Annotated in this window: 50 protein-coding genes and 2 tRNA genes (2 of these 52 running past the window's edge); 20 read left to right on the plus strand and 32 right to left on the minus strand. The window is 67.9% G+C overall.

The features are described from left to right. From AB0C33_RS15595 to AB0C33_RS15610, 4 genes are all read left to right on the plus strand, one after another. A protein-coding gene (locus tag AB0C33_RS15595; RefSeq protein ID WP_358287819.1) for a hypothetical protein crosses the window boundary here: on the plus strand, window positions 1-225 show its final stretch. Its footprint begins 2,340 nt before the window's first position; only the last 225 of its 2,565 coding nucleotides appear in the window; its start codon lies beyond the left edge, outside the window; it ends in the stop codon at window positions 223-225. Between the two features lie 125 nt (window positions 226-350). Next, window positions 351-1,307 (plus strand): replication-relaxation family protein, encoded by a 957-nt coding sequence (locus AB0C33_RS15600; protein ID WP_358287821.1) that lies wholly within the window; start codon window positions 351-353, stop codon window positions 1,305-1,307. Beyond that, window positions 1,304-2,275 (plus strand): C40 family peptidase, encoded by a 972-nt coding sequence (locus AB0C33_RS15605; RefSeq protein WP_358287824.1) that lies wholly within the window; start codon window positions 1,304-1,306, stop codon window positions 2,273-2,275. Before AB0C33_RS15600 ends, AB0C33_RS15605 begins: the two co-directional genes overlap by 4 nt. Window positions 2,276-2,484: 209 nt before the next feature. Continuing rightward, a complete protein-coding gene (locus AB0C33_RS15610) occupies window positions 2,485-3,216 on the plus strand; it encodes a hypothetical protein (protein ID WP_358287826.1) in 732 nt (243 codons plus the stop codon). An 84-nt stretch (window positions 3,217-3,300) separates the two neighbouring features. On the opposite strand, the gene AB0C33_RS15615 is transcribed toward AB0C33_RS15610, so the two are convergent. The 11 genes from AB0C33_RS15615 to AB0C33_RS15665 all read right to left on the minus strand — a co-directional run bounded on the left by AB0C33_RS15615 (window position 3,301) and on the right by AB0C33_RS15665 (window position 14,391). Continuing rightward, the gene (locus AB0C33_RS15615; protein ID WP_358287828.1) at window positions 3,301-3,738 is read right to left on the minus strand and encodes a hypothetical protein; all 438 of its coding nucleotides are present in this window, start codon (window positions 3,736-3,738) and stop codon (window positions 3,301-3,303) included. Beyond that, window positions 3,735-4,283: a hypothetical protein gene (locus AB0C33_RS15620; RefSeq protein WP_358287831.1), complete on the minus strand. Its 549-nt coding sequence runs from the start codon at window positions 4,281-4,283 to the stop codon at window positions 3,735-3,737. Before AB0C33_RS15620 ends, AB0C33_RS15615 begins: the two co-directional genes overlap by 4 nt. A gap of 65 nt (window positions 4,284-4,348) precedes the next feature. Then, window positions 4,349-4,945, minus strand: coding sequence for a hypothetical protein (locus AB0C33_RS15625; protein ID WP_358287834.1), 597 nt, complete (start codon window positions 4,943-4,945; stop codon window positions 4,349-4,351). A gap of 448 nt (window positions 4,946-5,393) precedes the next feature. Further along, window positions 5,394-5,846, minus strand: a complete 453-nt coding sequence (locus AB0C33_RS15630) for a hypothetical protein (RefSeq protein ID WP_358287836.1) — start codon at window positions 5,844-5,846, stop codon at window positions 5,394-5,396. Between the two features lie 202 nt (window positions 5,847-6,048). Then, window positions 6,049-7,053 (minus strand): DUF932 domain-containing protein, encoded by a 1,005-nt coding sequence (locus AB0C33_RS15635; protein WP_358287839.1) that lies wholly within the window; start codon window positions 7,051-7,053, stop codon window positions 6,049-6,051. A 246-nt stretch (window positions 7,054-7,299) separates the two neighbouring features. Beyond that, on the minus strand, window positions 7,300-8,469 hold the full coding sequence (locus AB0C33_RS15640; RefSeq protein ID WP_358287842.1) for a hypothetical protein: 1,170 nt from the start codon (window positions 8,467-8,469) through the stop codon (window positions 7,300-7,302). Between the two features lie 1,431 nt (window positions 8,470-9,900). After that, on the minus strand, window positions 9,901-10,077 hold the full coding sequence (locus tag AB0C33_RS15645) for a hypothetical protein (protein ID WP_358287845.1): 177 nt from the start codon (window positions 10,075-10,077) through the stop codon (window positions 9,901-9,903). A 168-nt stretch (window positions 10,078-10,245) separates the two neighbouring features. Beyond that, window positions 10,246-11,325, minus strand: coding sequence for a BTAD domain-containing putative transcriptional regulator (locus AB0C33_RS15650; protein WP_358287847.1), 1,080 nt, complete (start codon window positions 11,323-11,325; stop codon window positions 10,246-10,248). A gap of 818 nt (window positions 11,326-12,143) precedes the next feature. Further along, complete coding sequence (locus AB0C33_RS15655) at window positions 12,144-12,440, minus strand: hypothetical protein (RefSeq protein ID WP_358287850.1); 297 nt, start codon at window positions 12,438-12,440, stop codon at window positions 12,144-12,146. 958 nt (window positions 12,441-13,398) lie between these two features. Next, a complete protein-coding gene (locus AB0C33_RS15660; RefSeq protein ID WP_358287853.1) occupies window positions 13,399-14,028 on the minus strand; it encodes a hypothetical protein in 630 nt (209 codons plus the stop codon). A gap of 39 nt (window positions 14,029-14,067) precedes the next feature. Further along, complete coding sequence (locus AB0C33_RS15665) at window positions 14,068-14,391, minus strand: hypothetical protein (protein ID WP_358287856.1); 324 nt, start codon at window positions 14,389-14,391, stop codon at window positions 14,068-14,070. Window positions 14,392-14,667: 276 nt separating this feature from the next. On the opposite strand from AB0C33_RS15665, the gene AB0C33_RS15670 reads away from it, so the two are divergent. Then, window positions 14,668-15,177: a hypothetical protein gene (locus AB0C33_RS15670; RefSeq protein ID WP_358287859.1), complete on the plus strand. Its 510-nt coding sequence runs from the start codon at window positions 14,668-14,670 to the stop codon at window positions 15,175-15,177. 252 nt (window positions 15,178-15,429) lie between these two features. Beyond that, window positions 15,430-15,705 (plus strand): integrase core domain-containing protein, encoded by a 276-nt coding sequence (locus AB0C33_RS15675; protein ID WP_358289058.1) that lies wholly within the window; start codon window positions 15,430-15,432, stop codon window positions 15,703-15,705. A 556-nt stretch (window positions 15,706-16,261) separates the two neighbouring features. On the opposite strand, the gene AB0C33_RS15680 is transcribed toward AB0C33_RS15675, so the two are convergent. The 7 genes from AB0C33_RS15680 to AB0C33_RS15710 all read right to left on the minus strand — a co-directional run bounded on the left by AB0C33_RS15680 (window position 16,262) and on the right by AB0C33_RS15710 (window position 29,239). Continuing rightward, window positions 16,262-16,693: a hypothetical protein gene (locus AB0C33_RS15680; protein WP_358287862.1), complete on the minus strand. Its 432-nt coding sequence runs from the start codon at window positions 16,691-16,693 to the stop codon at window positions 16,262-16,264. 916 nt (window positions 16,694-17,609) lie between these two features. Next, on the minus strand, window positions 17,610-20,669 hold the full coding sequence (locus AB0C33_RS15685; RefSeq protein WP_358287865.1) for a type I restriction endonuclease subunit R: 3,060 nt from the start codon (window positions 20,667-20,669) through the stop codon (window positions 17,610-17,612). Further along, complete coding sequence (locus AB0C33_RS15690; RefSeq protein WP_358287868.1) at window positions 20,666-21,901, minus strand: restriction endonuclease subunit S; 1,236 nt, start codon at window positions 21,899-21,901, stop codon at window positions 20,666-20,668. Before AB0C33_RS15690 ends, AB0C33_RS15685 begins: the two co-directional genes overlap by 4 nt. Then, the gene (locus tag AB0C33_RS15695) at window positions 21,898-23,469 is read right to left on the minus strand and encodes a type I restriction-modification system subunit M (RefSeq protein ID WP_358287871.1); all 1,572 of its coding nucleotides are present in this window, start codon (window positions 23,467-23,469) and stop codon (window positions 21,898-21,900) included. The genes AB0C33_RS15690 and AB0C33_RS15695 overlap by 4 nt, the downstream gene beginning before the upstream one ends. Before the next feature lie 785 nt (window positions 23,470-24,254). Beyond that, window positions 24,255-27,746, minus strand: a complete 3,492-nt coding sequence (locus AB0C33_RS15700; protein ID WP_358287874.1) for a DEAD/DEAH box helicase — start codon at window positions 27,744-27,746, stop codon at window positions 24,255-24,257. Beyond that, window positions 27,736-28,434 carry a hypothetical protein gene (locus AB0C33_RS15705; protein ID WP_358287876.1) on the minus strand — a complete coding sequence of 233 codons (699 nt, stop codon included), beginning with the start codon at window positions 28,432-28,434 and terminating at the stop codon, window positions 27,736-27,738. Before AB0C33_RS15705 ends, AB0C33_RS15700 begins: the two co-directional genes overlap by 11 nt. Window positions 28,435-28,621: 187 nt before the next feature. Beyond that, on the minus strand, window positions 28,622-29,239 hold the full coding sequence (locus AB0C33_RS15710) for a transposase (protein ID WP_358287879.1): 618 nt from the start codon (window positions 29,237-29,239) through the stop codon (window positions 28,622-28,624). Window positions 29,240-29,919: 680 nt separating this feature from the next. Here AB0C33_RS15710 and AB0C33_RS15715 point away from each other — a divergent pair. Then, the gene (locus tag AB0C33_RS15715; RefSeq protein WP_358287882.1) at window positions 29,920-31,485 is read left to right on the plus strand and encodes a tyrosine-type recombinase/integrase; all 1,566 of its coding nucleotides are present in this window, start codon (window positions 29,920-29,922) and stop codon (window positions 31,483-31,485) included. A 207-nt stretch (window positions 31,486-31,692) separates the two neighbouring features. Here AB0C33_RS15715 and AB0C33_RS15720 read toward each other — a convergent pair. Then, window positions 31,693-31,766 (minus strand) — tRNA-Arg (locus AB0C33_RS15720). Between the two features lie 54 nt (window positions 31,767-31,820). After that, complete coding sequence (locus AB0C33_RS15725; RefSeq protein WP_358287884.1) at window positions 31,821-32,555, minus strand: ZIP family metal transporter; 735 nt, start codon at window positions 32,553-32,555, stop codon at window positions 31,821-31,823. A gap of 271 nt (window positions 32,556-32,826) precedes the next feature. Between AB0C33_RS15725 and AB0C33_RS15730 the strand changes: the two genes are divergently transcribed. Next, the gene (locus tag AB0C33_RS15730; RefSeq protein ID WP_358287886.1) at window positions 32,827-33,588 is read left to right on the plus strand and encodes a phosphotransferase; all 762 of its coding nucleotides are present in this window, start codon (window positions 32,827-32,829) and stop codon (window positions 33,586-33,588) included. Then, entirely contained in the window at window positions 33,572-34,507 is a 936-nt protein-coding gene (locus AB0C33_RS15735) for a cobalamin biosynthesis protein (RefSeq protein ID WP_358287889.1), read from the plus strand. Before AB0C33_RS15730 ends, AB0C33_RS15735 begins: the two co-directional genes overlap by 17 nt. Before the next feature lie 24 nt (window positions 34,508-34,531). On the opposite strand, the gene AB0C33_RS15740 is transcribed toward AB0C33_RS15735, so the two are convergent. From AB0C33_RS15740 to AB0C33_RS15755, 4 genes are all read right to left on the minus strand, one after another. After that, window positions 34,532-34,768, minus strand: coding sequence for a hypothetical protein (locus AB0C33_RS15740; RefSeq protein ID WP_357978197.1), 237 nt, complete (start codon window positions 34,766-34,768; stop codon window positions 34,532-34,534). A gap of 88 nt (window positions 34,769-34,856) precedes the next feature. Then, window positions 34,857-35,657: an exodeoxyribonuclease III gene (locus tag AB0C33_RS15745; RefSeq protein WP_358287891.1), complete on the minus strand. Its 801-nt coding sequence runs from the start codon at window positions 35,655-35,657 to the stop codon at window positions 34,857-34,859. Between the two features lie 37 nt (window positions 35,658-35,694). Beyond that, window positions 35,695-36,666: an inositol-3-phosphate synthase gene (locus tag AB0C33_RS15750; protein WP_358287893.1), complete on the minus strand. Its 972-nt coding sequence runs from the start codon at window positions 36,664-36,666 to the stop codon at window positions 35,695-35,697. 8 nt (window positions 36,667-36,674) lie between these two features. Continuing rightward, window positions 36,675-39,161: an AAA family ATPase gene (locus AB0C33_RS15755; protein WP_358287896.1), complete on the minus strand. Its 2,487-nt coding sequence runs from the start codon at window positions 39,159-39,161 to the stop codon at window positions 36,675-36,677. A 77-nt stretch (window positions 39,162-39,238) separates the two neighbouring features. On the opposite strand from AB0C33_RS15755, the gene AB0C33_RS15760 reads away from it, so the two are divergent. Beyond that, the gene (locus AB0C33_RS15760; protein ID WP_358287898.1) at window positions 39,239-40,339 is read left to right on the plus strand and encodes an MFS transporter; all 1,101 of its coding nucleotides are present in this window, start codon (window positions 39,239-39,241) and stop codon (window positions 40,337-40,339) included. On the opposite strand, the gene AB0C33_RS15765 is transcribed toward AB0C33_RS15760, so the two are convergent. Further along, complete coding sequence (locus AB0C33_RS15765) at window positions 40,308-40,931, minus strand: hypothetical protein (RefSeq protein WP_358289060.1); 624 nt, start codon at window positions 40,929-40,931, stop codon at window positions 40,308-40,310. The genes AB0C33_RS15760 and AB0C33_RS15765 overlap by 32 nt on opposite strands. A gap of 20 nt (window positions 40,932-40,951) precedes the next feature. Here AB0C33_RS15765 and AB0C33_RS15770 point away from each other — a divergent pair, with 20 nt between their 5' ends. Continuing rightward, entirely contained in the window at window positions 40,952-41,131 is a 180-nt protein-coding gene (locus AB0C33_RS15770; protein WP_358289084.1) for a hypothetical protein, read from the plus strand. Here the strand turns inward: AB0C33_RS15770 and AB0C33_RS15775 are convergent. Further along, on the minus strand, window positions 41,107-42,666 hold the full coding sequence (locus tag AB0C33_RS15775) for an ABC transporter substrate-binding protein (RefSeq protein WP_358287901.1): 1,560 nt from the start codon (window positions 42,664-42,666) through the stop codon (window positions 41,107-41,109). The genes AB0C33_RS15770 and AB0C33_RS15775 overlap by 25 nt on opposite strands. 208 nt (window positions 42,667-42,874) lie before the next feature. Here AB0C33_RS15775 and AB0C33_RS15780 point away from each other — a divergent pair, with 208 nt between their 5' ends. Further along, window positions 42,875-44,719, plus strand: coding sequence for a nitrate- and nitrite sensing domain-containing protein (locus AB0C33_RS15780; RefSeq protein WP_358287904.1), 1,845 nt, complete (start codon window positions 42,875-42,877; stop codon window positions 44,717-44,719). Beyond that, window positions 44,712-45,068, plus strand: coding sequence for a DUF742 domain-containing protein (locus tag AB0C33_RS15785; protein WP_352328721.1), 357 nt, complete (start codon window positions 44,712-44,714; stop codon window positions 45,066-45,068). The genes AB0C33_RS15780 and AB0C33_RS15785 overlap by 8 nt, the downstream gene beginning before the upstream one ends. Here the strand turns inward: AB0C33_RS15785 and AB0C33_RS15790 are convergent. After that, window positions 45,046-46,452: an MFS transporter gene (locus AB0C33_RS15790; protein ID WP_358287907.1), complete on the minus strand. Its 1,407-nt coding sequence runs from the start codon at window positions 46,450-46,452 to the stop codon at window positions 45,046-45,048. The genes AB0C33_RS15785 and AB0C33_RS15790 overlap by 23 nt on opposite strands. A 73-nt stretch (window positions 46,453-46,525) precedes the next feature. Between AB0C33_RS15790 and AB0C33_RS15795 the strand changes: the two genes are divergently transcribed. The 7 genes from AB0C33_RS15795 (at window position 46,526) to AB0C33_RS15825 (ending at window position 53,075) form a co-directional block, all read left to right on the plus strand. Next, window positions 46,526-46,987 (plus strand): MarR family transcriptional regulator, encoded by a 462-nt coding sequence (locus tag AB0C33_RS15795; RefSeq protein ID WP_352328725.1) that lies wholly within the window; start codon window positions 46,526-46,528, stop codon window positions 46,985-46,987. Window positions 46,988-47,136: 149 nt separating this feature from the next. Beyond that, window positions 47,137-47,212, plus strand: a tRNA-Met gene (locus AB0C33_RS15800). Window positions 47,213-47,234: 22 nt separating this feature from the next. Beyond that, on the plus strand, window positions 47,235-47,669 hold the full coding sequence (locus AB0C33_RS15805) for an RpiB/LacA/LacB family sugar-phosphate isomerase (protein WP_357978224.1): 435 nt from the start codon (window positions 47,235-47,237) through the stop codon (window positions 47,667-47,669). A 10-nt stretch (window positions 47,670-47,679) separates the two neighbouring features. After that, on the plus strand, window positions 47,680-47,904 hold the full coding sequence (locus AB0C33_RS15810; RefSeq protein ID WP_352328727.1) for a hypothetical protein: 225 nt from the start codon (window positions 47,680-47,682) through the stop codon (window positions 47,902-47,904). An 83-nt stretch (window positions 47,905-47,987) separates the two neighbouring features. Beyond that, entirely contained in the window at window positions 47,988-49,151 is a 1,164-nt protein-coding gene (locus AB0C33_RS15815) for an amidohydrolase (protein WP_358287910.1), read from the plus strand. A gap of 27 nt (window positions 49,152-49,178) precedes the next feature. Next, the gene (locus AB0C33_RS15820) at window positions 49,179-51,689 is read left to right on the plus strand and encodes a Tex family protein (protein ID WP_358287913.1); all 2,511 of its coding nucleotides are present in this window, start codon (window positions 49,179-49,181) and stop codon (window positions 51,687-51,689) included. Window positions 51,690-52,022: 333 nt separating this feature from the next. Then, the gene (locus AB0C33_RS15825; protein ID WP_358287916.1) at window positions 52,023-53,075 is read left to right on the plus strand and encodes a hypothetical protein; all 1,053 of its coding nucleotides are present in this window, start codon (window positions 52,023-52,025) and stop codon (window positions 53,073-53,075) included. A gap of 335 nt (window positions 53,076-53,410) precedes the next feature. Here AB0C33_RS15825 and AB0C33_RS15830 read toward each other — a convergent pair whose 3' ends face one another. From AB0C33_RS15830 to AB0C33_RS15850, 5 genes are all read right to left on the minus strand, one after another. Then, window positions 53,411-54,304: a sigma-70 family RNA polymerase sigma factor gene (locus AB0C33_RS15830; RefSeq protein ID WP_358287918.1), complete on the minus strand. Its 894-nt coding sequence runs from the start codon at window positions 54,302-54,304 to the stop codon at window positions 53,411-53,413. A 10-nt stretch (window positions 54,305-54,314) separates the two neighbouring features. After that, complete coding sequence (locus AB0C33_RS15835) at window positions 54,315-54,701, minus strand: STAS domain-containing protein (RefSeq protein ID WP_358287921.1); 387 nt, start codon at window positions 54,699-54,701, stop codon at window positions 54,315-54,317. Window positions 54,702-54,753: 52 nt separating this feature from the next. Then, window positions 54,754-55,731 carry a phosphotriesterase-related protein gene (locus AB0C33_RS15840; RefSeq protein WP_358287923.1) on the minus strand — a complete coding sequence of 326 codons (978 nt, stop codon included), beginning with the start codon at window positions 55,729-55,731 and terminating at the stop codon, window positions 54,754-54,756. Between the two features lie 109 nt (window positions 55,732-55,840). Beyond that, complete coding sequence (locus tag AB0C33_RS15845; RefSeq protein ID WP_358287926.1) at window positions 55,841-57,238, minus strand: methionine--tRNA ligase; 1,398 nt, start codon at window positions 57,236-57,238, stop codon at window positions 55,841-55,843. A 133-nt stretch (window positions 57,239-57,371) separates the two neighbouring features. Then, window positions 57,372-57,671, minus strand: partial view of a TrmH family RNA methyltransferase gene (locus tag AB0C33_RS15850; RefSeq protein WP_358287929.1) — the 3' portion only. Its footprint extends 204 nt past the window's final position; only the last 300 of its 504 coding nucleotides appear in the window; its start codon lies beyond the right edge, outside the window; the stop codon is at window positions 57,372-57,374.

Raw genomic sequence — 57,671 nt, forward strand, 5'->3', positions numbered from 1 at the left:
GCCGCCGCCCGCCTCATCATCGACGGCCAGCAATCCTCCGCGTTCACCCTGCGCACCCGCCCCTTGCCCGCTGCGGTCGAAGGCCGGGAGACGGAGATCCGGCAGGCATCCCGCGAAGGATTCACTGCCTCGAAGAACGCCGCTCATTCTCATCCGCGCACAGACCGCGAAGGCCGCCGCGCCTCCAGCCGCGACCCGCGCTACGGCGCACCATCCACCGGCTGAACCACACCCGCCTCACTGACCAGCCACACGCTCACCCCGCAGATACGAAAAGGCCCGCCATGCCGCAACAGTCGTGCGCCTGCTCCAACCAGTCCACCACCCGATCAACCCGCAAGGAGACGCCCATGAACGTGCTCCCCATCCCGGCCGGACAGCCCCGCCTCGACCGCGCCGCATTGCCCGCCCTGTCAGCGCGGCTGACCCCTCGCGACCACGACATCCTCACCTACCTGCACCGGCACCGTGTACTGACCACTCACCAGATCCAGCGCATCTTCTTCGGCATTCCCCAGTCCACGCGCAAGCGAATGAACACCCTGCACCTGCTCAACGCCGTCACCCGCTTTCGGCCCTGGGCCGGATACGGCGCAGGCTCTGCCCCCATCCACTGGGTACTCGGCAAGGTCGGAGCCGCCGTTCTGGCCGAACGCTGGGGTATCAGCGTCAAGGAACTCGGCTACAACCCTGACATTTCCATCGCCGTCTCCTCCCGCCTGAACCACCAGGTCGGCGTCAACGACTTCTTCTCCCGCCTCCACCACCAGGCCCGCCATGCCTCAGCAGAGCCCGAAGCCGCAGCCGAGGTAAGGGCTTGGTGGTCTGAGCAGCAATGCGCCAAGCTCTGGGGCGACCTGGCCCGTCCCGACGCCTGGGGCCAGTGGCGGGAGAACAGAAACGAGATCAACTTCTTCCTCGAACACGACACCGGCACCGAAACCCTCAAGCGTGTCGCCGACAAGCTGCACGACTACCGCAACCTCGCCGACGCCACCGGCATCAACACCCCTGTGCTGTTCTGGCTGCCCAGCGCCGCTCGCGAAGCAAACCTGCGCAAACTACTCACCGAATCGGGCATTCCGCTAGCCACCGCCGTCCACACCAGCGACGGGGACGGCCCCGCCGGGCCGATCTGGCTCCCCCTCGGAGCCGATGCGCATCCATCCCGGATGCGGCTCGCCGACCTTGCGGGCGCTTGGCCACACCTACCACTCGGCCGGATCCACGACCCATCCGGCACGGACCAGCCGCACCCTGAACTCGCCACCATGCCTGCCGTCCGCGTCGGAGACGAACCGAGGTGAAGGCCGCCGCGGCCGGCGCCGCCCTCCTGCTGCTCGTCATCTTGGCCCTCATCGCAGCCGCCACCAGCCTCCTGAGCACCTCCGGGACGCCCGGCGTCGTCTGCGCGACCATACCCGCGACGACGAGCAGGCCGGAGAGCAGCCCGGTCGCGGCCTCAGCTCCGGCGCCTACGGCTCTCGACCTGGACGCCGATCAGCGGGCCAACGCCTCGCTCATCGTCCAGACCGCGATGCAGCGGGGTCTGCCCGTACGAGCAGCCGTCATCGCGGTCGCCACCGCCTTGCAGGAATCCCAACTCCGTAACCTGCGCTACGGCCATCTCGACAGCCTCGGCCTGTTTCAGCAACGCCCGTCGCAAGGCTGGGGAACACCCGAGCAGATCCTCACTCCCCGCTACGCCACTGGCACCTTCTACGACCGCCTGGTCGAAGTGCCCCGCTGGGAGCAGATGCCGCTCACCAGAGCCGCCCAAGCCGTTCAGCGCTCTGCCCGCCCTGACGCCTATGCCCAGTGGGAGCCGCTCGCCCAGCGCACCGTCGACGCCCTGGCCGGGACTTGCGCCCCGCTCATCCCTGGCGAGCAGATCGCCGCTGTACTCGCCTACGCCCACGCCCAGCTCGGCAAGCCGTACTTGTGGGGGGCCGAGGGACCTGCATCCTTCGACTGCAGCGGTCTAACCATGCGCGCCCTTCAAGCCGCCGGGATCTCGATCCCCCGTGTTGCCGCCGACCAGTGGCGGCACGGCCCGGTCATCCCGCTCGGCCAGGAACAGCCCGGCGATCTCGCCTTCTTCCGGATGGAAGCAGACGGCCCCGGACACGTTGGCATCGTCCTCGGCAACGGCCAGATGATCCACGCACCCCACCAGCACACCGTCGTCCAGATCGGCACCTACCAGCGCGGCGACCTGATCGGGTTCACCCGCCCGGCTGCCCACCCTGTCACTGGCCAACCCGACCCACGCTGACTGCATGACCCACCACCACGTACAGCCCTAACGCGGCCATGGTTGCCCTTCACCGCCCCCGCCCTGCCTTGGCATGCTGCCTGGCCGGGCGTGCCCCTGCCGGGCAGCGTGAGCTGCTCATTTCTTCCCTGAACACATAGTCACAGATAGCGATGTGACCGATACTGTCCGGCAAGGTCTCTAGCCGACCCGGTGAAGGAGACACCTCCATGTGCGCAGTCCGGCTCGCCCCGTCCCCGCTCATCGTCAGCCTCTCCTACGACCTCAACAACCCGATCAAGATCCGAGCCAAGCACAAGGTCGCCGGCATGCTTCTGCTCGACCGAGACCACGCCAACCGCCTCGAACGGGGCTGGAACGTCCCCGGCGCCTATATCCTCCTCGACCGCCCAGACGCCGAGGGCCGATGGGGAGCCTACGTCGGCAAGGCCACCACCCCTGGACTACGCCAGCGAGTCCTCCAGCAGCTCAAAGGCCGGAACCACTGGTATCGGGCCCTGCTCATACGCTACGAATCCAACGAGGACGAGACGCTCAACAGCAGCGAAGCCGGATGGCTGGAAGGCCGCCTCTACGACCACCTCGCCAACGCCGGGCAAGTCGACCTGCACAACCGCAACCGGCCCCAGGACTCCACCCTGACCGACGACGACGAAACCAGTCTCCTCGACTACCTGCTCCCTATCGAATCAGTGCTCCGCCTCATCGGCCACACCCTCCACCCGCGCACCCCCAACGCCCCGGACGGCGGCGGACCCCTCGTCGAAATGGCCAACCCTGTGCCAGAGAAGCCCGAACCCTACGTGAGCGTTTTCGGGTATGGGCCCAACCCGTATCTCCTGCAAAATCCAACACCTCAAGCGCTACTGGAGCGGTTCGAGCTGATCAAAGCAGGGAAGCATCCTCGAATTGTTGAAGCGGACTCCACCCGGCCGATGTGAGCCGGTGGCGCAGGAGGTATGCCCCGCCCAGCGCACTAGGGATGTGCTGGGCGGGGCATACCTCCTGCGCCACCGGGTCAGGCACTACACGATGCAGCCCTGCCCCTTCTCCCCGCCGTGCATCCTGCAGGCGAGCTCCTCCTCGGCCGTGAGCACCACGGCGTACAGCTCGGACACTTCGGTGGTCAGAGCCTTGTACAGGCGGTGCCAGCCGTCGATGATGAGCATCCCGCCGTTCGGGACCGTGGCCATGATCAACGGCACGGACAGGTCCACCTGAGCGGCGTGCTCGCGGTTGATCGCAACCAACCGGAGCATGCCCGCCCATTCATTGGGTTCGATCCGGACCTCGGCTGCACGGTTCCGGGTGAGCTTCTTGGCCGTGGTGATGTCCCATCGCCAGGCCATCATCTGGAAGGACTCCACCCGCGAGCTGCCCCCACAGCCCGATGCGAGCGGGTGCGTCGAGGAGACCTCCGGCACAGTGGGGATGGGTTCGCCGGTGGCGGCGCTGTCGCTCATGCCTTTGCCTCCGGCCCGGCCGAGCTGCTGGGAGCCTGCTTCACGGAGGAGGCCGGCACGAGTGTCTTGACTTGAGCCAGGAAGGTTCGAGCCGCGTCCTGCCGGATGAGGGCCAAGGCCCGGTCGAAGTGGGCCAGGGCGAGTTCGTGTTCGCAGTGCAGCCCGAGGGCACGCACCATTCCAGCGGTGTCAGGGGTGGTGGTGTCGTCGTCCAGGTAGGGACTGACCCAGGTGACGAACCTGGCCGTTGCATGAGCCGGGGTCAGGCCCCGGCCGCCCCGGGCGTGCTGGATCTGCCGGTCGACGAGCAGCCACCAACCGGCGAGCGTTTGCGCGTGCAGGATGTCGTAGAGCACCTCGGCACTCAGCCGCTGGCCCTGGCTGAGCCGCCGTCCGATGGTGTCGGCGTTGTGCTGCCGCATCTGGCGGGCCTGCTCGATGATCACCTCCACCGACGGCGCTTCACTGTGATCGGGGCCGGAAGTGGCGGCGGTACCGGTGTCGGGTGCGGGGATCGGGGCATCGGGGTGCTGTGGATTCCGCATGGAATTGTCCCTTCGTCGGGTGATGACGCCAGCGCTGAGACGCGCTGACATGGCTGGTTGCAGATTCACAGCGCGTCCGCCGTCGCTGAGGGAACCGCCGGGAGTACTACCGGGTTCGGGGGCGTGCTGGCGGGGTCGTGGTTGTCCAAGGGCATCCCTGAAGCCGGAACATCGGCTCCATCACCGGACTCGGCGAGGTGCTGGATCAGGAGCTGGCCGCTGGCGGTGAGGAAGTCGCGGGCGGCGATGCGTGAGGCGTGGGCGAGGGCATGATCGAACAATGTGCCTGGCAGGGCCGCCGGAGGTTCTCCGGTGAGGTAGTGGCGGGCCCAGGAGCGCACCCGCCGCAGCGCGTGATCGGAGGCCAGCTTCTTGCCGGTGATCTCCTCATCCACCAGATCCCACCAGGCTCGCGATGCCTGGGTGTAAGCGGCGGCGAACAACTTCTCGCTGGAAAGCCGTCGCCCGTTCTGCAAGGTGAAGATCGCCTTTGCTGCCGCCGTGTAGAAGGCGTGGCGGGCAGCGGTGATCTTCTCGGCGATCAGCCGATCGAACGGGTGCCGCTCCTGCCCGGCTTGGTTCCCGCCGATGTGCCAGGCGGGGGTACTACTGTCCGCTTCCCCAATCGGGGGCAGAGGGCCGGACTGGCGGTGATGATCCATCGCGTGTCTTCCTTTCGTCGAGTGATCGTGAGGGGTGGGGGCTCATGGAGTGGCCGCCGGACCAGCGGCTCGGGTTCGCCAGGCGCGCCAAAGAGGCGCAGGCCGGGCAAGTGGACGATGGGCGGCTGGAAAGCGCCGTGTCGGATACGGCACACGCGCTCGTCGATGACGAGAGACGCCGCGCGGGAATGGAAGCGCGATCAACGGCCACCCGGCTCTGCGCGAACCCGCGCCCGTGAAATCCTGGTCGTCCGCGCCGCCTGCGCAACCGCCTCGGCCTCGTGCTTCTGCTCCGTTCGAGTCGGGGTTGAGAGAGACCAACACCGCCCACCGTGCCCACCGTGCCCAGCGAGACGGGCAGACTGCTTGGTAGCGGCCTGGGACCTCGCGATCACGTGGGCCCCTTCCCAGCCCGTCTGCTCGATCCGGGAACCGCTCTCCCACGGCGTCACGAACGGTCGCCCTCGACCGAGGACCGCTCGATCCCGGGGATATCGGTGTCGGCCGGACGAACGCCGTGCTCGATGGGGAGGGCAATCGCCTCGGCGAGCTTCTCGGTCGCGTCCAGAAAGGCACGCGCGCCGCCCCTGCGGGACTCGGCCATCGCCTGGGCGAACATGCCGCCGTTGTTCACCGGGCGGGCGTTGATCAGCGACTCACGTGCCCGTTGCCGCACGGTCAACAGCGCGGTCCCGCCGTCGAGCGTCTCCTCGCAGCCGTGCGTGAGGTCGGTGACCTGCTGCCACCACGACAGCCGCTGGTAGGCGTAGGCGATGCGGCCCAGGTCCTTGTCACCCAACGTGCCTTCATCATCGAGGGAGACGATGCGGCTGAGGGCCTCGCTGAGTTCCCAGCGGGCGGCGGTGGCGTAGTGGCTGACCAGGTCTTCGAGTCGTCCCATGACGGTCTCCTTCAGTAGTGGTGGATGACGTACGTGGGGCGGGGTACCGGACGGTCGGGGTGCCCCAGCCCCAACCGGCCACTCGTCGCCTGCCGCTCCCGTGATGATGGGGCGGGCGGCCTTCTGTGATCGGTTGTCGGGTTAGTCCGTGTGGGTCCGGTACGGCCCACGTCGGAGCCGGACCGGACAGCGACGTTGTGGGCTACGCGGAAACCAGGAGCCGGAAGGCGCGCGCCTTGATCTTGGCGTTGTCGTGGTCATCCAGCAGGGCCCGCTCGGCCCGCACCGCCGCCACGTCGCGGTTGCCGAATACCGGGCTCCTGTGGTCCAGCCGCTCGGTCACCGCGTTGTACGCGGCCCATCGCGTGTTCCGGATCGGTTCCTGAGTCGGGGCCTGCGCGAACAGGTACTCGAGCTCCCGCATCGTTAGGTCGTGATTGCGCTTGGCCAGGTCCTTTGCGTCCGAGGGAAGCGGGTGGAGCCGGTTGGCAAACTGACGGAACTCCTTCACACCCATCGGGACCGCGAGCAACTTCTCGGCCTCGGCCGCGAAGGCTTCCCCGTGCTTCCAGGTCAGTTTCAGCGCGTCGCGCGCCTCGGCGATGCGCCCGGCAACGTTGCCGGTGTGCCGGACAGTGAACTTCGAGGCGTGGTTGGCGAGCGCGGCTCGTTCGGTGTTCGCGCACACCACCCGGACCGGGGTGGCGACCGTGACGAACGAACCCCATCCGTCATGCCGGGAGAACGCGGCGAGGTACAGGTCGATCTGATCGAATCCGCCGACCATGAGGGGCTCGGGCAAGCGCATGGTGACGAACACCCGGCGTCCGCCGTTCAGCGAGCCGCCCGTGGCGAAGATCGCCCCGGACTCGTCCACCAGCGTCTGCAGGAAGCCGGTCACGTCCTCGTTCTGCAGGACCTGATAGTCCCTGCCGACACGGCCGAGGCGCTCAGGTCGCCCGGTGACCGGGTTGGTACGCACCACGAGGAAGTCCTCATCGGTGACGACCGGCTGGCCGGTGACCGGATCGGTGACCTGACCGACCGGCACCTTACGCACGTTCCACCCGGCCAGCTGGGCGTTGGACAGGAGTTCCTCGGCGGTCATCGGGCCGGGCGCGGTGTAGCCGAGCCCGTGCCAGCCGGGCTTCCCGGCGGCGGCGAACCCGGCCGAACCGTTGGCGAAGATCTCGATCTCGTGAGCCATGACAGCTCCTCTCTTTGAGCATGCGAAACAGAAGTGATGACCGAATGGGCCATGGGTGGGGTGGGGTTCCGCCGTACTGGGGGCTGGTGCGCCGGTGATCAGGGGGCCAGGCGGTGTTACCGCCCAGCACGGGCCGGGGTTATGCCGCACATGCGGCGGCGTTGTGGTGGGCTCGGAGAGCCCTGGGTCGGGGCCATGGGACCGGGGCGGGCGGGCCGGTGGGGGCGGCCCGCCCTCACGCCCGGCTCAGTCGCCGTAGGTGTCGGCCTCCTCATCGGTGTTGACGGCGGGCCGGGCCGTGGGGGCGAGGGCGAACCGCCGGGGCCGTTCACATGTCAGCACCGCATCCCCGAGGTTCACGAGGCGGTCCAGGGCGTTGGCTACCGCGCCGGAGGAGGCGTTCAGAACCCTTCCGATCTCGTAGGGGGTGAAGTCCTTGTCCGGGAACTCGATCAGGTGGGCGTGCACCCGATCCCGCAATGCCCCCGGCCGCGCCGCACTCCCCGTACCCGCGCCACTGGCGCAACCCGGCCGGGTGGCCGGCACCGCGCGGGTCGGCGTGACGGCGGTGCCCGTCAGCACCGCCCGCGCGTTACGGTGTACCGAGGCGACCTTCGTCATCGCCATTTCCAGGCACCCCAACGCCATCACGGCGTTACCCTCATCGTTCGCCAGAATCACCCCGCCGAGGAGGCTTCCGATCTCGGTGAGCTCAGCTCTCACGAGTGCCCACATCGGATCGTCCACCCCCGGCTCGGACACTGGCTGGGATGCGTCCATGTCAGGGATCGAGTCGAGTTCGCCGTTCGTCCCGCCGGACCCCTGATTGGCTGCGCCGTCGGCGATCAGGTTCTCCTCGCCATCGGCCGGGTCTTCCGCCGGGGCGGCATCATTCGAATCGATGGCGGCCGGGAGCGCCTCCTCCTCGGATGCGCGCACCGTGTCAGCGTCCGGAGTGTCCGCATCCAGGGCGGGGGCTGCCTCAGGCGTGACACCCGGCGTCTCCGGGGCCGGGGCCGGGGCGGACGTGTCGGCCGTGCCGGTCAGCTCGGTGCCGGTGGTGATCGGAAACCACCGGTCCGCCGCCCGGCCGCGTGTGGTGCCGTCGCTCACGCCCGGCTCACGGCGGGCGCGACCATCGGCCTCGAACTCGTTGAGGATCTTGCCCGCCGCCATCCGGCTCAGACCGGCCGCCGCCCCGATCATCGTGGCCGAACCGCCCGGCTCGGCGCTCAGCGCCGCCCACACCGCCGCTACGCGAACATCGGTATCCGGCGCGGGGACGGCGTTCGAGGCGTCAGCGTCGGCCCGTTCAGGAGCCGTCAGGGGCGCAGCGTCGGCGTGGGCAGTGATGGCGGTTTCCGTGTCATCGGAAACATATTCGGTAACAGTCATTTCCGGGATGTGAATAGCCATTGCGCGATGCCCTTTCCGGTCGCATTCCCGGCCCGGTGCGGCCGGTGTTTTGTTTGCATCACGACCATCCCTCGCGCATCACCCAGGCAGCAAGTCGACCGGCCAATAAATTCCGTCACCCCAACGGCTGGAGAGGCTAACCTAATGAAACAATGGCTGACCTGCCGAGACAACTTCCGAGAAGGCGGCCGGATCGACTTGACACCAATGACCTGCCCGACTCTTCACGCATTTCACCGGACAGCGGCAACAGCACCCCGTTGCCCAAATTGGGCTCGAAATAATCTGCGAGCCGTGTGCGCATTCGGTTGACATCGACGCAGTATCGAGCGTCAATGGAACTAGGTGGAAAACGTCGCCAGCAAACGCGCGCGGCAACACGTAAGGAAAACAAAATGGGACCATTCCCTCTGCTACCCGCCCACGCCACCACCCGCGACACCCACTGATGTTGCCGAGCTGATCGCCGCTCACATCGCCATCCCCCGCTACAGACACCACGGGTACGTCTGAGAAACGCCGACAGGCCCGCCACCGCATACCCACAGCGGACAACCCAACGGCCCGAGTACGTGCCGCACATGGGCGGCACGTGGGCCCGTACACACGGCCGTCAGTCCACGGCAGTACCGCCGTACCGAGTCGAGGCGGACGACCGGACCCCAGGTGGCTCCCTCAGGCGCAGGAGCTGCTCGCCGCTCACGACGAGGTCACCGCAGCGGCTGGCCTTCGGCGAGGCCGACTACAAGTTGCTGATAAAGAGAAGTGATGGCGAGATACACCAGAAGCGGCAGAGCAGGGCGCGAGCAGCATGGACAGCCACGAGGCGCATGCACACATATTCCCAGGAGTCGTCTTTAGACGAGTCGGGCCGTCCACCGCCGCAGCCGAAAACGGCTTGACCTGCAAGAATGAATTCTCCAAGGCCTAGCGGTCTTAATCGCGCAGGCGAACGCTATCCCAATTTCCAGTGCGGAAATCTGCCCCCATTCGCGTACCAGCTGACGGCCTGCACCGGTCTGAACCAAAGACGCCGGCGTTGGTTTGCCTCGTCCCCTACACGAGGCAAACCCACCCCAGCCCGTCCGCCCAGCCCCACCACACCGCGCCTACGGACGGACCGTCGGACCGGTATCTACGCCCACCTGCACTCCAGGTGTCAAGTCCGCACCCCACCACCGTGATCAGGCCGTCGACTCCAGGCTTCGACGACCTGCGGTAGCACCCGCCGCCACGTCACCGACAACCATGCGAACGCCCCGGCGATCACCCCATGCGGAGACTGGAGCTCCTCATCAGAACCCGCCTACCGTCCGCTGGAACCCGGCAACGGGCTCCGCGCGCATCCCGCGCTGAACCACGAAGAGACCTGAGCCCATGTCAGGCACCGGATATCAGACACTGCTCGATTGCCGCCGCCGCGGCCGATATCTACGCCAGCACAGCTTCACCACTGACCAGATCGCCGTCATCCACGGCCTGGACCACCGTGCCACCCCATTGCGCCTCTACCGGTACACCGTCGGGCTCACCGCGGCGCAGACGATCGACGCCTTCCACCGCCTCGCAGGCACCAACGGCGCCGAACTGCGCGAGTCCCGCCTGCATGACTATGAGAACTGCCCGCAGGCAGGCCGACGCCCATCGGTTGCCACCCTGCGCCTACTGGCCCGCATCTACGGCACTCACCCCGCCCATCTGCTCACGGCCGAGGTTTGGCCACACACCCCATGCGTGACCGACAGAGTCTTGGCCACCATGACTGGGAGCTGTCAATCACCCGATGAAGCGCTGGTAGATCTGCCGGGCTTGTGCACTCGGCCGCGCGTCGATTTCCGCCAACCGTTCCGTCAGCTGCTGGAAAGTCACCTCGAAGGCGGACAATCGACCGAGATCCCCCTGAATCATGAGGATCTGGCGCCACAACACCTCGTTGTAGGGATCGATGCGGTCAACCGCCAACGTCAGCACATCCAGCGCACGGTCCGGGTTCTCCGGTCGCTCGAGGTCGACCAGTCGCAGAGCTCCCCGAACTGCCTGTGTCGCAGCAGCCTGGCGTGGAGAAATGCACCAGGCGTCATCACGATCCGCCAGGAGGGGCCCCTGGTACAGGTCCAGCATCCGTCGCAACGCCTCCCGACGAGCGTGCTCGCCGGACGCGGAATTGGCTTGAACGCACGCCTCTTCGAACTGCCACCAGTCCACGTCGAAGTACGCCGCAGGCAGCCGGCGCCTCTGTCCTGTCTTCACCACGAACTTCACATGGGCTGCAAGTCCCGTCGCCTGCCGCATCGTCGCATTGATATCGCGCACCGCTGTGTCCAGGCGGCGGGCGCCTCGCTCTTCGTCCCCTGGCCACAACCGCTCGACCACCGACTCCGACGAGGCGCCATCCTTGATCGTCGCGAGTAGGGCGAACAACGCGCGGCCTTCCGCACGGCCGAACGACACCTCCCGTCCAGCCACCATCACGCGCGCCGGTCCAAGTACGTACACCTGGGCCAGGGCTGCCGAGCCCGCGACTGTCGGAGGTCCTATTGCCCCCGATGCGGACTCCGAAATCGGCGAGGCTGCCGCCGCCGTTTCGCGCCGCGAGGGCAGTTCCTGTGCACTGGCCTCTTCCTGAGTACCCGTACTGACCGTGGCGGCACCGACAGTTGCAGTAATGAGTTCGCGACCAGGGACGAGGCCGTCCTCGCGCTGTATGTCTACTCCAGGGACCGCGATCAGCGGGACGTTCGGCCTGCCCCTCCTTCGGGCCCAATGGACCAGAAGCCCGGCCAGCAGCATCACCAACAAGGCGAATGCGGCAGCCCCGCCCAAGACCGGCCAGGAGTCGGTCGAGGCGGTATTCACCGACTCGCTGCCTTGAGCAGATCGGGAAGGCAGGGCGGGCATGGGTGCAACACGCGTGCTGGCCGGAGCAGGAGCCGGCACGCCGGAAGCAGAAGGCTTGGGCCTTGGATGAGCATGCCGGCGCCCACGGGGCGCGTGCGAGTACTTGTGTCGTGCCTTCTGGGCGTTCAGGGAACTCATCGGATGTGGTCGCACGACCTGCCCAGGCGACACCTCTACTTCGGCCGGATGATGACGGCGAGCGTTCAGTGCCGGCTCGGCTGCTGGTCGCTGCGTTCTGATCGGATGTGGAGCGTCCCGGGTTACCGTTCTGCTGGGTGATGGCTGCGGCCTGGCCCGTGGCCTTTCTGCTATGTCGCGTTCTGGAGCTGCTACGGAGGCCGGCTGACGCCGCGCCTCCTTCAAAAGCCCCAACAAGTCCGGGTAGTGACCGCTTTCAAACTCATCGTTGACGGAAGCGCACCACTTTTCGATGTCGAACATTTTGTACGCTTCCTCAGATACTGGCGGGCAGTAATCCGTACCCAGTGCATGCGCCAAGGATGGTCCGCCCAAGACTGCACCGAGCGCAGCTGCGGCCAGGGCGAGGGAACGGGCCGCCAGCCAGAACCCCAGCCATCTTCCCCTTGCGTGAGGATCATCCCGAATCAGCAGGCACCTCCACAGGAGCCGATCACGTCACTTCAGATTTACCAGCCCCTTCAGCGGAATTGATCTGGGAAACACGATTCCAATCGCCAAAGCTTGACCCAAGAGCCACTTGCGGACACGGCAGATACGACCACATAAGGCGTATTCCCCGCCCGCCAAGAATCGGGTCAGCCGATGAAGACACTCTTGCCCGTTCTGGCGATTTCCAGCCGACCGGAGAGTAGTACGGCGTTGATGTCGACGTCACAGCTTGGGCCCTCATGGATAAAGGCGACCCCGTTGGTCTCGTTGAGAACGTACGCCGGCAGATCTCGGATGGGGTAACAGCCATGAGGTTTGTAGTACACCTCACCGTTGATGATCAGCGCTCCAGCCGCAGCACGTACCGGTGCAGCGGGAAGGGCAGCCGTCACCAACATCCCTACTGCGGCGAGGGCAAAGAACCTGGCAGCGAACAATCCCACGCGAAGCCTCCCTGTGTTCTGACTGCCCCTTGCAGCCATACTGTAAACAGAGAGTCACATGATAACCACGGCTAGCTATAGCCGCTGGGTAACAGCCCGGTTCGCTTGCACCGAGGCTGCGCGAGCGGATCGCATCACGTCTCCTCCTTCGCGTAGATCTAGCGGGTCCCTGCATTGATCAGCATCTTCATGGGCCAAACGACAAGCTGCTGCGTCGCGCGGATGGCACGTAGATGCAGGCCGCCACCCGATATCTCAGTGCCACGAATCTTTCAGGGAAGATCAAAGCCTGTCCGACGGGCACCATCCCGCAATTAGGCTGCGACACCTTAGCGATCAGGAGAATCGGGAGCAGGCTATGCCCGGAATGAGTGAGCGACGACGCGGGCGGATCCGCGCCACGGCTCTGTTGCTCGCAGGCGGGGCCACTACCGCCGCAGCCATCGCCATGGCCGTCAGCGGAGCCGGGACAGCCACGTCAGGGAAGCAGCAGACCTCCTCACAAGCAACCACAGAGATTCCGCAAGGCGCCAACAACACGGGGATCGTCACATCTCCCCACTACAAGAGGAAGTCGGCCACCGCATCCAGGGCCACCACCAGTACTCCAAACGAAACGACCGGAAAACGAGATGGCATCACCGGCAACGCCAAGGCCGTCATCGCACCCAGGAATCGAGCACACGTCGATGTGGCGCGTGACCGCCTCCCCGCTGTCCACCCACCAACGCCGGATGGACCCGCGATTGACCATCACACGCCACAGTCGAGCCATCGAGCAAAACGAGCACCGAGCCGCCCCCGCCCAGCCTCACCCCGCAGCTCTGAGCACGCTGGAATCCCATCATTGATCGGGATGAAGTGCGACGAGTTGTTCCCCTCCCACGAACGAGACTTTCGTCTGCGCAACATGGCCTGCCATCAATTCTTGGATTGATGCTGCGCGTTCAGCGCGATGTCAAGGTTGTGCGCGCACGACAGCGATGGAGATCTCCCCATTGAGGGCGTGGGCCGCGACCACAGGCGCAACAGCACTGTCCACGACGACCGTAGCCTGACTGGCCGATCCGGACGTGTAGCTCACGCTCTCCACCACAGCCTCCTCCGCAAGAAGCGTGGGCGGTTCGGAGTCGGGCCTGCGCGCGGGAACGTGGATCAGCTGGACCCGCTCACCGCGCTGCAGGTCATAGGGCGCTTGGCCAGGCTTGAGCGCCAGCCCCATCCTGACGGATTTCCCGCTGATCGCTCCAGTCCCGTTCGCCGCGGCCATCGGCCGGGTCAGCAGCGTGCCGGGCAGCACGGTGACGGTGGCGACGGTGGCGGCCACCTGGTCGCGCTGGGCCCACGACCAGTAGGTGACTCCCCCATCGGCGATGCGCGCCTCCTGCAGCGCTCCGCGGTCGAAGCGCTGGCCGGCACCGATCTTCTTGGTGACACGGATGACGGAAATGCGTTCGTCGGCGCGCATCACCAGGAGGGTCGTGGCCAGGGCGCCACCAAGCACGAGCAGCACAGCGAGGGCGGCGAGGGCCGGCCTGCGTTGACGCGCCTGCTGCGGTAGCCCACGGGAAGCAACTCCGGTCAGCACACCCGCTCCTTCAGTCATTCGCGGTCGTCCTGGGAGTTGCTAGATGTTGCGCGCCGGGTTGCACCAGCGCCATGTGCCACCATCGGGATCGACGTCCGGGCCGTAACAGAACTGGGCCCGCTTGATGGAACCGAAGAACACCGAATCGTCGACACACCCCGACTTGGGCCCTGCCTGCAGCAGGATCGTCCGGCCGATCGTGGTCTTATACTCCACGGCCACCTTGTCCTCGTCGTCGAGCGCATCACACAGCATCACGCGCTTTCGGTCGGCACTGATCTCAACGGTCCCAAGCCGCCCATACCCGTCGGTCCACGGGCGTGCGGACGCCCACACCGGCCCCGTCACCAACAACCCGCCCACCAACACTCCCGGCACTACCCTCGCCCACCGTGACATCGTTCCCCTTCCTGCGAGCACGCAGCTCATGATGTCACGCAGAGTTATCATGCATAGCCGGAACGCAACGACTAAATGTGGCGCACGGCCCCCTTGAGGAGATCGAGTCGGCAGACCAACTCAACCTGAAGGGTGTCAATACTCCAATCACGGTCGTGAGCTGCGGGTTTGTCTCGGCTTCCTGGTCGGAGCAGTGGCTGGGTCAGGCATGCTCGAGGCTCGCGACGCTCCGTCTCCTACATGATCTTCTGCCGCATCGTGGGGTGGATGACACTGCTGGCCCGTAGCGACGCGTCCAAGAACATGGAGATCCTCGTCCTGCGGCACGAGGTCACCGTGCTGCGCCGCCAGGTCCACCGTCCAAGGCTGTCATGGGCGGACCGAGCAGTGCTGTCCGCACTGGCCCGAGGACTGCCGGCGGTCCTGCGTGCCCACCGGTTGGTCACACCAGGAACGCTGCTGCGCTGGCACCAGCATCTGATCGCACGTCACTGGCCCTACCCGCACCGGAAAATAGGACGGCCAGCGACCGATCCGGCGGTCGTGGCGTTGACCCAGCAGTTGGCGCGGGAGAATCCGCGCTGGTGTTACGAGCGCATCCGAGGCGAACTGCGGCATCTGGGCCATCAGGTGAGCAGTGCGACGATCCGCGGGGTCCTGAAACGGGCGCGCCTGGGTCCGGCGCCGCGACGAGCCGATGACCGCCGGCGTAATTTCCTCCAAGCCCACGCCGCCAGCGCTGGCTTGTGACTTTTTCACGGTGGACACCGTTACGCTGCGCCCGTTGTACGTCTTCTTCGTGGTGGAGGTCGGCACCCGATCCGTGCACGTGCTCGGCGTGACCGCTCACCCTGATGGCACATGGGATACCCAGCAAGCCCGCAACCTTCTTGTCATTTGGAGCACCGGGCCAACACGTCCGGTTGCTGATTCGGGATCGGGACACGAAGTTCACCGGCAGCTTCGATGATGTCTTCGTCGGTGACGGCATTCAGGTGCTAGATCCCGCCGCGGTCGCCTCGCGCGAACGCGTTCGCCGAGCGACGGGTCCGCACCACACGCACGGAACGCACCGACCGACTGCTGATCTTCGGCGAACGACACCTTCACACCGTGCTGAACGAATACGCCGATCATGACAATCGCCACCGGCCGCACCGCTCCCTCGCCCTCCGAGCTCCCACCAATGATGAGTCCGACGCGATCCCGCTGCCGACGGGCCAGAATCAAGCGCCGCCAAGTCCTCGGCGGGCTGATCAACGAGTATCAGCGCGCTAGCTAACCAACAAGGTGCCGTCACGAATGCGCAGGTCAACGCCTCGGTCCTGGTTTTGACACCCTTCAGGCAGAAGTTCGTGGCCGCCTCCAACCTCACCCTCGCACGCGACATCGTTGCCTCCATCGACGCCGCCTAGAACGGTGGAGCCCCTTCTGCGGAAGCTCACCCACGCTCCGGTGAGCTCGCGGCTGCTGACGTCAGTCTGCGTGAGCCCCAGCAGAGCTGGTCCAACCTGCTGGCCTTGTCACCGACGTCCTCGGCCGCATGTCAGATGGGATATCGACATAGCCCAGTCTTCGAGCTCGCGAACATGCTCGAGGTCATGCTTGAAACTCCTGCGCCACAGTGTAGATCCGGCCCCGCTCGTCGAAGGAGACGGTGAAGGCTGGGAAGCCTTTCCTGACTCCTGCAGGGGCGCGGATGAACTTTTCAGCACGGACAGAGTGCGCATGTTGTAGCGATCGGGCATGCCATCGCGAAGCGCAAAGAACGTGAAGCGGGGGATAGCTGGGCCTCGACCGGGGTGCCGACTGCGGCGGCGTACCAGTTGCTGCCTCAAGCGGCGCTGATATGTCTGCCGTTCTCGTCCCCCCACTGCCGCTTGGCTTCCTGAAAGCTCAGCGTGGAAGCGTCGCCCGACAAGCTCAGCATGCCCAATTTCTCGACGTCGGCGAACATCGGCTTCGCCAAAGCTGCCGCAGCCCTGGCGAAGCCGGTCAAGTCCGCTGAACGCACGATCCGTTCGTAGATGGGCGACTTTCCGGGGCGGACCGACAGCGAGTAGAAGACCACGCGCGAGACAGGCAGCCACCACGCCTCCTGAGTAGACGTCCAATCCTCTTCGTGGCATCCGACCTTCCACCGGCGGTGGGCCGCCTTGCGCCCGTCGGCAAGAGGTTCCAGATCTGAGACGACCGTCCTTCCGCCGCTGGCTGTGGCGTATTCATCGTAGGCAAGCACGTCATAGGCCAACCGGGGATAGCTCACTGATGTCCACATCAGCGGAGGCGTACCTCCGATCGGATGTGACACTGCCACCGGCCAGACAGGGCAAGATGGCGTTGCCCTGGGTCAATCCCTGCTCCGGGCCATCGATACTGCCCACTGGCCAGGTAAGAGGCTCGGGCTGCAGTTCCAGCACCAGCGAGTCCGGCCGACATGGCAGCCCCCACGAACCGCTGACCCCGTGGTCGTCAGGAGATTCGAGGCAGGCGATCGTCCCCACCTCAGTCAGCCGCCAGTCGCTCGGAAGGTCGAAGGTGATGCCCCAGAAGGCCATGGCCCGGGAGGAGGATGAGGGGGACGGCGAAGGAGATCCAGCAGCGGGTACGGCAGCAGGGGCGGTGGGAGTCGCAGCGGGCAACCGCCGTTGCCGCCAACATAGTCGTAGCGGGGGGACGAATGTGAGGGCCGCGCTAACACTGGAGGCAGCAGCATCGCAGTGCCGGCTGCGATGCTCACGCCTGCCACCACGGCCGAACCTGGAGGCTGCTCAAGCGCTGTTGTCCGCGCTACACGACCAGCGATGTACTTCCTGCGCAAGGATGCGGAACTATGGCTGCGCATCGAGCGCCCGGCCGCAGACCTGCTGGACGACCTCGTCGCCAACGGTGTGGTTAGCCGTTGGTTGACGGCGTCTACAAGCCGGAGACCGAAGCGTTCGGCAGGCCCGACCGCATGGCACCGCTTATGACGTGTTCTGCGCCGACAGTCGTACCCCCTGGCTCAGACGGGCCCCGCGCGGGAACAGGCAGTGGCGGCCATGCGGCACCCCCGAGGCCCGCTACGCGGGCGGGTCGAGCATGCGCCCTGCCCGGGCCGGTCCCGCCTCGGCCAGGGCGCCTACCTGGGCAGGAAATGCGCACGGAATAGCCCCATTCAGCACGCCTCCAGCGGACGTTGCTCACTCATCAGACGCAGAAACTCCATCTGCACCAAGCCCGATGAAGCGGTCAAAGAACGCACCTAGCTTGGTCAGCACGCGCTGCTTCTTGTCGCTAAAGGCGCCGCGAGCAGCGAAGCGTGATACCGGCGGCAGCACCCTTGTGATGGCCGTGCCATCAGTCTGGATAGCGCCATCGCGGAAGGCGGTGTTGATAAACCTTCGGGCCTCGTCGGCTCGCAGTCCCTCTTCAGCGATGATCTGGTCAAGTTCGGCTTCGCGCTTGGCGGTGACAAACGCCCGCCACTCCTCAGCGACCACGCTTCGGGCCGATACAGAGTCGACGAAGGCTTCGACGAGATCCTTCTTGTTGCGCAGTGTTGGGCTGGCGTCGACAGCGCGGGCGATCTCGGCACGAATCTCCTTGTCTGTGCCATCACCCTTGGCAACCTTGTACTTCTGAACCAGCATCAGGATGTAGTCGACGTTGATCTCGATCTGCTTGATCAGCTCGATTTCGAAGACGACGTCATCGATGATGGATTCCTTGTCCGTGTCCTGAATCCGGCGGAATTCCGCGTAGATGTCAAGGTAGATGCTGCGATAGTCCTGGGCCTGGCGATCGGTCAAGATCTCGTTGCCGGCGAATTCATCGAAGCTGGTCAGGATGTTCTGCAGGCGCAGGATGGCGCCAAACAGAGCGATGAAGCCCTTCTGCGCCCGCTCGCCAACGATCTGCTGCCCGAGCGGGAACCGGTTGAGCAGCTCGGTTACCTTTTCGGAGTATTCGCGGTAGTAGTCGCGATATGGCTTAAGTAGCACAATGCCGCCGGCATCCTTATTGCCGAACAACGCAAGGGCGTCGTTGGTCTCTTCCTCTAAGTCACGGAAGCTAATTATGTTGCCGTAGGTCTTGACCGAGTTAAGGATACGGTTGGTGCGCGAGTACGCCTGGACCAGGCCGTGAGTGCGCAGGTTCTTGTCGACCCAGAGGGTGTTGAGGGTCGTTGCGTCGAAGCCCGTCAGGAACATGTTGACCACGATGACCAGGTCGATTTCACGGTTTTTAAGGCGCAGCGACAAGTCCTTGTAGTAGTTCTGGAACTTGTCCGCCGAAGTGTCGAAGCTTGTGCCGAACATGGCGTTGTAGTCGCGAATTGCAGCTTCGAGGAAGTCACGCGACGACTGGTCAAGTGCCCCAGTCTCAAACTCCTCTTCGTCGAGCGCGCCGTCTTCGATAGCCTCGTTAGTGGCGTACGAATAGATCAGGCCGACTTTCAGGCGACGATCCGGAAGAAGTTTTTCCTGCTGGGTCTTGAACTCGGTGTAGTAGAGCTTGGCAGCCGCGATCGAGGCGGTTGCGAACAGGGCGTTGAAGCCGCGCAGGCGTCGCTGGCCCAGTGTGTAGTGCTCGGCGCGCTTCGTCTTCTGGTTGAAGTGCTTCAGCGTGTACTCGACGACCTGCCGGACGCGGTCCGGCGCCAGTAAGGCCCGCTCGGTATCAATGGCGGACACCTGCTTGTCCTGAACGTCTGCTGCCAGCCTGATGGTGTTGACGTAGTCGATACGGAACGGTAGGACGTTCTTGTCGTTGATGGCATCAACAACCGTGTAGGTATGCAGCTTGTCGCCGAAGGCCTGCTCGGTGGTCTTGAGCTTCAAGTTGCCGCCGCGGCGGGCATTGTCAGCAAAGATCGGTGTGCCAGTGAAGCCGAACAGGTTGTAGCGTCTGAAGGCCTTGGTAATGGCCGTGTGCATGTCGCCGAACTGTGAGCGGTGACATTCGTCGAAGATGATCACTACGTGACCGTTGTAGATCTCGTGGCCTCTGTTGCCCGCGATAAAGGTCGCGAGCTTCTGGATCGTCGTGATGATGATCTTGGCGTTGGGGTCCTCCAGCTGCTTCTTCAGGACCCGGGTCGACGTGTTCGAGTTGGCTGCGCCCCGCTCGAAGCGGTCGTACTCGCGCATCGTCTGGTAGTCGAGGTCTTTGCGGTCGACCACGAACAGCACCTTGTCGACGTCCGCAAGGCGTGAGGCTAACTGCGCAGCTTTGAACGAGGTTAGGGTTTTACCCGAGCCGGTGGTATGCCACACGTAGCCACCCGCGGCCACGGTGCCGAGCTTCTTGTAGTTGGTCGAGATCTCGATCTTTTGGAGGATCCGCTCGGTCGCGACGATCTGGTACGGGCGCATGACCAGGAGCATCCGGTCGGCAGTGAGGACACAGTATTTGGTCAGGATATTGAGCAGCGTGTGGCGAGCTAAGAAGGTCACTGCGAAGGCGGTCAGGTCCTGGATCGGATTGTTAGTCGCATCCGCCCACCACGAGGTGAACTCGAAGGAGTTGCTGGTCTTCTTGGGCTTCTTTGTGCCAGCCGTCTCGGAGATGTGCTGACGGCGAGTAGTGTTGCTGTAGTACTTCGTGTGCGTGCCGTTGCTGATCACAAAGAGCTGCACGTAGTCAAACACGCCTGAGCCGGCCCAGAAGCTGTCGCGGTGGTAGCGGTTGATCTGATTGAACGCCTCACGGATGGCAACGCCACGGCGCTTGAGTTCGATATGTACCATCGGGAGGCCATTGACCAGTATGGTCACGTCATAACGGTTGCTGTACTTAGCTCCGCCTTGCCCCTGATCAACCTTGTACTGATTGATGACCTGCAGCCGATTGTTGTGAATGTTGGTCTTGTCGATGAGCCGAACATTCTTTGTGGTTCCGTCGTCGCGCTTGAGCAGCTGGACGTAGTCCTCCTGGATACGCACCGTCTTCTCGATGACGCCTTCTTTATCACCGGTGATGCGTTCCTTGAAGAAGGTATCCCACTCAGCGTCGGAGAACGCGATGTTGTTCAGAGCCTCCAGCTGGGTGCGGAGATTGGCGACGAGCTCTGCCTCCGAGTGGATCCGGAGATATTCGTACTCCTGCGACTGCAGGAGTACGATGAGCTCCTTTTCCAGTTCCGCCTCAGACTGGTAGGCAGTGGAGGTCGCGGCATCACGGGCGTACTCTGCAACAACCGTGCTCTCCGTACCGCCTGCGATCGGCTCGATATCTGTTGTGGTCTTTCGCTCGCTCATACCGGCAATTCCTCAAAGGTCAAGAGTTTGTCACGGTAGTAATCGAACTGCTTGCGACGGGCAACCAGTTCGTCGCGCAGGCTTGATTCCAGAGCGGCAACAGTGCCGAGTACGCGTAGCAACTCTCGCTGGGCCGGCACTGACGGCAATTCAATCTGAAACGCTTCGAACTGCTCCTGCTTCCAGCGTCGGCGACTCTTGGTCGAGCCCCGCTCGACGCCCGTAACCTCGGCTGCCACTCGTTTGAGCGTGTACTCGTCTTGGAAGTACAACAGCAGCCATTCAGGTAGTACACGCGAATTGTCGAGGTCGTAGACTGGGAATTCGGCGGATACAACCCCATCGGCGAGTTCCGGCGGAACGACTGCGAACGACCCCTCGGTTACAAACATGCGGTTGTAGATGAACTGGCCCGGCTTTACTCGATAGAGCGTGGTCCCCTTGATGGTGCTGCCGCGCTTAGACTCTCGGGCGAAAACTCCTTCGCCATACCATTTTACGCCGAGGTTCATATAGATCTCATCTGCCTGAACGCGCAACGGGTCGACGTATGGAGTTGCTATTTCACCGAGCCGTACATGCTCCGAGGTACCTGAACTTAGGGCTTTGATATACGGAGCTTCGGGAAGCGTATACGAGAACGCGAGGCGCTGCTGCTTGCGGGCCTCCAACTCCGCGACCAGCTCTGCTTCTAGCAATTGGAACGAGTCGAGCACTCTGACAATCTCGCGCTGCACATCGATTGGCGGCAAGGGGATTCGGAGCCTTGCCAGTCCGCTAGCGGATAGCCGCTTTACCTTTGCACGCGCAACGAAAGGTTCCTTTGCCTTCTTGAAGGCATCTGACTGTGTCAGGTATACGACGAACTTTGGGTCGAGCGAGGAGCGAAATATGAAACAGTCATCGTGGACCGCCACTTGCTCAGTTCCGAGCCAGGCCACAGCCTTTCCGACGTCCTCGACCGTCTCACCCACCGCAGCGATGATGACGTCGCCAGGCTGAGCAAACCGAAGCGTCGGAGCGAGGTCGGCACGAACATCAGAGATCGTGTCCGATGTTGCGACCCCGTAGTGTGTATAAATTTCCCCGTAGTGGATACTCGGCAGGCCATCATCAACCCGGTCAGCCTTCGTGAACCTACGGCCCCGGATGAAGATCCCAACCTCGCCGAGTGGCTGCATAGGTACCCCTTTAGGGGCCAGCTCTGTAATCAGATCGTCGATCCGACTCACGACGCGTCCTCCAGATCGGCAACGATCGCATCGATCTGCTCCCGCAGTTCCTGCTGCCGCGTCACGAGCTGCGCAATCTCAGCGTTTAGCTTCTGGATGTCAACAACCTCACGGGTATCCTCAGCCTCAACATAGGAGGAAACTGAGAGGTTGTAGTCGGCTTGGGTAAGCTCAGCGTTGGTCACGAGCCTCGCGAAGTGTTCGATATCCTCGCGCGCCGCGAAAGCGTTAAGGATCCTCTGCTGGTTCACCACACTGAGCTTGTTCTTGCTTCCGACATGCACGAACTCGGCAGAGGCGTCGATGAACAGTACGGAGTTGTCCTTCTTCGACTTCTTCAGCACGAGGATGCAGGTCCCGATGTTGGTACCGAAGAACAAGTCGGGCGGGAGCTGGATGACTGTGTCGACATAGTTATTGTCGACCAGGTACTTGCGGATCTTCTGCTCTGCGCCACTGCGGTAGAGGACTCCGGGGAACTGTACGATGGCCGCCGTGCCGCTAACGGCAAGCCAGGACAGGATGTGCATCGTGAAGGCAAGGTCCGCCTTGCTCTTCGGCGCCAGCACGCCAGCCGACGAGAAGCGCGGGTCGTTGATCAGTAGTGGGTTGGCATCACCTGCCCACCTAATCGAGTACGGCGGATTGGAGACGATCGCGTCGAACGGCTCATCATCCCAGTGGTGTGGATCGATCAGCGTATCGCCGTGCGCGATGTCAAATTGCTCGTAATTCACATCGTGCAGGAACATGTTGATCCGCGCCAGATTGTACGTGGTGAGGTTGATCTCTTGGCCGAAGAAACCCCGTCGGACGTTCCCCTTGCCTAGAACCTTGGCGAACTTCAGTAGCAGTGAGCCAGAGCCGCATGCCGGATCGTAGACCTTGTTGACCGACTTCTTGCCTGTGACGGTGACGCGCGCAAGGAGTTCGCTCACCTCCTGCGGCGTGTAGTACTCGCCACCAGACTTGCCAGCGTTCGCCGCGTACATCTGCATGAGGTACTCGTAGGCATCGCCGAAGAGGTCAATGGCGTTGTCCTGGAAGTTCCCGAGAGGTAGATCGCCGATGGCCTCCAGCAACCTGACAAGCTTCTCATTGCGCCTGGTTACAGTGTTGCCGAGTTTGGCGCTGTTGACGTCAAGGTCGTCGAACAGACCCTTCAGGGCATCCTCGCTGTTGGTGCCAACCGCTGACCCCTCGATGTTCGCGAAAATCTTCGCCAACGTCTCGTTGAGGTTCTCGCGAAACTTCTCATCCCTACTAGCCCGCCTACGAACGTTGACGAACAGCTCACTAGGCAGGATGTAGAAGCCCTTCTCCTCAACGGTATCCTTGCGGCCAAACTCGGCATCCTGGTCGCCGAGCTGGGCGTAGTCGAAGTCGGCGTCGCCAGCCTCACGCTCCAACTCGTTCAGGTATGCGGTGAGGTTCTCGGAGATGAATCGGTAGAAGAGCATGCCCAGCACGTAGCTCTTGAAGTCCCAACCGTCGACGCTGCCGCGCAGGTCGGTGGCGATGCGCCAGATCGTCTTATGAAGCTCGGCGCGCTGCACTTCCTTGGTCACTGGAGCCACTACCACGTCACCACCCTCGTCTCGAGATCGGTGCTGCAGGCTTTTGTCAGGTGGCTCATCGTCAGGTGATCTCCTTCACGCCGAGGCCGTGTCATGAGTTCTACTGGCCTCGGGGCTCAATCTAGCGGGGCACGCTGACAGGTTCGCACCTTCCGCGCCGAGGTCGTCACAAGTTAGTTGCCGTAGATAGTGCGGGCGGGCTTACGGACGTCGGCAGGAGCCGGTGAGACGGTCTCCAGGCCCATCGTGCAGGCCGTTTCGTCAGGCAGGAGGGCCGCGTAGGTGGTGGTGACGCGTTCAGGGATCGGTCAAAGCGCGGTACGTGCCCTCGGTCGTGCGCCTGAGCCAGCTTAACCTCCCAGGTCTTCTGGAGGCCTTGGTTGTGCCCGACTGCTTGGCCACGCTGCTCCAAGCCCGGTGGCCCATGAGTGCGCGTGCATCGCCGGTGCGGCCATCATCACATCCATGCGGAGGCCGGCTACCGAACGGAAGCCCGCTGCCGTATGGATGTCAACGACGGCTGAAGCTGCCCCCGAAGGGGTCGAAGGAGCTGAGCGTCACCTGGGGGCCGATCAGCCTCGGTCGATCACCATCTGCCCGCCGTCCCCGGGATGTCCGTATGAACCGACGGGCAGTGCACCCGCTTCGTCGTCTGCGTTGGCTCTGAACGCCTCGATAACGATCATCACCGCACCCTCGCCCCCGCTCCGCAGCTATCGATGCCGGCTCTACCGCGCGGTCGAACCTCAGAGGTCCAATCATGCCAACAACTATGCCTATGGCGCCTTCGGGAGCAAGTCGCCCGGACCGCGATAAAGCAGGCGGACCCCAGTGCCAGTGCGAAGTCGTCGAGCACGCAACACGCCCTGGCGCTCACGATTGAGGAGAATGGCGGCTTCTCCAAGCAGGTCGTAGCCGCTGGACCAGATCTCGATCTTGTCTGGTCCAGTGTCAGTCACGCGCAGCCAGGTACCAGGCTCAGGTACCGTCCCGTACCAGGTGACCGCCTGCAAGTCCTCCGTCCTGCGGCTCCATCGAAGCGAGCGCTGTGCCCGCGAGGGGTTCACGAATGTCTCCCAAGCTGACCGCGACTCGGGTGTAGGCCAGTTTTCGCTGAGGGCCTGCGCGGGGTCGAGGTCGTCGATCCATTGGCGCATCTCGGCAGCCGAGTCGAATGTGGCGCCGGTGCTCTTGACTGCCGATATGGCCGCGAGGCGATGGTCGAAGCCAGAACGTATAAGGATCGAAGCCGCCCGATTGAACGTTCCCGTTTCGATTGCGGTTACTGCCGTCCCCAACAAGGCGTCGGCCTCGAGGTTACCCTGGGCAGTTTCGTAGACCTTGGCAGCTTCCATTCCCCAGACCAGCCGGTAGATGACGTCGGCCTCGATGAACTGCGCCATCGCGACGCGGTCGCCGGAAAGGTCGCCGAGGGCCAAACCGTGAACCCAGTGCCTCAATACCCCGCGCCAATTGTCGAGCACTGTCTCGGGAGCGAAGACTTCCATCGCGAACAAAGTGTCGGCGATCGCCACGAGCAAGTCGGCAGCCGTCTCATGGTCCGCGTCGGCGATGGCGGCTTCGGCTTGGCCCGCCAAGGCGATGATACTTCCAGATACTTGGGCGAGCTCGGACCCGGCGTTGGCACCTAGCCCAGCCAAGAACCAGCCGCGGCGTTGGGAGGGTGTGGACGTTTGCCACAAGTGGCTGGTCCGGCTGTACACCAGTCCGCGTACGGCAGCGGCTAACGTGTCGTCGTAGCGGCGAAGTTGCCGTTCCCACAGAGAATCGCGCAGGGCATCAGTGACGATCTGCGTCGCGGCGTCGGCAACGTTGTCCAAGCCACTGTCTCCGACGACGCTCAGGATGCCGATGTCGAGCAACGCGAGGTTCGACTGCCAACTCTGGGCAGCGGCGACCCGCGCCTCATCAGGCTCCTGGGACAGGATAGGCAGGGACCAGTCGGGCCCACCGGTGAGGTAGTCGAGAAGGGGCTCCACCGAAGTGAGCCTCTGCGATGCGTACATCCTTTTCAGGAGTGCAACGCCGATCTCGATGAGTCCAGATCGCAGGGCCTTGCCGCCATCTCCCTGTGTGAGTGCGAGCCACTCTCGCCGATGTCTTTGAGTCGGCTCGAAGATCGGATAGAGAACAAGCCCTTCAGTGTCAACGAACGCGCGACCCGCACGCCCGATCACATTCGCGAACTCAGAACCCTTGAGCACGTCCCTGCCGCGGCGAAGGCCGTGGAAGAGCACCGCTGACGCGGACAGGTTCAGTCCCTGGGCGAGAGTCGGTGAGGCAACAGTGACCTTCAAGCTGCCCCGCTGCAAAAGTCGCTCGATCTCGCGGCGGAAGGGACCGGGGAGCGCTCCGTGGTGGATGGCCACGCCTAGCCGAAGACATCCCAATATCGGATGGTCGGCACCGAACCACTCGGCGCCCACGGTGAGCGCGTCGTGAAGGTCGACATCCGCGGGCAGGACGGAGGAAACAAGGTCTCTGCGGTGGAGATCGATGATCGCGCGGGCGTACGGCTCCACGAAATTCCGCTGGGGGCAGAAGACAAGAACGGTCTGGCCGTCTTCGACCAGACGCCACGCGGTGGCGATAACGTGTTCACGTTGGTTCGCCGGGAACATCTTCCTGCGCCGGCCGCTCGGCTTCTTCGCCTCGAAGTAGCGTGGGATGAAGGGTTGGTCGGGCCCGAGAGTTACGGTCAGGCGCGCATGGTTTTTACGCCACTCAACAAGGCCGAAGCGCTGCTGCGTCGGACGCCACTCCTCGCGGTGCAGGCCGTCTGGGTTATCATCAGTGATCCATGCGACGAAGTCGTCGAGCTCGCTCCCGGACGGAAACACGGCCGAAAGGCACAGGATGCGGCGCGTCGAAGCGTCTGGACGACGCAGGAGCCGCTGGATCTGGGCTTCGTAGCGGACCTCGCGCTCGGTGGCTCCGATCATGTGCCCCTCGTCCAAGACGACGAGGCCGACGTCATCGAGCACCGACGGGTCGGATCGAAGCGCGAAATCCAGCTTCTCGGGGGTCGCCACGACGATTGCGCTGGAGCGCAGGGTGTCCTCGTCGACGTGGCTCGTCCCCATGCTGCCGTAAAGGGACGAGACGCGGATGCCCAGCGGCGAAAAGGTCCGCGCGAGGACCTGCTCAGTCTGGGCGGACAAGGCTCGCAGCGGGGTGACGTACACCGTGCGTCGTCCCTGTGCAAGACACGCCAAGATCGATAGTTCAGCGATACGGGTCTTGCCAGCGCTGGTCGGAAGCGCGACAACGAGATCATGTACGTCCTGGAAGATCCTGCCGACGACGTGGAGTTGGGAGGGCCACAGGTCTATCTCTGAACGTTCCCGCGCCAGGAGCGACTCAACGAAAGTGCGCCGGAGATAGCGCCACCGTTCGACGTTGTCAGCAGCTTCTGGCGGTGGTTCTTTTGGGATGTTCGTCTCAAGGCTGGTGTCGAACAGGCCTCCGAGCAGATGTCGAGTGAGCCGGTACACCCACCATGGGCCGGGGGCGCTCACGTCCGATGACGCCTGCTCGCCAAGCCGCAGCTCTTCGAGGGCTGTCTCGAGCAGGTCTCGGCTGCCGATCTCGATCGCGAACAAGGCAGCTGAGACGGCCGAGAGATAGTTCTCGCTGAGGAGAAGGACGATGGGGCCGACCTGGTCCGGCGGTGCGTCTTCCTCCGTGCTGCTGCCCACTGCAGTGAGGCTCGTCAACAGAGCGTCATCGGTGAGTTGGGGAGAGGAGCGCAGCGACTGGGTTCGCTCCTCGATCGAACTCAAGTCGCGCAATACCAGGTCCGCCAGCGTCTGCTCCATCGGCGTCAACCGCCCCGACTGTCGGCTCGCTTGGATCAGCGAGAACGCCCGCGCGGCGTAGCCGCCGAGATGGCTGGCCGCGCCGGCGACAAGTCCATGAAAGACCAGGTCTGCTTCAGGCGTCGCGTTCCGGGTGGCAGCCTCAAGCGCGTAGGAGCTCTGGATGAACCCCTGCTGTGCGAGGGAGATCTGCTCGGTCGTGTCGTCGTCCGCGGCCTCCAACAGCTCAAGGCTTGTGGCCAACAACGCGTACCCATAGTTGAGCAGGTCCGCGTCCAGAAAGGGACTGAACGTGGGTGCGTCCCTAGGAAGAACGCCCTCGCGCCGAATCATGGATTGGGCCTGTCCACGGGCCAGCAGGCGCCCGCGAAAGCCAGCGTCGGTGGCTGTCGCAAGATTTTCTGCCAGATCCCGCGCCTCACGAGGCACCGACGGTCACCCCTTCGTAAGCGTTTTCAATGAACTCTTTGTGGCCTTGAACTCGAAGCGTGATCGTCAGCTGTGGCACAGCGCCCGAGTACGCCTGAAGATCTGCTATCACGTGTCTACTCGGGTCGCTGCTCGTGAAGAGGAACATCAGGTGACCAACGCTGTCGGGGCGAACACCTTCCAAGAGCTGCATGTCAAGCACGGCCTCGCCGACGTCACTGTCGACCGTGGACAGGAGCCGTTCGGCGAACTGGGTGAGCGAGTGCGGCGAGGGCAACTCATCGTTGCGTGCTAGACCTTCGCGAGCCTCCGCGACCGTACCCTTGCTAAGCGTGACACGGCTTTTCGCCTCTGCCTTGGTGATGTGAGGCCTACCATCGGCGTCGAGCCTTGCTCCGAGTACGTCATCCCCCCTCATCGCCCACTCTTGATGGTCACGCTGAATGAGTCGGCTCGGTCCAACCACATACCCGCGCTCTTCGTGTAGGTAGGCCGTCGCAAGGATCTCGCCCATGTCCCCGGAACGAGCGCTTGCCGTGGTAGGAAACTTGTTGCGGAGGAACTTAGCCACCGCATCCTTCCCAAGTCGCTCCGCAATCAGCGCAAGGGACTCGGATTCGGCATACGCGTTCGGGAGAATCGCAGACAGGACATTAACGCCCGCGGCATCGTCGTACGACTCGATCATGCCGGCATGGTGGTCGCCAACGGGCACCAATGTCTTGAGGGTGCACCAGTTCCTGAAGTCAGCCATGCCCTCCGCCCACACGTCCATTTCCCCCGGTCCTAGTGTTCGCTGATCAAACTGTACCTAGGAGGGGGTGTGTCCAGTCAGTGGTGTATCTCGATCATGTGCGATTAAGGGGCGGTCAGGGTCAGGTAGCTTCGAAGGTGATCGCGAAGGCGCTCAGGGCGGCTTTCCAACGGGTGATCCAGCGATTGCGACCCCTGCCGGTCGGGGCCAGGCTCGTGATCGCCATGTAGACGCACTTCAGCGCGGCCTGCTCGTTCGGGAAGTGGCCGCTAGCCTTGACCGTCCTGCGGATGCGGGCGTTCACGGACTCGATGGCGTTGGTCAAGCAGATCACCAAGCGGATCTCGGTGTCGAAGTTGAGGGAGGGCACGAACTCGGCCCAAGCGTCCTCCCACAACTTCACGATCGCCGGATCCCCGCCGCCCCAGATCTCGGCGAACTCCATGAAGCGCTCGAGCGCGGCGGCCTCGGGCGCGCCAGTGTAGACCGGCTTGAGCGCTTTGGCGTTGGCGTTCCAGTGCTGGCGGGCGGCATGCGCGCAGCAGGTGAACGATGCATGCTTGCACGACGGCCTGTGGTAGGCCCCGACGCCATCACAGACCACCATCAGCGCATAGGGGCGACGCCGCTCCAGTAACCATGGCCGGACCTTTGCTTCGCCTGATGTCCGAATGCGGAGCCGATCACAGGTATTTGGAGAGGTGACAGGGATCAGGTTGCCCGGCTGATCGGGCCACACTCACATGAGACCACCTCACCACAGCACAACACAACCGCACCGCGTCATCCCGCCAGGCAACGCAGCCGTCCTTGCCCTCGCCGTTCAGCGCCCGGACGGCGCCCGACGGCTGCCCGATGAAACTCGTTACCACCGGGTGAGCGGCCATTCCGAGCCGGTCGCGGGTACACGTCCGCCTTGTCTCCGCATGCGGACGAGGGCGCGCTTGCACACCAGAGCAGGCCCTCCTCTGCGACGCCCGTGAGAGGCGATGTGCAGCCAGATGGACGCGCGGCAAGGCGGAGACCGGCAGCGTCCCGGGTCGGCAGTGCCCGTCGGATTCGGCTTGACCGTTGCCATCCAGGTGGGCGTCGATACGCCCTGTCCGACACGGTCCTGAACGCGGTGCGGCGATCCTCACGGGCGTGCTCGCGTGATCATGCCGACGGCACGTGCCGGACCGGATGGCCACGACATGCCCCGGACTACGCCACACGGCGGACCGGGTGTGCCGCGCCCCCATCCAGCTAGCTCCGACCGCGGTCGACAGGGCCGCACCGGGGTGAGCGCTCGAAGCCAGAACTACCTGGATTCGCCCTGCGGTCTGGTAGCAGCGCTGTGCGAGCGCCGCCCCTTGGTCCTGCTCACCACGATGTCGGCTCGATCGAACAGCCCTCAAGGAGAAGGAGACCGGACAGACGATGGCTGAGGGACGTACGTTCAAGCGCTGCTCGTGTCGCGATGATGATGGCAAGGCGCTCGGGCAGAGATGCCCCAAGCTGCGCCGTCCCGGTGGTGGGTGGAGCTACCGGCACGGCATCTGGAACTACCAGATCGAACTCCCGCCAACAGCGGACGGCAAGCGGCGCGGACCGCTGCGCCGCGGCGGGTTCGCCTCCCAAGACGCCGCCGAAGCTGAACTCGGCCAGGTGCGTGACCTGCTGACGCTGGCCGATCCGCGCGAGCCCGCCACCCGTACCCAGATCGCCGACCTGATCAAGCGGACACTGGCCGAGACCGACACGCTCCCGACGCTGGAGACGGTCCGTCGCAAGATCAAGACCGGGCAGCATCTGACCCAGGAGATCACTGTTGAGCAGTGGCTGACCGAGTTCCTGCACCGTAAGCGGCGGATCGAGGAGACCACCCGCCGCTCCTACGAAAGCCACATCCGCCTCTACCTCACCCCGTACCTGGGGCGGTTGCGGTTGGATCAGCTCAAGGTCAGCGACATCGCGTTGATGTTCGAGCAGATCGAGGAGTTCAACGACACCATCACCGAACGCCGCACCGACCCCGACCCGCAGATGCGTGAGAGCGTCAAGTTCCGGCGGCCGATCAGCATCGCCACCATGCACCGCATCCGTGCCACCCTCCGCCACGCGCTCAACATGGCGATGCGCCAGGACCGGCTGATCGACTTCAACCCCGCCGCCGTGCTGGAGATGCCCGCCCACGTCCGGCCCAAGCCACTGGTGTGGACCGAGGACCGGGTCCGCGCCTGGCAGGAGAACTTCTCCGCCTACCGGCGGGCGGAGAAGCAGCGCCGGGGCGGACGGCGCGTCGATCCCATCGACGCCTACACCAGCGTGCCCCGCCCCTCCCCCGTCATGGTCTGGACACCCGCCCAGACCCGCCTGTTCCTCGAAGAAGCCCGAGCCCACCGGCTATTCGCCCTGTATCAGCTGATCGCGCTGCGCGGGCTACGCCGCGGCGAGGCATGCGGGCTGCGGTGGAAGGAGGTCGATCTCAACGGCCACAGCCTGACGGTGAACTGGCAGCTGGTACAGCTGGCCTGGCAGGTCCACGAAGGCACACCGAAGACCGACGCCTCGGTACGCACCATCGCCCTGGACACCGACACCGTCCAAGTGCTGCGCGCCCACCGGCAGCAGCAACTGCAGGAACGCCTGGCCATGGGCGAGGCGTGGATCGACACCGGGTTCGTGTTCACCCAGCCCGACGGCAACCGCCTGCACCCCCAGCACGTCTCCGACCAGTTCCTGTGGCTGGCCTACCTGGCCGGCCTGCCACCCATCCGACTGCACGACCTGCGGCATGGTGCGGCCTCGCTGATGCTGGCGGCCGGGGTGGAGATGAAGGTGGTGCAGGAGACACTGGGACACACCTCCAGTGCGTTCACCGCCGACACCTACACCTCCGTCTACCCGCAGGTGGCCACCGCGGCGGCCGAGAAGACCGCGGCCCTGCTGTTCGGCAAGGAAGACCAAGCCGAGACCGGGAGAGTGGTCTCGTTGAGGAGCTGACAGTCGGATTAAGCATCCGGCCCCGCGTTCGCCGCCTGCTCGCGGCGAGGCGGGGCCGCTGCTCTTGCCGAGCCGGCCCGGGATGGCGGATGATCATGATGTGTGCAGGGTTGGTGCAACCGAGCACGCACGGAGCACGCAACCGCTAGACGAAAATTCTAGAACGCATCCGATCCCGCATAGCCGCAGGTCAGGCCGTGATCAAAGCGCGCCCTGCAGGATTCGAACCTGCGACCGTCGGATTAGAAGTCCGGTGCTCTATCCAGCTGAGCTAAGGGCGCTCCTGCCTTATTGTGCATGATCCGGCGACTTGTCACGCACACGTTCTGGTCGTGTCAGGCCGACAGGGCGATCACCAGCCACATGAACAAGGTTCCCGTGACCGTGGCGGCCAGGGTCCAGCCGGTGGCGCGTCTGGTTGTGTGGGCCTCCGGGAGGATGTCGGAGATGGCCAGGTAGAGGAGGAATCCGGCGAAAAGGCCCAGGTAGGCGGTCAGGACGTGGGCCGGGATGGCGATGAGGAAGGTCAGGGTGGCGCCGATCACGGGGGCGAGGGCGTCCAGGGCCAGGAGGGTGAGGGCGCGGCGGCGGGCGTTTCCGTACAGCGACGTGATTGTGTACGTGTTGAAGCCGTCGGTGAAGTCGTGGGCGATGACGCCGATGGCCACGGCGACGGCGAGCGAGGCGTCCGTCTGGTAGGAGGCCCCGATGGCGGCGCCGTCCAGGAGGCTGTGGACGACCAGGGCGGATCCCGCCGTGACGCCTACGCCGGCTCGGGCGTGGCGGTGGGCGGCGTAGTCGCCTTCGTGCGCGTCGTGCATGCCCATGGAGCGTTCGACGATGTGGATGCCGAGGAACGCCAGGGCGAACATGAGCATCGGGAGCGGGACGCCGAGCACGTCGACGGCGTCCCGGGTGAGGGCTTCGGGGAGGAGGTCGAAGGCCACCACGCCGAGCATCACGCCCGCGGCGGCGCCGAGCACGAGGTGGCGGTTGTTCTTGACGCGGTCGGCGACCAGCCCGCCCAGCAGCGTCATGAGGAAGGCCGCCAAGGAGAGCAGGATGGGCACGGTTCCTCAGGCTAGGGGGTGGCTGGAGGGCGGGAGCGGTACGACACTCGGCCGCGGAATTGGAGAGACCCGGCGACCTCGAGGACAGGCTCACGACACAGCCCAGGTTCACGAAAGGGCACAGGTTCGGGACAGGCTCGCAGGAGGAAGAGGAGCAGAACGGGGAGGGAGGGGGCGGGGTAAAGGGCAGGCGGCCGTGGGGCAAATGGGGCTAAGCTGTTGTGGCATGGTCGCGACGCTCCTGCATGAGATTCCCCTGCAGGGCGGGGACGTGACAGACGGGGTGGTGCGCGTCGGTGACACGGTGCGCAGGCCGGTCGGTCCGGCCACGCCCGCCGTGCACGCCCTGCTCAGACACCTTGAGGCAGCCGGGTTCGGGGGTGCGCCGCGGGTCCTGGGAACGGACGGCTTAGGGCGCGAGATCCTCACGTACGTCCCTGGGCGGAGCGGGTTGTGCCGGGCCGGTTCGACGGACGCGTTTCTGGTCGACCTGGCGCGACTGGTCAGGGAGTTCCACGACGCGACCGCCGGGTTCCCGCTCGACGCCGGCGGATGGGAAGGCGGGTCGAACGACGACCGCGCGCCGGAGGTCATCGGACATTGCGACCTGACACCGGACAACGTGATCTTCCGCCACGACACCGCCACCGCCACCGCCGCGGCCACCCCCGTCGCGCTGATCGACTTCGACCTCGCCCGGCCCACCACCCGGCTGTTCGACATCGTCACCACCCTCCGCCACTGGGCCCCGATCGCCGACCCGGTCGACCGCCACCCCCTCCAGCGCGACGCCGACGTCGGGGCCAGGATCCGCCTGTTCTGCGACGCCTACGGCCTCGCGCCCCGCGAACGCCGGCGGCTGCTGGAACTGTCCAGGCTCCGCTTCCACCGCTCCTACGACGTCATGCGCACCCGCGCCCGGGCCGGCGGGAACTGGGCCAAGATGTGGACGGGCGGCGCCGGGGAACGCATCCGCCGGGCGGCAGCGTGGCTGGATGTGCACGAAGATGAGCTTCATGCCCATTTGGTATGACCCGCTAGGTCTCGCGCTCGGTGTCGCACTCGACCGGGTTCTCGGTGATCCGCGCAGCTCGGCCCACCCCGTCGCCCTGTTCGGACGGGCGGCGGCGAAGCTGGAGGAGTCGTCGTACGGCGACACGAGGTGGCGCGGGGTGGTCCATGTCGGGATCTGCGTCGGGGGCGCGGCTGCCCTGGGCGTGCTGGCCCAGAGGAGCGGCGACCGGGCCGTCCGCACGGCGGTGACGGCGTTCGCCACGTGGGCCGTGCTCGGCGGCACGACACTCACCCGCGAAGGCGTGCACATGGCCGAGGCCCTGGAGCAGGACGATCTCCGGCGGGCCCGGGCCAGGCTGCCCCACCTGTGCGGCCGCGACCCCGCGAGGCTGGAGGCGCCGGAGCTGGCCAGGGCGACGGTGGAGTCGCTGGCGGAGAACACCTCCGACGCCGTGGTCGCCCCCCTGTTCTGGGGCGCGGTGGCGGGCGTGCCGGGGCTGCTGGCCTACCGGGCGGTCAACACGCTGGACGCCATGATCGGCCACCACTCCCCCCGCTACGAACGGTTCGGCTGGGCCGCGGCCCGGCTCGACGACGTGGCGAACTACGTACCGGCACGCGTGACGGGACTGCTGACGGCGGCGCTGGCCGACGACCCCGTCCGGGCGCTGCGGATGCTGCGACGGGACGGCCACCGCCACCCCAGCCCGAACGCGGGCAGGTGCGAGGCCGCCTTCGCCGGCGCGCTCGGCGTCACCCTCGGCGGCACGAACGTGTACGGCGGCAGGACGGAGCACCGCCCCACGATGGGCGACGGCCCCAAGCCGGACGTCAAGGACATCCGGCGCGCCGCCCGGCTCACCCGCGCGGTCGGACTGGCGGCGGCGGGGCTGGCCGTGCTCACCGCATGGGGCCTGCGCCGCCGCCATTCCGGATAATCGCGGTAATCAGCTAAATGGCGGTTAACTCATTATCCGATTGAGATTGATCGCCAGCCAGATGACGAATGCGGCGACGGCGGTGACGGCGACCAGACCCTTCACCGCGTGGTGCGCGGTCTCCCGCCGCACCGTCACCTGCCGCTGCGTCTGCTTCCAGACCTGCCTGAGCATGATCATGTTCTGGAAGCGGCGTCCGAGCGCGAACAGGGCCAGCCCGATGAGGACGAACAGGATGACACGACCATCGGCAGGTTCCACGACACGGCCCCCTTTTTCGGTCTTGAAGAAGAAGCGTGCCCCCGCACATTTGGTTACTCACGATACTCGTCTGGCAGCTGTTTGTTGATTAATTTATCGGGTCGAGATCCACCACGATGGGAGCGTGATCCGAGGGGCCTTTCCCCTTGCGCGCCTCGCGGTCGACGTACGCCCCCCGCACCCGTTCCGCGACGTCGGCGCTGGCGTAGACCAGGTCGATCCGCATGCCCTTGTTCTGGTGGAACATCCCGGCCCGGTAGTCCCAGTACGTGTACGGGTGCGGCCCCTTCATCGGCGTCGGCACCACGTCGCGCAGGCCGAGGTCGAGCAGCTCGGCGAGCGCGCGGCGTTCGGCGGGGGTGACGTGCGTGGAGCCGGCGAACAGCGCGGGATCCCAGACGTCGGCGTCGGTCGGCGCCACGTTGTAGTCCCCGCAGGCCACCAGCGGCGAGCCGGCCTCCTCGGCCAGCGCGTCCCGCAGCGCGGCGAACCACTCCAGCTTGTAGGCGTAGTGCGGCGAGTCGACCGCGCGGCCGTTCGGCGCGTACAGGGACCAGACCCGCAGGCCGCCGCAGGTCGCGCCGAGCGCGCGGGCCTCGGGACGGGCGGCGCCCACCCCGTCGAGCTCGGCGAAGCCCGGTTCGCCGGGGAAGCTCGGCGTCACCTCCTCCAGCCCCACCCTCGACAACACGGCGACGCCGTTCCACCGGCCGTCGCCGTGGGCGGCGGCGGCGTAGCCGAGCTCGCCCACCTCCGCCACGGGGAACGACTCGGCGGGACACTTCGTCTCCTGCAGGCAGACGATGTCGGGCTCGGTCGCGGCCAGCCAGTCGAGCAGGCGCGGCAGCCGTGCCTTGACCGAGTTCACGTTCCAGGTCGCCAGGCGCATCCTCCTAGCCTGCCACGGCCGGTCCCGTCGTCCGTGGTCAGACCGCCTTCATGAGGGCGGCCGAGACGTCCCGCAGGAAGCCGCCCGCGCCCGCGTCGAGCGCGGCCTTGGCCTGGCGCACGGCGTCGAGGACGTTTCCCGCCGCGCTCGGCGAGTCCTCCACCACCATGCGCAGCTCGACCTCCAGCGGGGAGCCGCCGAACCCCTCGCCCTCCAGCCGGATGAAGGCGATCTTGCGGTCGTCGAGGAAGGGCAGGTATTGGGCGCCGACGTGGGTGGAGGTGCCGGCGCCGGACGCCTTGGTGGCCCGCTTGCCGGCCATCCTGGCCGGGTCCTGGAGGTTGACGAAGTCCATGTTGCCCCCGGCCAGGAGCTGGTGGCCGTCGCGCAGCCGCACCCCGCTCGCGGTGAGGGCGTCGACCAGCGCCCGGTGCACGAGCGTGGCGCCGAAGGAGCTCTTCAGGTCGTCGCCGAGCAGCGGCAGCCCGGCCGCGGCGAAGCGGTCGCGCCAGCGTTCGGAGCGGGCGAGCACGGCGGGCATGCAGTTGACGAACGCGCAGCCGGCCTCGATCGCGGCCTCGGCGTACCGCTCGGCGGCGCGCTGGGCGCCGGTGGGCAGGAAGTTCACCACGACCTGGGAGCCGGTCTCGCGCAGGTGCGCGGCCACGTCGGCGACGGTCGCGGCGCCGCTCGGCTCGACCAGCTCGGCCGAGCCCTCGCCCACGCCGTCGGCCAGGATGCCCTCGCGCACCGGCACGTCCAGGCAGGGCACGTCGGCGAAGCGGCGGGAGTTGTTCGGCCGCGCCCAGATCGCCTGCGACAGGTCCAGGCCGAGCTTGGCCCGGCCGACGTCGAAGGCGGCGGTGAACCGCACGTCGGAGACGGCGTATCCGGCGCACACGGGGTTGAGCAGGCCGGGCGCCTGGCCGTCGCGGTAGTACTCGACGCCCTGCACGAGGGACGACACGCAGTTGCCCACGCCGATGAGGGCGACGTTCACGGTGGTCATGCCGGAGTTCATATCAGGCCGGTCCGGCGGGCGAGGGCGGCGGCCTCCACGCGGGAGGCGGCGCCGAGCTTGGCCATGATGTTCGACACGTGCACGCCGGAGGTCCTGGCCGAGATGAACAGCCGCTCGGCGATCTGCCGGTTGCTCAGGCCCTCGGCGACCAGGCCGAGCACCTCCAGCTCGCGGGCCGACAGCCCCGGCGTCGCCGACAGCGTCACCCGGGCGGTGGCCGCCGCCGCCTCCGCCTGCCGCCGCAGCGGCTCCGCGCCGAGCGCGGCGGCGATGGCCAGGGCCTCGCGCAGCGGCTCGCGGGCCCGCGCCGGGTCCCGCTCGGCCGCGCCGACCAGCGCCCGCCCCAGCCCGTACGGCTGCCCCACCGACCGCCAGGCGGCCACCGCGTCCGCCCACGAGCCGCCGAGCTCGGCCTCGAACGTGGCCCGGTACGCCTCCTGCAGCCGTCCGACGGTGGGCAGGCCCGGGGGCGCGGCGCGCACCCGTCCGATGCGGGCCGCGAGGGCCAGCAGCGGCCAGGCGTAGCGGCGGCTGCGGCTCAGGTCGTGCTCCGCCAGCACGTGGTCGACCAGCCGGCGCGCCCGGTCCAGGTCTCCCCCGGCCTCGGCCAGGCGGCATTCGAGCAGGTCGGGCTCCAGGCAGGAGTCGTAGCCGCGGGAACGCCCGCGCATGAGCGGCCTGGCCTGCGCGAGCAGCGCGCCGGCCGCCGACAGCGAGCCCTCCTGCACCGCGACCGTGCCGAGGACGAGCAGGATCCAGGCGCGGTAGATCGGCGGCGGGTCGAGCGCGAGCGCGGGGGCGGCGACCTCGCGGGCCTCCGCCCAGCGGCCCAGCGAGGCGAGCGGCTCGGCCAGGTTGGCGGCCAGGTGGGCGCCGCGCGAGCGGGCCAGGCCCAGCCGGGCGGCCTCGGCGATGCCGCGCCGCGCGACCGCCTCGGCCCTGGCGTGCTCGCCGGCGGCCTCCAGCGCGTCGGCCTCGCCGGCGTAGGAGACGAGCAGCGTGTCGTCGTCGGGCGCGCTGATCCGGGCGCGGGCGTACAGGGCGGAGGCGGTGGCGAGGTCGTCGTCGAGCGCGGCGAGCGCGGCCAGGGTGACCAGGGACCTGGCGTCGCCCAGCGCGTACGCCTCCTCGGCGCGGGCGCGGGCCTCGTCGTCCTGGCCGTGCCAGGCCAGCGTGCAGGCCAGGGCGCCGAGCAGCCTGGACTCTCGGGGGGCCAGCCGGACGGCCTCGCGCAGGTCGTCCAGGCCCTCCTCGCCGTGCAGGTCGCGGATGGCGACGCGCAGCTCCAGCAGGTGGGCCGCGCGCAGCGGGTCGGCGACCTCGGCGAGCGCCCGGCCGGCCAGGTCGTCGGCGCGGTGGGCGTCGCCGGCGCGCAGGGCGTCCCTGGCGGCGTCCTCCAGCACCTGGGCGTGGTCCTGGCCGTCCGCGTGCGCCCACAGCTCCAGCACCAGGTCCCATCTGCGGGCCCGCCAGGCGGCCTCGAAGGCGCGCGGCCCGTCGCCGGCCGCGTGCCAGTGGTCGGCGGCCAGCTCGGGCTGGGCGGGGGCGCAGCGGGCGTGCAGGCGGCGGCGTTCGCCGGGCAGCAGGTCGTCGTAGACGGCCTCGCGGATGAGCGCGTGCCGGAAGACGTAGGCGTCGCCGTCCACGAGCAGCAGCCGGGCCCGGACGACCGGCCGCAGCGCCTCGTCGAGCGCGAGGTCGTCGAGCCCGGCGATCTTGCGCAGCACCTCGTGGGGCGTCCTGCGCCCGGCCACGGCGGCGATCCGCAGCACGTCGAGACCGGGCCCCGGCAGCTTCTCGGCCCCGGCGAGCAGCAGCTCGCGCAGCGAGGCCGGAGTCGTGTCGCCCGCCTCGGCCAGCGCCTCGGCGAACAGCGGGTTGCCCTCGCTGCGCGCCACGATCGCGTCGACGTCGTCGCGGCCGAGCAGGCGGGCCACCTCGGCGCGGCCGAGCGGCGGCACCCTGACCACCTCGGCGCCGGGCAGCCGCAGCGGCTCGCGCGAGGTCGCGACGACCATCGCGCCCGGCCGCGTCAGGTTGCGCAGCAGGTACGCCAGCAGGTCGCGGGCGGCCTGGTCGGCCCAGTGCAGATCCTCCAGCACGATCACCAGCGGACGGCGCTCGGCGGCCCGCTCGACCAGCAGCAGCACCTCCTCGAACAGCCGGGCCCGGCCCAGGTCGGGCGTGTCGTCCAGCTCCCCCAGCTCGGGCAGCAGGCAGGCCAGCCCCTTGCGACCGCCGCCCGGCACGAGCCCGGCGCCGTACTCCCTGACCAGGCGGCGCAGCACGGGCACGAACGGCCCGTACGCCGGCCCGCCCGGATCGGCCCCGCCCTCGGCCACCAGCGCGTCCACGTCACCGGCGAACCGCGCGACCAGCCTGGACTTGCCGATCCCCGCCTCGCCCACGACCAGCACCGCACTCGGGGTACGGGCCCACGCGGCGGCCAGCCGGCCCAGTTCGGCCTCACGTCCCACGAACACACCCCTCATTATGAAGAGGCGGCTACGCATCATGCCCGATCCCGCCCGTAACGGGATTTGTCATCGTCGAAGGCGTGATGACGCGTTCGTTAAGCCTGATGATGGCCGCCTCGGTGACCGGGATGCTCGGTTTCTTCCTGCTGTTCTCCACCGTCCCCCTGTACGCGGCGACCGGCGGTTCCGGCGCGTCCGGCGCGGGCCTGGCCACCGGCGCGATGATGCTGTCCACGGTGCTCGCCGAGCTGGCCGTCCCCTGGCTGCTGTCGCGGCACGGCTACCGGGCGGCGATGGCGCTCGGCCTGGTCCTGCTCGGCCTGCCCGCCCTGCTGCTGCCGCTGTCGGCGGAGCTGCCCGTGGTGCTGGCCGTGTCCCTGCTGCGCGGCGCGGGCCTGGGCGTGCTCGTGGTCGCCGGCACCGCGCTCACCGCCGACCTGGTGCCCGCCGAGCGCCGCGGCGAAGGGCTCGGCCTGTACGGCCTGGCCGTCGGCGTGCCCTCGGTCGCCGGCCTGCCGCTGGGCCTGTGGGCGGCCGACGTGCTCGGGTTCGCGCCCGTCCTCGTGGTCGCCGGGCTGCTGCCCCTGGCCGGGCTCGTGGCGGTGACCGGCCTGCCCGCTGGCCGGCCCGTCACGACCGGCGCGGGCGGGCGGACGGGCGGGCTGGCCGCGCCGATGCTGGTCTTCGCCTCGGTCACGCTCTCCGTCGGCGTGCTGGTGACGTTCCTGCCGCTGGCGGGCTCGCCGGGACTGGCCTCGGCGGCCCTGCTCGCCCAGTCGCTCGCCACGCCGGCGGCCCGCTGGTGGGCGGGCCGGTTCGGCGACCGCCACGGACCGGCCAGGCTGCTCGTGCCGGGCCTGCTCGCCGCCGCCGCGGGCACCGCGCTGCAGGCGTGGACGGCCGCTCCCGTTGTGGTCGTGGCCGGGATGGCGCTGTTCGGGGCGGGGTTCGGGGTGCTGCAGAACGCGACGCTGACGGTGATGCTCCAGCGCGGCGAGCCGGCCCGCGTCAGCGCCCTGTGGAACCTGGCCTACGACGCCGGGATGGGCGTGGGCGCGACCGGGTTCGGGCTGGTGCTCGGGCACACCGGCTACCGGCTGGGGTTCGTGCTGGTGGCCGCGCTCGTCGTGGCGACGATCCCGCTGGCCGGGGTCAGGCCCGCGTACGCGGCACTCCCACGGTGATCTCGCGGCCGAGGCGGCGGCCGGCCAGCAGCTCCAGGTCGTCGCCGCTCCAGAACCTGCCCGGGTCGTACCAGTTGGGACGCCGGCCGCCGGGCAGCAGGCCCATCTCCTCGTAGGTGACGGCCACGACCTCCGCGCAGTACGCGCTCTCCAGCGTGGCCTCCTTCCTGGCCCGCCGCGGCACCCGGCCCCTGGCCCAGCGGGCGGCCAGCCGGGCGGTGGACGGGAACGGGGTGCCGTCGAGCCGGGCGACCACGCGCAGGGCGGCGTCCTCCATCTCGGGGGTGGCCTGCGGTTCGAGCTGGCGCAGCCAGGGACGCTGGCCGTAACGGTCGGCCCAGACGGTGACCGCGTCGCGCAGGTCGTGCAGCTGGACGCCGCGCTGGTGGGTGCCCGCCCACAGGTCGAGCAGCGACTTGCCCAGCTCGGCGTGCCACATCATGGGCGGCAGGTCCTCGATCACGATCGCCATGCCCACATGGTTGACCGGGCTGTTGGTCATCGTCTGGATGGCCCGGTCGGGCACGGACCTGCCGCGGAAGATCCACAGATCGCCGGTCCTGGTCACCTTGACGGCCTCGTCGAGAGTCAGCACATCGCTAGCCTAGGCACATGCGCTGGTGGAAGATGCTCGGTCTGGCGGGAATCGCGGGGGTCGCGGCCACGGGGGTGGTGATCGCGCGCGCCGAACGCAGGCGGCGGGCGTACACGCCCGAGGAGATCAGGACGCGGCTGCGTGCGCGCGTCGAGGCGGCGTCGGAGTCGGCTCAGCCGGACGGGCGCAGCTCGTAGGCGAAGACCACGTCGGGGTAGGCCGGGTTGTCGTCGTACCCCTGGACGCCGCCCAGGTAGGCCCGCTGGTACCGCACCACCCAGGGCAGCGCCGCGGCGGCCCGCACGTCGAGCACGCGTCCGGTGGCCTGCTCGTACGCCGCCTGCGCGGCCTCCTTGTCGGTCACGCTCAGCTCGGGCAGCCCTTCGAGCAGCTCGTCCAGGGTCCTGTCGCGCAGGTAGGCCAGGTTGAACACCGGCGGGTCGCCGGCGCGGAAGACGTTGCCGAACCACGAGTAGCCGTCGGCGTAGTCGGGCCACCAGTACATGACGAAGATGTCCTGGCCGCGTTTCCTGCCCTGCTGCCACTGGGCGTTCCAGGGCATGGCGCGGGCGTCGAGCGTGACGTTCAGCGGCTTCAGCTCCGCCGCCAGGCTGGTGGCCAGCAGCCGTTGGTCGTGGTCGCCCTGCGCGTAGGTGAGCCGCAGCCGCAGCGGCCGGCCCGCGGGTCCGTACCCGGCGCGGCCCAGCAGGGCCGCCGCGCCCGCCAGGTCCTGCCGGGGCGCGCGCCCGGCGACGTGGCCGGTCAGCCCCTCAGGGACGATGCCGCTGGCCGGCGCGACCGCGCCCCTGAGCGCCCTGACCAGGCCGCGGTAGTCGACGGCCTGCTGCACCGCGCGGCGCACCCGCACGTCCTTCATCGGGCCGCTCGCGGTGTTGAACAGCAGCATGGCCGTCTGGTACGAGTCCCGCTCGCTGGTGCGCACCCCGGGCGTGACCGCGGCCCTGGCGAACAGCCGGGGGCTGAGCCGGTCCACGAAGCTCACCTCGCCGCGGGCCAGCATCCGCCACGCGCGGTCGGGGTCGGGCACGACGCGGTACTTGACCGTGCTGTAGTGCGGCTTGTCCCATCCGCCCCAGTACTTGGGGTACGCCTTGAGCGTCAGCTCCTCCTCCTGGCCCGGATGCCAGGCCGCCACCGTGTACGGCCCCGACCCGGCGTCCCTGCCCGCGCCGAGCCATGAGCGCAGGTCGGGCGCCGCCTGCGTGTCGTAGATGTAGGCCGCGTACCCGGAGGAGGCCACCAGGTCGAGCGGCACGGCGTACTTCAGGGCGAAGGTGACCGTGTTCGGGTCCTCGGCCTTGACGGAGGAGACGGCGTCCCAGATGTAGGACGCGCCCGCGCCGGTCTTCATCGTGCGCTCGATCGACGCCTTGACCGCCGCGGCGTCCACCGGCCGGCCGGTGTGGAAGGTCGCTCCCTGGCGCAGCGTGAACGTCCAGGTGCGGCCGTCGGGCGTCGAGCGCCAGGAGGTGGCCAGGCGGGGGGCCGACTTCTTGGTGAAGGGGTTCCAGAGGGTCAGGGTCTCGTAGACGTTCTGGAAGGCGATGAGCTCGTTGGAGTAGGAGCTCGCGGGGTCCCAGTCGGAGATGACGTCCAGGTTCTGCGCGTACACGAAGACCGACTCGGCGGCGGGGGGCCGGGGGACCTCCGTGGGCCCGGAACAGGCCGACAGAAGCGCCAGCGCGGCGGCCGCTGCGAGACGACGGCGCAACGCATCTCCCTCTGTAACCGATTTGGGGGAAACCTACTGCAAGATCACGGACACATGTCCAAAAGTCCCGAAAAATTGGGCAATTTGGTGATCGAATTGCTATCCTCTGGGCTTGTCCCGTCCGGGGTTGCCAGCAGGGGACCGACCGGAGTGAGGTGCCATGGGTCGTAGCCGGACGATCCGCATGAAGATCATCGGACTACTACTCGTGCCTCTGACCTCCATGGTCGTGTTGTGGGGCGTGATCACCGCCGTCACCGCCGGCGAGAGCCTGGAGCTGCGTCAGTACAAGACACTCTGGACGAACCTCCGCCATCCGGCGTACAAGTTGATCAGCGAGCTCCAGCACGAGCGTCTCTCCTCGGCCAAGCTGCTGCGCCGGGCCGCCTCCCAGAAGGACGTGGCCGACCAGCGCACCCGCACCGACGCCGCCAGGGACGAGTTCAGAAGGCTCTCCAGCAACTCCAAGGACCGATCGGAAGAGATCCGTACGCAGGTGGACGCGGTGTACACGCAGCTCGGCAGGCTCGACGCGATCCGGGGTGAGATCGACGACGGCCTGTCCGACCGTCTGCTCGCCGGCGAGGCGTACAACACCGTGATCGACTCCCTCTACGGCCTGCACCGGCGCGTCGCGCTCATCGACGACATCCCGATCTACGAGCAGTCCCGCGTGATCATCGAGCTGGGCTACGCCAAGGAGCTGCTGACCAGGGAGCAGGCCATCGCGCTCGGCCCGGTCACGCCGTCGGAACGCCGGCAGTTCACCCAGATCGTCGGCAACCGGCGCTTCCTCATCGACCAGGGCCTCGGCGAGCTGGACCCGAGCCTGCGCGACACCCAGGTCTCCCTCGTCACCTCCCCCGTCTACCAGCGCATGCGGCTGATGGAGGACCGGATCATCGCCGGCGCCGTGCCGCCGCGCGGCTGGCTGAGCACCACCGAGTCGATCTCCAAGACGTACGCGGAGTCGCTCATGCGGGCCAGCACGCTGCTCAACGCGCGCGCCGACCCCGTGGCCGACCAGGTGCTGTCGCGGGCGTTCATCCTGGCCGGGACGTGTTTCCTGCTGGTCATCGTGTCGATCGTGTTCTCCATCCGGATGGGCAACCGGCTGTCGAAGGAGCTGGGCGCGCTCCGGCTCGCCGCGCTGGAGGTGGCCCAGGAGCGGCTGCCGCACGTGGTGGCCAAGCTGCGCAAGGGCGAGAGGGTGGAGATGCCGGAGTTGTCGGTGGCCACCAGCACGGTCGAGATCGGCGACGTCGGCCAGGCCTTCTCCACCGTCCAGCAGACCGCCGTCGAGGCCGCGATCGGCCAGGCGCAGCTCAGCGAGGGCGTCGGGCACGTCTTCCGCAACCTCGCCAGGCGTTCGCAGGCCCTGCTGCACCGCCAGCGCATCCAGCTGGAGGACATGCAGCACCGCGCCACCGACCCCGAGGCCCTGGACGACCTGTTCCGCCTCGACCACCTGACCACCCGCATGCGCCGCCACGCCGAGGGCCTGATCATCCTGTCGGGCGCCACCCCGGGCCGCGGCTGGAGCAAGCCGGTGCCGCTGCTCGACGTGGCCCGCGGCGCGACGGCCGAGGTGGAGGACTACCGCCGGGTGACCGTCGAGCCGATGTCCGGCCAGCGCCTGGCCGGTCCGGTGGTCGGCGACGTGATCCACCTGGTCGCCGAGCTCATCGAGAACGCGACCGTCTACTCGCCGCCGCACACGCAGGTCATCGTGCGCGGTGAGGAGACCGCCCGCGGCTTCGCCTTCGAGGTCGAGGACCGCGGGCTCGGGCTGAGCGCCCAGGAGCTGGCCGAACTCAACGAGCGGCTGGCCAGCCCACCCGAGTTCGACCTGGCCGACAGCGACAAGCTGGGGCTTTTCGTCGTCTCGCGCCTGGCCGCCAGGCATGACATCCGCGTGACGCTACGCGGTTCACCATATGGAGGGACCACCGCGATCGTGTTGATCCCGGCTGAGCACGTCGCCGATCCGGAACCGGAGGCCGACGTGAAGGAGCCCGCCCGTCCTGTGATGCGGGTGGTGCCAAGTGAGTGACGAGCGCTGGCTGGACGAGGACGCCGGTCCGATCGTCCCGGCCTACCTGCTGACCAGGGGCCGTACGGTGCCCGCGAGCGAGGCCATCGACCTCATCGCGGTCATCGTCACCGCCGGCGGGCTGACGCCTCCGGTGGGGCTCGGGCCCGAGCACCTGATCATCATGCAGAAGTGCACCAAGCCGACCCGGCTGGTGGACGTGGCCGCCGAGCTGAACCTGCCCATCGGCGTGGTCCGGGTGCTGGTCGGCGACCTGCACGCGCGGCAGCTCGTCCAGGTCGAGCTGCCGCCCCCCGCGCCGGACGCCAAGGTGCTGCTGGAAGTGATCAGTGGGCTGAAGGCGCTGTGACGGCCCGGCTGTTCAGCATTCCGTAGACGGTGGCGAACACCGCCGCGACCAGCCCGGCCACCGCGGCGGTGCCGAACACCCACTGGAAGCCCAGGACGCCGGGGCGCGCGGCCAGGATCGCGGCGATGGCCGCGCCCGCCACGCTGCCCCCGACGATGCGCACCAGGGCGTTGACCCCCGCGGCCAGCGCGGTCCTGGACGGCTCGACGTGCTCGACGGCCATCGTGCCCAGTGCGGCGTAGCCGATGCCGAGGCCGATGCCCATGAGGGACGAGGCCACGTACAGGGTGGCCGGGCTGCCGTGCTCGAACGCCAGCCACGCCCCCGCGAGCCCGGTCACGCCGGCGCCCGTCGCCACCATGAACGAGGCGGCGAACCGGCGCATGATCCGCCCCGCGAACAGCGAGATGACCAGCATGAACAGGGTGCTCGGCAGCAGGAACAGCCCGACCTGGAGGGTGGAGGCGCCGAAGCCGAAGCCGGTCGCCTTCGGAACCTGGGCGAACTGCGACATGCCGGTCAGCATCGTGAAGAACGAGAACCCGAGCAGCATCGAGGAGACCGTCGCGCCGATCGTGCCCCTGTGCACCAGCATCGACATCTCGACCAGCGGCTCGGCCACCCTGCGCTCGACCAGCACCCACACCACGGCCAGCACGGCGGCCGCGGCGAACAGGCCGAGCACGCCGGGCGACGTCCAGCCCCACGAGCCGCCCTCGCTGATCGCCAGCAGCAGCGCGACCAGCCAGGCGGTCAGCAGCGCGGCCCCGGCGAGGTCGGGACGGCCCTTACCGGCCGGCGCCACGTCCCGCACGAGGAAGGCCAGGATCACGACGGCAACGAGCGAGATCCCGCCGGTGATCCAGAACACCAGGTGGTAGTCACCGGCGGCCAGCCCGGCCAGGATCATGCCGCCGCCGCTGCCGAACCCCATCGTCGCGCTCAGCACGCCGATGCCGGTCGCCAGCTGCTGCCTGGGCAGCAGGTCGCGGACCACCCCGATCGACAACGGGACCAGCGCGGACACCGCCCCTTGCAGGATCCGGGCGACGATCAACCAGGTCAGCGACGTGGCCATCGCCGCCATGACCGAACCCACCACCAGCAGGCCCAGCGCGCCGAGGATCATCGGGCGCCGGCCGTACATGTCGCCGAAGCGCGACAGCAGCGGCGTGGAGACCGCGGCGACCAGGAGGCTGATGGTGAGCGTCCAGCTCACGGCCGAGAGCGAGGCGTGCAGCTCCCGCTGCAGCACGGGAAGCAACGGGACCACCGCGGTGTTCTGGAGGGCGGCGATGGAGGCCGCGAACGCCAGGGAGACCACCGTGGGCCAGGGATTGCGCATCGACGTCTCACGCGCCGCGGGTACGACGGCTGTCGCCATGTCGGCTCCTTTAGATAACTTAGGTAAGTAACCGAGCAACGATGATACATACGTAAGTTAGGTAAGCAAACAGATGGGCGAAGATCTCAACAGGACGGTGTCGGCCTTCCGGCGGCTGGTCGTCACGCTCAACCGCGCCAAGACCCACGAATGGCTCACCGAGGCGGCCGGCATCCGGCTCGACCGGCCCGACGTGCAGATCATCGTCTACCTGCTCGACGCGGGCGAGCCCCGCAGGATCGGCATGATCGCCGAGGGGCTGCAGGTCGAGAGCCCGCACGTGACCAGGCACGTCGCGGCTCTTGAGCAGCGCGGGCTGGTCGAGCGCGTACGCGACCCCGACGACCGGCGGGCCTGGCGCATCGCGCTCACCGAGGAGGGGGCCGAGGTGGCGAGCAGGTGCCGCCGGGTCACCACCGAGTGGTTCGAGGAGGTGCTGTCCGACTGGCCGGAGGCCGAGCGGGCCGAGCTGTCCAGGCTGATGACCAAGCTGTCGGACGACTTCTGCGAGCGCATGCGCGCCCGGTACACCTGAGAAATCGCGTTGCGGGGCCGGGGGCGCGGGCGGCATGCTCGTGCCCATGGTCATCCGGCTGGTCATCCGGCTCGTCATCCGGCGAATGCGCATGCCGCACCCGTCCGGGGGCTCCCGCCGTTGAGATCGGCGGTCCCCGGCCCGTTCCAGGCGGGTGGGGGCGCTGGTGTGCCCGGCGGTTTCATAAGCCGCTCCAGGCGGGTTCGATCCCCGCACCCGTCACCACATTGCTGGTAGAGATGGGCCCATGCGGATTTCGGTGGCGGCGGACAGCAACGACGGGGTGGCCGGGCGCATCGTGGCCGAGCTGCGCGGGCGGGGTCACGAGGTGCTGACCCACGGCGCACTCGACGACGGCGAGCGCGACGACTGGGCGTGGGCCTGCGAGCTGGCCGCCAGAGACGTCGCGGAGGGCCGGGCCGACCAGGCGGTGGTCTGCTGCTGGACGGGCACGGGCGCCTCCATCGCGGCCAACAAGGTGCCCGGCGTGCGGGCCGCGCTCTGCGCCGACGCCTACACCGCCGACGGGGCGCGCAGGTGGAACGACGCCAACGTGCTGGCCCTCAGCCTCCGCCTGACCTCCGACGTCGTGCTCGGCGAGATCCTCGACGCCTGGTTCGGCGGGCGGCCCAGCACCGATCCGGCCGACGTGGCCAACGTGGCGCACCTCGCGGAGATCTAGGCTCTGCGGCATGGACAACTTACGGTGCACGCATTGCGGCGCGGAGGGCCTCGAACCCGGGTTCGTCGCGGACCAGGGTGAGCACTCCCGGGGGTACGCCCGCTGGGTCGAGGGGGCGCTGTCACGCGGGATCTTCGGCGGCGCCCGGCTGATGGGCCGTCCCAAGTGGGAGATCGACGCCTACCGCTGCCGCTCCTGCCACCACCTCGAACTGTTCGCCACCCGCCCCGATTGACCCGTCCCGCCGTCGCGGGCGGCTCACGATCCTCACGTCCGGGGGCACGGAAATCGTCGGTGCCGCCCTCTAGGGTGCTGGGCATGACCGACGTGCTGATCCGCGGCGGGCGGCCCTGGGGGCTCGCGTTCCCCGCCGACCTGCTCGTCCGCGACGGCCGCATCCACCGGGTGGGCCCGTCCCTCGACGCGCCCGGCGCCCTCGTCCTCGACGTGTCCGGTCAGCTCGTCCTGCCCGGTCTCGTCGACGCCCACTGCCACCTCGACAAGACGCTCTACGGCGGCCCGTGGATCCCCCACTCGGCCGACGACTCGCTGGCCGGCCGCATCGCCAACGACCTGGGCCGCCGCGCCGAGCTGGGGGTGCCGAGCGCCGAGCGGGCCGCCGCGCTGCTGGCCCGGATGAGCGAGACCGGCACCACCCACGTGCGCACCCACACCGACATCGACCCGTCCGTGGGCCTGCGGGGCGTGGAGGCCGTGCGCGAGGCCGCCGCCCGCTCCCCCGTCCACGTGCAGCAGGTCGCCTTCCCGCAACACGGCGTGCTCACCAACCCCGGCACCGCCGACCTGCTGGCCGAGGCGCTCCGAGGCGGCGTCGAGGCGATCGGCGGCCTCGACCCGGCCGGCGTCGACCGCGATCCCGTGCGCCACCTCGACCTGATCTTCGGCCTGGCCGACCGGTTCGGCGCGCGCATCGACATCCACCTCCACGACGGCGGCTCGCTGGGCGGCTGGGAGCTGGAGCTGATCACCGAGCGCACCAAGGCGCTGGGGCTCGGCGGCCGGGTCACGGTCAGCCACGCGTACGCGCTGGGCGAGCTCGGCGAGGCCGCCCAGGATCGCCTGATCCAGGGCTTCGTCGACGCGGGCGTGGCCATCGCCACCGCCGCCGTCTACAGCTACCCGGTGCCGCCGGTCAAGAAGCTGCGCGCCGCGGGCGTCACCGTCGCCTGCGGCCACGACGGCGTCCGCGACCTGTGGGGCCCCTACGGCTCTGGCGACATGCTGGAGCGCGCGATGCACCTCGCCTACCGCAGCGCGTTCCGCCGCGACGAGGACATCGAGCTCGCCCTGGAGGCCGCGACGGTGGGCGGCGCGCTGGCCCTCGGGCTGCCCGGCTACGGCCTGGCTCCGGGCGACCGGGCCGACCTCGTCGTGGTGCCCGCGAGCGGCCCCGGAGAGGCCGTGGTCGTTCACCCTCGGCGCACTCTGGTCATGAAAGACGGCGTAGTCCTGCACAATTGACCGGCGGGACCATCGAAAGGCAGGCAAGTGCTCTCTATTCACCAGCGGATCGCGGCAGAGCTCGGCGTGCGCGACGGGCAGGTGCAGGCGGCGGTCGATCTGCTCGACGGCGGCGCCACCGTGCCGTTCATCGCGCGCTACCGCAAGGAGGTCACCGGCGCCCTCGACGACGCGCAGCTCCGCACGCTCGAAGAACGGCTGCGCTACCTCCGCGAGCTCGACGAGCGCAGGGCGGCGATCCTGGAGTCGATCGAGTCTCAGGGCAAGCTCGACGACGAACTGCGCGCGCAGATCATGGCGGCCGAGACCAAGGCCAGGCTCGAAGACATCTACCTGCCCTACAAGCCCAAGCGTCGCACCAAGGCGCAGATCGCCCGCGAGCTCGGCCTGGAGCCGCTGGCCGAGAAGCTGCTCGGCGACCCGACGCTCCACCCGGCCACGGTCGCCGCGGAGTTCGTCACCGAGGGCGTGGCCGACGCCGGCGCCGCCCTCGAAGGGGCCAGGGCGATCCTGATCGAGCGGTTCGCCGAAGACGCCGACCTCATCGGCGACCTGCGCGAGCGGCTGTGGAGCCGCGGCCGGCTCGTGTCGAAGGTGCGCGAGGGCAAGCAGGAGGCGGGGGCCAAGTTCTCCGACTACTTCGACTTCACCGAGCCGTTCACCAAGCTGCCCTCCCACCGCATCCTGGCGATGTTCAGGGGCGAGAAGGAGGAAGTGCTCAACGTCGCGCTGGAGCCCGACGAGACCGCCGACTACGAGCTGCGCATCGGCGCCCGGTTCGGCATCTCCGACAAGGGGCGTCCGGCCGACACGTGGCTGGCCGAGACCGTGCGCTGGGCCTGGCGCACCCGCATCCTCGTGCATCTCGGCATCGACCTGCGCATGCGCCTGTGGCAGGCCGCCGAGGACGAAGCGGTGCGCGTGTTCGCCGCCAACCTGCGCGACCTGCTGCTGGCCGCCCCGGCCGGCACCCGAGCGACCATGGGCCTCGACCCCGGCCTGCGCACCGGCGTGAAGGTGGCCGTGGTCGACGCCACGGGCAAGGTCGTCGAGACCGCCACCATCTACCCCCACGAGCCCAAGCGCCAGTGGGACCAGTCGCTGGCCGTGCTCGGCGCGCTGGCCCAGAAGCACGGCGTCGAGCTCATCGCCATCGGCAACGGCACCGCCTCGCGCGAGACCGACAAGCTGGCCGGCGACCTGGTCAAGCTCATGCCGTCGATCACCAAGATCGTCGTGTCGGAGGCGGGCGCCTCGGTCTACTCGGCCTCGGCCTACGCCTCCCAGGAGCTGCCCGACCTCGACGTGTCGCTGCGCGGCGCGGTCTCCATCGCGCGCCGGCTGCAGGACCCGCTCGCCGAGCTGGTCAAGATCGACCCCAAGTCGATCGGCGTCGGCCAGTACCAGCACGACCTGGCCGAGTCCAAGCTCTCCCGCTCGCTCGACGCCGTCGTCGAAGACTGCGTCAACGCGGTCGGGGTCGACGTCAACACGGCGTCCGCGCCGCTGCTCACGCGGGTGTCGGGCATCGGCGCGACGCTGGCCGAGGGCATCGTGCGCCACCGCGACGAGAACGGCCCGTTCCGCACTCGCACGGCGCTGAAGGACGTCTCGCGGCTCGGGCCCAAGGCGTTCGAGCAGTGCGCCGGCTTCCTGCGCATCCCGGGCGGCGACGACCCGCTCGACGCCTCCAGCGTGCACCCGGAGGCCTACCCGGTGGTCCGGCGCATCCTGAGCTCGGTCCAGACCGACCTCAAGTCGCTGATCGGCAACACCTCGGCCCTGCACACCATCCGGCCGCAAGACTTCACCGACGACACCTTCGGCCTGCCGACCGTCACCGACATCCTGCGCGAGCTGGAGAAGCCGGGGCGCGACCCGCGTCCGGCGTTCAAGACGGCGGCCTTCAAGGAGGGCGTGGAGAAGATCTCCGACCTGGTGGCGGGGATGATTCTCGAGGGCGTGGTCACCAACGTGGCCGCCTTCGGCGCGTTCGTCGACATCGGCGTCCACCAGGACGGCCTGGTCCACGTGTCGGCCATGTCCCGCACCTTCGTCAAGGACCCGCGCGACGTGGTCAAGCCGGGCGACATCGTGCGCGTCAAGGTCCTTGAGGTGGACATCCCGCGCAAGCGCATCTCCCTGACCCTCCGCCTGGAGGACGACGTCACCCAGCCGTCCTCGGAGGGCCGCCCGCCCCGCAAGTCGGGCGCCCGTTCGGACGGCTCCCGCAACGAGCCCCGCCGCGACGGCAGCGCTCGTGACGGCAGCGCTCGTGACGGCTCCGCCCCCCGTGGCGAGGGCGGCCGCGACGGCGGCCGGGGCGACGGCGGCCGGGGTGACGGTGCTCGCGGCGGTGGCGGTCGTGACGGCGGTCGTGACGGCGGTCGCGGCCAGGGTGGTCGTGGCGACGGCGGTCGTGGCCAGGGGCGCGGCGACGGTCAGCGCGGCGGGCAGCGCCGCCAGGACCGTCCGGCTCCCATGGGCGCGATGGCCGAAGCCCTCCGCAAGGCAGGACTCGGCAACGACAACCGCTGACCTCACCCCCTGACGGCGGCCCGGCCCCACAACCGGCCCGCCGTCAGGGGGACACCCCTTGCCACCAGCCCAGCGTCCAAGCCGGCCCAGGCACCAGCCCCAGTGTCCAAGCCGGCCCAGGCACCAACCCACCTATCAGGCCGCCTCGGGCACCAGCCCACCGCCGAGACTCCCGAGCCACCGGCCCACTGATCAGGCCGCCCTCTCCACCAGCCCGCCGCTCGAACTGGCCCAGCCGCCGATCCACCGTTCAAGCCGGCCCAGGCACTCACTGGGCGGGGGGGTTTCCGGTGGGGGCGATACGGTCGGAGGGTGAGGACAACTGTGTTTTCCATGGCTGTCGGCCAAGCCCGCGACCTGCTTCGCTGGCGCTCGCCGCTGCGGACCGAGCTCTGGGCGGCCCGGCTCACCGCCGCTCTGGAGCCCGATGAGGTGAGGCCGTTCCTGCGCGAGCTGGCCGAGGACGGAAGCGCTGAGTCGCGTCTCACCCTCGCCGCCCTGGCCGCGGTCGACAGGCCCGGATGGCCCGGCGCGGAATCCTCTCCGGAGCCCCAGACGGAAGCGGAGGCGGAATCCGAGACGGAAGCGGAGGCGGCAGCGGGGGCGGAGCCCGGGACAGGAGGGTTGCGGGTTCTGGGGGTGGAGGTGGCCGGGACGGCGGAGGCCGATCTCGGGCTGCCCGGATGGGTGCGTCGCATGGGGCAGGTGACTTGCGAAGGAGCCTGGTACGGCAAGGCCGACCCGTACGGCGAGCAGACCCTGGCCGTCCTGTCCTTCAGGTACGCGAACGGCAAGGAGCCGCACATCCTCGTCGTCGGCATCGACCAGCCCAACGGCGGCCTCGCGGTGGACGCCGTCGTCGAGGAGGTCAAGTTCCTCGACGACCTGGGCCTGAGCCCGGCCGAGCCCGGGGTGGTGGCCGGACGGGTGCTGGACGCGTTCGAGCTGGGCGACCGGATCATGGGGGCTCAGGTGGCCGACACGCTGCCCGCCGTCCGTCCGCTGGCCATCGCGCGGGCCCTGGCCGTACCCGGGCTCGTACGGCAGGCGCCCGACGGCACGATGGCCGGCTTCCACGATCTGCCCGACGTGCCGGGGGCGCGGGAGGCGTTCGAGAAGTTGGCGGAGTTCGTGGGTGAGCGTCCGCTTTGGTGGAGTCCGGCGCGGGTGAGCCAGTTCCTGACGTCGTGGCTGCCGAGGGAGGCCATCCTGTCGGACACGGCGGTGGCGGCGATGCCGGAGGTGGTCCGGGCGTGGAGCCGTTTCAACGGCGCCCATCCCGCCGTCCTGCACCAGATCGACGTGGACGCCCCGCGCCTGCCCGCCCTGATGGCCGACGAGTCCCTGGCGGGGCTCGGCAAACGCATCGCCCGCCAGCAGCTGTGAGCTCCTCCCAGGGGCGTGGGGGCGGCGGCCGGGATGTGGGTGGATCGAGTCGGGGGTGGGGGCGGCTATGCTGCGCAGTGACGTTTAGCGGTGCCCCACTTGGGCGTTTCGAGGGAGACTTGCGCGATGTACAAGGAGTTCGCTGTCGAGGCCGTCATGTGGCTCGTCCCGGTTGCGGTGCTGATCGGGGTCGCGCTCCTCGTCACCGCCTGACCCAAGACCCGAGGAGAACGGGGGCCGAGCACGCGCTCGGCCCCCGTCCGCTGTCCGGGGCCGACCGGATGACCGCGCTACGACGCCCGCCGTCCAAGAACAGCGGATGAGGGGGCGAGAGGTCAGGAGGCCCAGGCCAGGAGGGGGCTGTACTGGCGGAGGCGTTTCAGTGCCTGCTTCTCCAACTGCCTGATGCGTTCCCTGGTGAGCCCGAGGCGGTCCGCGATCTCGCTGTAGCTCTCCGCCTTCTGTCCGGTGAGGCCGTACCGGAGCCTGATGACGACCGCCTCGCGCGGCGGCAGCGACGTGACCACGTCCAGGACGTCGGCGCTCATGGCGCGGCGTTCGGCGATCTCCTGCACCCCGGGCCCGTCCTCGTCGGCGATCAGGTCGGCGATGCGGCTCTCGCCGGACTCGCCGACCGGCAGGTCCAGGCTGACCACCTCCTGCCCGAGCCTGCGTAACGCGGCGACCTGGCCGGCGGTGAGCGCCGCCGATGCGGCGAGCTCGCCGTCCGTCGGCTCGCGACCCAGGTCGGCGGCGAGCCGCCGCTCGGCCCTGAGCAGCCGCGACAGGTCCTCGGCCACGTGGATGGGCAGCCGTACGGTGCGGCTCTTGTCGTGGATGCCGCGTTCGATGGCCTGACGGATCCACCACATCCCGTACGTCGAGAACTTGTACCCGCGGGTGTAGTCGAACTTCTCCACGGCCCTGATCAGCCCGAGGTTGCCCTCCTGGATGACGTCGAGCAGCGGCAGCCCGCGGAAGGCGTACCGCCTGGCGGCGGCGACGACCAGGCGGAGGTTGGACCTGATCAGCTTGTCCTTGGCCCGCCGCCCGTCGCGGACGACGGCTTCGAGCTCCGGGGTCGCGCCGCCGCGCTCGATCAGGTGGCCCGCGTACAGTCCTGCCTCGATCCGCCGGGCGAGGTCGACTTCGTCCGCGGCGGAGAGCAGGGGGTTCTTTCCGATCTGCTCCAGGTACATGCCGAGCAGGTCGGGCTCTGCGGCCGACATGCACCGGCAACTACCCGGTGAACGGCGGCGAATTCCCGGTTTCGTTGAGTTCGGCGATGGCCAGCTCGGCCGTGCTGCGGATGTCGAAGAACTTGTCCAGCGCGGTGATCGCGAACAGGTGCTTGCACCGGCCGTTCAGACCGGACAGCAGCAGCTTGCCGCCGGAGGCGGTGACGGCCTTGTGCAGGTAGACCAGCACGGACAGGCCGGAGGAGTCGCAGACGCTGACGGCCTGCATGTCGATGACCAGGAGCGGCGGCTGGGTGAGGTCGAGCGCCTTGGTGACCCGGTCGCGCACCTCGGCCGCGGACCCGAAGTCGAAATCCCCGGTCAGGCGTGCGATGACGCAGGGGCCCTGGAGTCCGAGGCTGATCGACAAAGCCTGCTCCGAAGTCACCCAGCTCCACCTACCCGCGTTGTTTCCCACTTGTCGTCACTTCTCGACCACTTTACGAGAAGTAGCGTCTCGGGTTGAACACCAGCATCTGTTCGATCTGGTCATCGGTGACACCAGAGCCGAGCAGTGCTGCCAGAACGTCATCGTGAATGTGATCGTAGCGCCAGTTCGGCGCGAGCGTGTTTCTGGCCTCGTCCCATGCGCCGCCGAAGTAGTCCATGAAACAGGCGGTGTCGTGGCTGAGGACCATGCGGTCGGCGTATCCGCGCCGGCACAGGGCCGCGATCGTGGCCACGCGCTGCTCGGTCGGGTTGTAGACGTCGAGACCGAACCGGTCCATGCCCAGCGTCGCGCCGGTGTCGGCCAGGCGCATCAGGTAGTCGAGGTCGTTGCTGTCGCCCGCGTGCCCGACGACCACTTTCTCCAGGTTCACCCCTTCCTTGGCGAACAGGTCCAGCGCGAGCAGCCCGCTCTGGGTGAAGGCGTTCGTGTGCACGGTGATCGGCGCTCCGGTCAGCACGTGGGCCCGCGCGACGGCCCGGCAGATGCGCTCGACGCCGGGCGTCAGCCCCTTGTGCTCCACCACGCATTTCAGCAGCGCGGCCTTCACCCCGGTGTCGGCGATGCCCTCGGTGAGGTCGCGGACGAAGTCGTCGATCATGGGGTCGGGCATGTCGAGGAACAGGCCGGGGCCGCGGTGCTCGTACTGGTGGGGCAGCTCCTCGAAGGCGTACAGGCCGGTGGCGACGACGATGTTGAGCCCGGGCACCTCGGCGGCCACCCGCTGGATGCGCGGGATGTGACGGCCGAGGCCCCACACTGTCGGGTCGACGATCGTCCGCACGCCCTTGGCCGCCACCGCGCCGAGCTTGGCGACGGCGTCGGCGACCCGGAACTCCTCGTCCCACCAGGCGCCCTGGCCGTAGTTGTCCACGTGCTCGGCGGCCACGACGAACACGTGCTCGTGCATCAGCGTCTGGCCGAGCCGTTCGACGTCGATCGGGCCCCGGACGGTCTCGACGGTGGGCATGGGACCTCCATACCAACTGGTCAGTAAGTGCGCCCAACGTAGGCCGCCCCTGCCGCACCGTCAACCGTCCACGGCGCAGCCCGATCGGCGCGTCGGCACATGTCGGGATTCACCGGGTCAGGCGCGGAAACAGGGGCTCCGGCCGCGGCAGCCGTTCCCCCGACACCGCCGCCGCCACCCGCGCCGCCGCCGTCGGCAGGAACGGCTCCAGCTGGACGGCCAGCGTCCGGCACGCCCCCACCAGCACGCCCAGCGACGCCTCCCGCGCGCCGGCGGCCTGCTGCCACGGACGGACGCGTTCGACGTACCTGTTGGCCTCCTCCACCAGCCGCCACACCGCTCCGGCGGCCCGGCGGAAGTCGAAGTCCCGCAGCGCGCCGTGCACGTCGCCCGGCCCGAACTCCTCGCGCACCTCCGGCGCGTTTCCGTCCAGGAACCGGTGGACCATCGTGGCCACCCGGTTGACCAGGTTGCCCACGCCGTTGGCCAGGTCCTCGTCGGCCCTTGCGATCAGGCGTCCCTCGGTGAAGTCGGCGTCGCCCACGCGCGGCACCTCGCGCAGCAGCCACCACCGCACCGCGTCCACGCCGTACGCGTCCACCAGGGCCACCGGGTCGACGGCCGTCCCGGACGACTTGCTGATCTTGCGGCCGTTCACCGTGAGGTAGTCGTGCACGAAGATCTGCGACGGCAGCGGCTCGCCGGCCGCCAGCAGCATCGCCGGCCAGTAGACGGCGTGGAAGCGGATCACCCCCTTCCCGACCAGGTGCACCTTGTCCGGCTCGCGCACCCACCAGCGCTCGTGGTCCGCCCCCTCCAGCGCGGTGACGTAGTTGGCGAGGGCGTCCCACCACACGTACACGACCTGGGTGGGATCCCCCGGCACCGGGATGCCCCAGCCGCGGGCGCGCGCCGCCGACCGCGAGACGCTGATGTCGGCCAGCCCCGCCTCGACGAACGCCAGCACCTCGTTGCGCCGGGCGGCCGGCTCGATGCGCAGGCCGCCGCCGCGGATGAGGTCGAGCAGGGCGTCCTGGTAGCGGGAGAGCCGGAAGAACCAGTTCCGCTCCGAGACCGCCTGCAGGGGCGCCTCGTGACCTTCCGCGCAGGGTCCCTCGGGGTAGAACTGCTCGCAGCCGACGCAGTAGAGCCCCTCGTAGTGCCGCTGGTAGAGGTCGCCTTCGACGGCCTTCCAGATGCGTTCGACCCCGGCGCGGTGGGCGGGGTGGCCGCTCGTCCTGACGAACGCGTCGAAGGACAGGTCGAGCGGCTCGCGCAGCCCTTCGAACGCGGCCGCGTTGCGGTCCACGAACTCCCGTACCGGCAGTCCTTCGGCCTCGGCGGCCAGCACGTTCTTCAGCGAGTTGTCGTCGGTCCCGGTCTGGAACCGCACGGGTTCGCCGCGCCGCCGGTGGTGCCTGGCCAGCACGTCCGCCTGGACGAGCTCCAGCGCGTGCCCGAGGTGCGGGCGGGCGTTGACGTAGGGGATGGTCGTCGTGATGTACATCGGTCGCCTCCCGAAAGGGCCCCGACACGACGAGAGGCCCCGGGTCGCAGGGCCTCAACAGGACGTCGTCGGTGAAACCCCTACGGGGTCATCATCACCGCGCTGATCGTCATGTTCGGCATCGTACCCGGCGTCAGGCCAGCCCGGCCAGCTTGTAGAGCACCAGCGACCCGGCCACCGCCACGTTGAGGCTGGCCCCGGTGCCGACCATCGGGATCTCGACCACGGCGTCGAGCAGGTCGAGCGCCTCGCCGGGGATGCCGGTGGCCTCGTGGCCGAGCACGACGACGGTCGGCTCGCGGGCCATGGGCAGGTCGGCCAGCCTGATGGCGTTCTCGGCCAGCTCGACGCCCAGCACGCGGTCGCGCCGGGAGGCCAGCCAGGGCAGCGGATGGACCCAATGGACGCATGCTCCGGCCCGGAGGGTGTTCCC

Origin of the sequence: Nonomuraea sp. NPDC048881, assembly GCF_040649795.1 — a bacterium.
In the GTDB taxonomy this organism is placed as follows: Bacteria; Actinomycetota; Actinomycetes; order Streptosporangiales; family Streptosporangiaceae; genus Nonomuraea.

Bases quoted from the DNA above. Each gene is read 5' to 3' on its own strand.
- AB0C33_RS15815 (WP_358287910.1), top strand. From the start codon at position 47,988: ATGACCGACGTGCTGATCCGCGGCGGGCGGCCCTGGGGGCTCGCGTTC.
- AB0C33_RS15685 (WP_358287865.1), bottom strand. From the start codon at position 20,669: ATGAGCGAGCGAAAGACCACAACAGATATCGAGCCGATCGCAGGCGGT.
- AB0C33_RS15670 (WP_358287859.1), top strand. From the start codon at position 14,668: ATGATCTTCTGCCGCATCGTGGGGTGGATGACACTGCTGGCCCGTAGC.
- AB0C33_RS15645 (WP_358287845.1), bottom strand. From the start codon at position 10,077: ATGCAGGCGGGACTCGCGCAGTTCGGCGCCGTTGGTGCCTGCGAGGCG.
- AB0C33_RS15805 (WP_357978224.1), top strand. From the start codon at position 47,235: ATGCGGATTTCGGTGGCGGCGGACAGCAACGACGGGGTGGCCGGGCGC.
- AB0C33_RS15745 (WP_358287891.1), bottom strand. From the start codon at position 35,657: ATGCGCCTGGCGACCTGGAACGTGAACTCGGTCAAGGCACGGCTGCCG.
- AB0C33_RS15615 (WP_358287828.1), bottom strand. From the start codon at position 3,738: ATGAGCGACAGCGCCGCCACCGGCGAACCCATCCCCACTGTGCCGGAG.
- AB0C33_RS15840 (WP_358287923.1), bottom strand. From the start codon at position 55,731: ATGCCCACCGTCGAGACCGTCCGGGGCCCGATCGACGTCGAACGGCTC.
- AB0C33_RS15735 (WP_358287889.1), top strand. From the start codon at position 33,572: ATGCCCATTTGGTATGACCCGCTAGGTCTCGCGCTCGGTGTCGCACTC.
- AB0C33_RS15705 (WP_358287876.1), bottom strand. From the start codon at position 28,434: ATGATCGAGTCGTACGACGATGCCGCGGGCGTTAATGTCCTGTCTGCG.
- AB0C33_RS15770 (WP_358289084.1), top strand. From the start codon at position 40,952: ATGCGCTGGTGGAAGATGCTCGGTCTGGCGGGAATCGCGGGGGTCGCG.
- AB0C33_RS15830 (WP_358287918.1), bottom strand. From the start codon at position 54,304: ATGTCGGCCGCAGAGCCCGACCTGCTCGGCATGTACCTGGAGCAGATC.
- AB0C33_RS15715 (WP_358287882.1), top strand. From the start codon at position 29,920: ATGGCTGAGGGACGTACGTTCAAGCGCTGCTCGTGTCGCGATGATGAT.
- AB0C33_RS15790 (WP_358287907.1), bottom strand. From the start codon at position 46,452: ATGGCGACAGCCGTCGTACCCGCGGCGCGTGAGACGTCGATGCGCAAT.
- AB0C33_RS15625 (WP_358287834.1), bottom strand. From the start codon at position 4,945: ATGGATCATCACCGCCAGTCCGGCCCTCTGCCCCCGATTGGGGAAGCG.
- AB0C33_RS15600 (WP_358287821.1), top strand. From the start codon at position 351: ATGAACGTGCTCCCCATCCCGGCCGGACAGCCCCGCCTCGACCGCGCC.
- AB0C33_RS15620 (WP_358287831.1), bottom strand. From the start codon at position 4,283: ATGCGGAATCCACAGCACCCCGATGCCCCGATCCCCGCACCCGACACC.
- AB0C33_RS15610 (WP_358287826.1), top strand. From the start codon at position 2,485: ATGTGCGCAGTCCGGCTCGCCCCGTCCCCGCTCATCGTCAGCCTCTCC.
- AB0C33_RS15845 (WP_358287926.1), bottom strand. From the start codon at position 57,238: ATGTACATCACGACGACCATCCCCTACGTCAACGCCCGCCCGCACCTC.
- AB0C33_RS15750 (WP_358287893.1), bottom strand. From the start codon at position 36,666: ATGACCACCGTGAACGTCGCCCTCATCGGCGTGGGCAACTGCGTGTCG.
- AB0C33_RS15640 (WP_358287842.1), bottom strand. From the start codon at position 8,469: ATGGCTATTCACATCCCGGAAATGACTGTTACCGAATATGTTTCCGAT.
- AB0C33_RS15630 (WP_358287836.1), bottom strand. From the start codon at position 5,846: ATGGGACGACTCGAAGACCTGGTCAGCCACTACGCCACCGCCGCCCGC.
- AB0C33_RS15810 (WP_352328727.1), top strand. From the start codon at position 47,680: ATGGACAACTTACGGTGCACGCATTGCGGCGCGGAGGGCCTCGAACCC.
- AB0C33_RS15635 (WP_358287839.1), bottom strand. From the start codon at position 7,053: ATGGCTCACGAGATCGAGATCTTCGCCAACGGTTCGGCCGGGTTCGCC.
- AB0C33_RS15760 (WP_358287898.1), top strand. From the start codon at position 39,239: ATGACGCGTTCGTTAAGCCTGATGATGGCCGCCTCGGTGACCGGGATG.
- AB0C33_RS15825 (WP_358287916.1), top strand. From the start codon at position 52,023: ATGGCTGTCGGCCAAGCCCGCGACCTGCTTCGCTGGCGCTCGCCGCTG.
- AB0C33_RS15795 (WP_352328725.1), top strand. From the start codon at position 46,526: ATGGGCGAAGATCTCAACAGGACGGTGTCGGCCTTCCGGCGGCTGGTC.